General features: G+C 35.1%; 54 protein-coding genes and 1 tRNA gene (2 of these 55 only partly in view). 27 read left to right on the top strand and 28 right to left on the bottom strand.

The genetic code is table 11. The annotated features are described in order from the left end of the window. The 6 genes from C3K47_RS08975 to C3K47_RS08950 form a co-directional block, all read right to left on the bottom strand. Positions 1-271, bottom strand: the 5' portion of a protein-coding gene (locus tag C3K47_RS08975) for a septal ring lytic transglycosylase RlpA family protein (protein ID WP_103788786.1). 101 nt of this gene lie to the left of the window's left edge; only the first 271 of its 372 coding nucleotides appear in the window; the start codon lies at positions 269-271; its stop codon lies off the left edge, out of view. 34 nt (positions 272-305) lie between these two features. Then, a complete protein-coding gene (locus C3K47_RS08970) occupies positions 306-632 on the bottom strand; it encodes a hypothetical protein (RefSeq protein ID WP_103788785.1) in 327 nt (108 codons plus the stop codon). Positions 633-687: 55 nt separating this feature from the next. After that, the gene (locus C3K47_RS08965; RefSeq protein WP_103788784.1) at positions 688-1,719 is read right to left on the bottom strand and encodes an MBL fold metallo-hydrolase; all 1,032 of its coding nucleotides are present in this window, start codon (positions 1,717-1,719) and stop codon (positions 688-690) included. Positions 1,720-1,806: 87 nt separating this feature from the next. Beyond that, positions 1,807-2,658, bottom strand: a complete 852-nt coding sequence (locus tag C3K47_RS08960) for a hypothetical protein (RefSeq protein ID WP_165784659.1) — start codon at positions 2,656-2,658, stop codon at positions 1,807-1,809. Between the two features lie 53 nt (positions 2,659-2,711). Then, complete coding sequence (locus C3K47_RS08955) at positions 2,712-3,692, bottom strand: DGQHR domain-containing protein (RefSeq protein WP_103788782.1); 981 nt, start codon at positions 3,690-3,692, stop codon at positions 2,712-2,714. A gap of 130 nt (positions 3,693-3,822) precedes the next feature. Further along, positions 3,823-4,905 carry a helix-turn-helix transcriptional regulator gene (locus C3K47_RS08950; RefSeq protein ID WP_103788825.1) on the bottom strand — a complete coding sequence of 361 codons (1,083 nt, stop codon included), beginning with the start codon at positions 4,903-4,905 and terminating at the stop codon, positions 3,823-3,825. Positions 4,906-5,245: 340 nt separating this feature from the next. On the opposite strand from C3K47_RS08950, the gene C3K47_RS08945 reads away from it, so the two are divergent. Both C3K47_RS08945 and C3K47_RS08940 read left to right on the top strand, forming a co-directional pair. Further along, complete coding sequence (locus tag C3K47_RS08945; RefSeq protein WP_103788781.1) at positions 5,246-5,971, top strand: slipin family protein; 726 nt, start codon at positions 5,246-5,248, stop codon at positions 5,969-5,971. A 32-nt stretch (positions 5,972-6,003) separates the two neighbouring features. Then, a complete protein-coding gene (locus C3K47_RS08940) occupies positions 6,004-7,476 on the top strand; it encodes an RtcB family protein (RefSeq protein WP_103788780.1) in 1,473 nt (490 codons plus the stop codon). Positions 7,477-7,725: 249 nt separating this feature from the next. On the opposite strand, the gene C3K47_RS08935 is transcribed toward C3K47_RS08940, so the two are convergent. Further along, a complete protein-coding gene (locus C3K47_RS08935; protein WP_103788779.1) occupies positions 7,726-8,763 on the bottom strand; it encodes a methyltransferase in 1,038 nt (345 codons plus the stop codon). A gap of 60 nt (positions 8,764-8,823) precedes the next feature. Between C3K47_RS08935 and C3K47_RS08930 the strand changes: the two genes are divergently transcribed. After that, positions 8,824-9,291, top strand: a complete 468-nt coding sequence (locus C3K47_RS08930; RefSeq protein WP_103788778.1) for a DinB family protein — start codon at positions 8,824-8,826, stop codon at positions 9,289-9,291. Positions 9,292-9,415: 124 nt separating this feature from the next. Here the strand turns inward: C3K47_RS08930 and C3K47_RS08925 are convergent, their stop codons facing one another. The 11 genes from C3K47_RS08925 to nadA form a co-directional block, all read right to left on the bottom strand. After that, on the bottom strand, positions 9,416-9,814 hold the full coding sequence (locus tag C3K47_RS08925; protein ID WP_103788777.1) for a lysozyme inhibitor LprI family protein: 399 nt from the start codon (positions 9,812-9,814) through the stop codon (positions 9,416-9,418). A 44-nt stretch (positions 9,815-9,858) separates the two neighbouring features. Next, positions 9,859-10,740 carry a hypothetical protein gene (locus tag C3K47_RS08920; protein WP_207765263.1) on the bottom strand — a complete coding sequence of 294 codons (882 nt, stop codon included), beginning with the start codon at positions 10,738-10,740 and terminating at the stop codon, positions 9,859-9,861. A 53-nt stretch (positions 10,741-10,793) separates the two neighbouring features. Then, positions 10,794-11,792, bottom strand: a complete 999-nt coding sequence (locus C3K47_RS08915; protein WP_103788776.1) for a DUF481 domain-containing protein — start codon at positions 11,790-11,792, stop codon at positions 10,794-10,796. A 289-nt stretch (positions 11,793-12,081) separates the two neighbouring features. After that, positions 12,082-13,134 carry a thiamine-phosphate kinase gene (gene thiL / locus C3K47_RS08910; RefSeq protein WP_103788775.1) on the bottom strand — a complete coding sequence of 351 codons (1,053 nt, stop codon included), beginning with the start codon at positions 13,132-13,134 and terminating at the stop codon, positions 12,082-12,084. 89 nt (positions 13,135-13,223) lie between these two features. Further along, positions 13,224-13,964, bottom strand: a complete 741-nt coding sequence (locus C3K47_RS08905) for a L,D-transpeptidase family protein (RefSeq protein ID WP_103788774.1) — start codon at positions 13,962-13,964, stop codon at positions 13,224-13,226. A gap of 8 nt (positions 13,965-13,972) precedes the next feature. Next, the gene (locus tag C3K47_RS08900) at positions 13,973-15,214 is read right to left on the bottom strand and encodes a dicarboxylate/amino acid:cation symporter (protein ID WP_103788773.1); all 1,242 of its coding nucleotides are present in this window, start codon (positions 15,212-15,214) and stop codon (positions 13,973-13,975) included. A 38-nt stretch (positions 15,215-15,252) separates the two neighbouring features. Continuing rightward, positions 15,253-15,945, bottom strand: a complete 693-nt coding sequence (locus C3K47_RS08895; protein WP_103788772.1) for a uracil-DNA glycosylase family protein — start codon at positions 15,943-15,945, stop codon at positions 15,253-15,255. Next, the gene (locus C3K47_RS08890) at positions 15,945-16,544 is read right to left on the bottom strand and encodes a short chain dehydrogenase (protein WP_103788771.1); all 600 of its coding nucleotides are present in this window, start codon (positions 16,542-16,544) and stop codon (positions 15,945-15,947) included. Before C3K47_RS08890 ends, C3K47_RS08895 begins: the two co-directional genes overlap by 1 nt. A 94-nt stretch (positions 16,545-16,638) precedes the next feature. Further along, positions 16,639-17,292, bottom strand: coding sequence for an HD domain-containing protein (locus tag C3K47_RS08885; protein ID WP_103788823.1), 654 nt, complete (start codon positions 17,290-17,292; stop codon positions 16,639-16,641). Positions 17,293-17,411: 119 nt separating this feature from the next. Continuing rightward, a complete protein-coding gene (locus tag C3K47_RS08880) occupies positions 17,412-17,861 on the bottom strand; it encodes a hypothetical protein (RefSeq protein ID WP_103788770.1) in 450 nt (149 codons plus the stop codon). A 107-nt stretch (positions 17,862-17,968) separates the two neighbouring features. Further along, a complete protein-coding gene (gene nadA / locus C3K47_RS08875) occupies positions 17,969-18,970 on the bottom strand; it encodes a quinolinate synthase NadA (protein ID WP_394341681.1) in 1,002 nt (333 codons plus the stop codon). A 508-nt stretch (positions 18,971-19,478) separates the two neighbouring features. Between nadA and nadB the strand changes: the two genes are divergently transcribed. Together nadB and C3K47_RS08865 are read left to right on the top strand one after the other, a co-directional pair. Continuing rightward, positions 19,479-21,068 carry an L-aspartate oxidase gene (gene nadB, locus C3K47_RS08870; RefSeq protein ID WP_103788768.1) on the top strand — a complete coding sequence of 530 codons (1,590 nt, stop codon included), beginning with the start codon at positions 19,479-19,481 and terminating at the stop codon, positions 21,066-21,068. Between the two features lie 3 nt (positions 21,069-21,071). Continuing rightward, the gene (locus tag C3K47_RS08865; RefSeq protein ID WP_103788767.1) at positions 21,072-21,581 is read left to right on the top strand and encodes a gamma carbonic anhydrase family protein; all 510 of its coding nucleotides are present in this window, start codon (positions 21,072-21,074) and stop codon (positions 21,579-21,581) included. Positions 21,582-21,621: 40 nt separating this feature from the next. On the opposite strand, the gene C3K47_RS08860 is transcribed toward C3K47_RS08865, so the two are convergent. Both C3K47_RS08860 and mnmG read right to left on the bottom strand, forming a co-directional pair. Further along, positions 21,622-23,232 (bottom strand): Ig-like domain-containing protein, encoded by a 1,611-nt coding sequence (locus C3K47_RS08860; protein ID WP_103788766.1) that lies wholly within the window; start codon positions 23,230-23,232, stop codon positions 21,622-21,624. 132 nt (positions 23,233-23,364) lie between these two features. Continuing rightward, entirely contained in the window at positions 23,365-25,227 is a 1,863-nt protein-coding gene (gene mnmG / locus C3K47_RS08855) for a tRNA uridine-5-carboxymethylaminomethyl(34) synthesis enzyme MnmG (RefSeq protein WP_103788765.1), read from the bottom strand. Positions 25,228-27,421: 2,194 nt separating this feature from the next. On the opposite strand from mnmG, the gene C3K47_RS08850 reads away from it, so the two are divergent. From C3K47_RS08850 to C3K47_RS08840, 3 genes are all read left to right on the top strand, one after another. After that, complete coding sequence (locus C3K47_RS08850) at positions 27,422-27,844, top strand: hypothetical protein (protein ID WP_103788764.1); 423 nt, start codon at positions 27,422-27,424, stop codon at positions 27,842-27,844. Positions 27,845-28,376: 532 nt separating this feature from the next. Then, on the top strand, positions 28,377-29,096 hold the full coding sequence (locus C3K47_RS08845; RefSeq protein WP_103788763.1) for a pirin family protein: 720 nt from the start codon (positions 28,377-28,379) through the stop codon (positions 29,094-29,096). Positions 29,097-29,111: 15 nt separating this feature from the next. Continuing rightward, the gene (locus C3K47_RS08840; RefSeq protein ID WP_103788762.1) at positions 29,112-29,762 is read left to right on the top strand and encodes an NAD(P)H-dependent oxidoreductase; all 651 of its coding nucleotides are present in this window, start codon (positions 29,112-29,114) and stop codon (positions 29,760-29,762) included. A 61-nt stretch (positions 29,763-29,823) separates the two neighbouring features. Here C3K47_RS08840 and ybeY read toward each other — a convergent pair whose 3' ends face one another. The 3 genes from ybeY to C3K47_RS08825 form a co-directional block, all read right to left on the bottom strand. Beyond that, positions 29,824-30,246 (bottom strand): rRNA maturation RNase YbeY, encoded by a 423-nt coding sequence (ybeY, locus tag C3K47_RS08835; protein WP_103788761.1) that lies wholly within the window; start codon positions 30,244-30,246, stop codon positions 29,824-29,826. A 124-nt stretch (positions 30,247-30,370) separates the two neighbouring features. Further along, positions 30,371-30,796: an ATP-binding protein gene (locus tag C3K47_RS08830; protein ID WP_103788760.1), complete on the bottom strand. Its 426-nt coding sequence runs from the start codon at positions 30,794-30,796 to the stop codon at positions 30,371-30,373. Positions 30,797-30,800: 4 nt separating this feature from the next. Then, on the bottom strand, positions 30,801-34,115 hold the full coding sequence (locus C3K47_RS08825; protein ID WP_103788759.1) for a DUF4175 family protein: 3,315 nt from the start codon (positions 34,113-34,115) through the stop codon (positions 30,801-30,803). A 137-nt stretch (positions 34,116-34,252) separates the two neighbouring features. Here C3K47_RS08825 and C3K47_RS08820 point away from each other — a divergent pair, with 137 nt between their 5' ends. The 6 genes from C3K47_RS08820 (at position 34,253) to C3K47_RS08795 (ending at position 39,544) form a co-directional block, all read left to right on the top strand. Next, positions 34,253-34,594, top strand: coding sequence for a zinc ribbon domain-containing protein YjdM (locus C3K47_RS08820; RefSeq protein ID WP_103788758.1), 342 nt, complete (start codon positions 34,253-34,255; stop codon positions 34,592-34,594). A gap of 58 nt (positions 34,595-34,652) precedes the next feature. Beyond that, positions 34,653-34,726: transfer RNA gene (locus C3K47_RS08815), tRNA-Pro, on the top strand. Between the two features lie 136 nt (positions 34,727-34,862). Next, the gene (locus C3K47_RS08810; RefSeq protein WP_103788757.1) at positions 34,863-36,131 is read left to right on the top strand and encodes a site-specific integrase; all 1,269 of its coding nucleotides are present in this window, start codon (positions 34,863-34,865) and stop codon (positions 36,129-36,131) included. A gap of 119 nt (positions 36,132-36,250) precedes the next feature. After that, the gene (locus tag C3K47_RS08805; protein ID WP_103788756.1) at positions 36,251-37,057 is read left to right on the top strand and encodes a hypothetical protein; all 807 of its coding nucleotides are present in this window, start codon (positions 36,251-36,253) and stop codon (positions 37,055-37,057) included. 123 nt (positions 37,058-37,180) lie between these two features. Then, complete coding sequence (locus C3K47_RS08800) at positions 37,181-37,567, top strand: hypothetical protein (RefSeq protein WP_103788755.1); 387 nt, start codon at positions 37,181-37,183, stop codon at positions 37,565-37,567. Positions 37,568-37,681: 114 nt separating this feature from the next. After that, a complete protein-coding gene (locus tag C3K47_RS08795) occupies positions 37,682-39,544 on the top strand; it encodes a DEAD/DEAH box helicase family protein (RefSeq protein WP_103788754.1) in 1,863 nt (620 codons plus the stop codon). 203 nt (positions 39,545-39,747) lie between these two features. Here the strand turns inward: C3K47_RS08795 and C3K47_RS08790 are convergent, their stop codons facing one another. Further along, positions 39,748-39,975: a hypothetical protein gene (locus C3K47_RS08790; RefSeq protein WP_133159355.1), complete on the bottom strand. Its 228-nt coding sequence runs from the start codon at positions 39,973-39,975 to the stop codon at positions 39,748-39,750. A 377-nt stretch (positions 39,976-40,352) separates the two neighbouring features. Between C3K47_RS08790 and C3K47_RS08785 the strand changes: the two genes are divergently transcribed. The 8 genes from C3K47_RS08785 to C3K47_RS08745 all read left to right on the top strand — a co-directional run bounded on the left by C3K47_RS08785 (position 40,353) and on the right by C3K47_RS08745 (position 48,546). After that, the gene (locus tag C3K47_RS08785) at positions 40,353-40,976 is read left to right on the top strand and encodes a hypothetical protein (RefSeq protein ID WP_133159354.1); all 624 of its coding nucleotides are present in this window, start codon (positions 40,353-40,355) and stop codon (positions 40,974-40,976) included. A gap of 639 nt (positions 40,977-41,615) precedes the next feature. Further along, the gene (locus C3K47_RS08775; RefSeq protein WP_103788750.1) at positions 41,616-42,080 is read left to right on the top strand and encodes a JAB domain-containing protein; all 465 of its coding nucleotides are present in this window, start codon (positions 41,616-41,618) and stop codon (positions 42,078-42,080) included. Positions 42,081-42,192: 112 nt separating this feature from the next. After that, positions 42,193-44,634, top strand: a complete 2,442-nt coding sequence (locus C3K47_RS08770) for a hypothetical protein (protein WP_103788749.1) — start codon at positions 42,193-42,195, stop codon at positions 44,632-44,634. Beyond that, on the top strand, positions 44,634-46,421 hold the full coding sequence (locus C3K47_RS08765; protein WP_103788748.1) for a hypothetical protein: 1,788 nt from the start codon (positions 44,634-44,636) through the stop codon (positions 46,419-46,421). Before C3K47_RS08770 ends, C3K47_RS08765 begins: the two co-directional genes overlap by 1 nt. Next, positions 46,405-46,623: a hypothetical protein gene (locus C3K47_RS08760; protein ID WP_103788747.1), complete on the top strand. Its 219-nt coding sequence runs from the start codon at positions 46,405-46,407 to the stop codon at positions 46,621-46,623. Before C3K47_RS08765 ends, C3K47_RS08760 begins: the two co-directional genes overlap by 17 nt. A gap of 128 nt (positions 46,624-46,751) precedes the next feature. Then, positions 46,752-47,174, top strand: coding sequence for a hypothetical protein (locus C3K47_RS08755; RefSeq protein ID WP_103788746.1), 423 nt, complete (start codon positions 46,752-46,754; stop codon positions 47,172-47,174). 476 nt (positions 47,175-47,650) lie between these two features. Next, positions 47,651-47,911: a hypothetical protein gene (locus C3K47_RS08750; RefSeq protein ID WP_103788745.1), complete on the top strand. Its 261-nt coding sequence runs from the start codon at positions 47,651-47,653 to the stop codon at positions 47,909-47,911. 287 nt (positions 47,912-48,198) lie between these two features. Next, on the top strand, positions 48,199-48,546 hold the full coding sequence (locus C3K47_RS08745) for a hypothetical protein (protein ID WP_133159353.1): 348 nt from the start codon (positions 48,199-48,201) through the stop codon (positions 48,544-48,546). Here C3K47_RS08745 and C3K47_RS08740 read toward each other — a convergent pair. Further along, positions 48,523-50,154, bottom strand: coding sequence for an NADP-dependent glyceraldehyde-3-phosphate dehydrogenase (locus tag C3K47_RS08740; protein ID WP_103788743.1), 1,632 nt, complete (start codon positions 50,152-50,154; stop codon positions 48,523-48,525). The genes C3K47_RS08745 and C3K47_RS08740 overlap by 24 nt on opposite strands. 482 nt (positions 50,155-50,636) lie before the next feature. On the opposite strand from C3K47_RS08740, the gene C3K47_RS08735 reads away from it, so the two are divergent. From C3K47_RS08735 to C3K47_RS08725, 3 genes are all read left to right on the top strand, one after another. After that, a complete protein-coding gene (locus tag C3K47_RS08735) occupies positions 50,637-51,383 on the top strand; it encodes an acyl-CoA desaturase (protein ID WP_103788742.1) in 747 nt (248 codons plus the stop codon). Positions 51,384-51,452: 69 nt separating this feature from the next. Further along, a complete protein-coding gene (locus C3K47_RS08730) occupies positions 51,453-51,839 on the top strand; it encodes a RidA family protein (RefSeq protein ID WP_103788741.1) in 387 nt (128 codons plus the stop codon). Positions 51,840-51,992: 153 nt separating this feature from the next. Next, positions 51,993-53,294, top strand: a complete 1,302-nt coding sequence (locus C3K47_RS08725; RefSeq protein WP_103788740.1) for an NAD(P)-binding protein — start codon at positions 51,993-51,995, stop codon at positions 53,292-53,294. A 40-nt stretch (positions 53,295-53,334) separates the two neighbouring features. Here the strand turns inward: C3K47_RS08725 and C3K47_RS19480 are convergent, their stop codons facing one another. Continuing rightward, the gene (locus C3K47_RS19480; protein WP_165784658.1) at positions 53,335-53,496 is read right to left on the bottom strand and encodes a hypothetical protein; all 162 of its coding nucleotides are present in this window, start codon (positions 53,494-53,496) and stop codon (positions 53,335-53,337) included. 72 nt (positions 53,497-53,568) lie between these two features. Here C3K47_RS19480 and C3K47_RS08720 point away from each other — a divergent pair, with 72 nt between their 5' ends. Continuing rightward, positions 53,569-54,363: a DUF1365 family protein gene (locus C3K47_RS08720; protein WP_103788739.1), complete on the top strand. Its 795-nt coding sequence runs from the start codon at positions 53,569-53,571 to the stop codon at positions 54,361-54,363. Positions 54,364-54,393: 30 nt separating this feature from the next. On the opposite strand, the gene C3K47_RS08715 is transcribed toward C3K47_RS08720, so the two are convergent. After that, positions 54,394-54,600, bottom strand: a complete 207-nt coding sequence (locus C3K47_RS08715) for an RNA-binding S4 domain-containing protein (RefSeq protein ID WP_103788738.1) — start codon at positions 54,598-54,600, stop codon at positions 54,394-54,396. Between the two features lie 132 nt (positions 54,601-54,732). On the opposite strand from C3K47_RS08715, the gene rbfA reads away from it, so the two are divergent. After that, on the top strand, positions 54,733-55,104 hold the full coding sequence (gene rbfA, locus C3K47_RS08710) for a 30S ribosome-binding factor RbfA (protein WP_103788737.1): 372 nt from the start codon (positions 54,733-54,735) through the stop codon (positions 55,102-55,104). 47 nt (positions 55,105-55,151) lie between these two features. Here rbfA and C3K47_RS08705 read toward each other — a convergent pair whose 3' ends face one another. Beyond that, a protein-coding gene (locus tag C3K47_RS08705) for a tetratricopeptide repeat protein (RefSeq protein WP_103788736.1) crosses the window boundary here: on the bottom strand, positions 55,152-57,671 show its 3' portion. 351 nt of this gene lie beyond the right edge of the window; only the last 2,520 of its 2,871 coding nucleotides appear in the window; its start codon lies beyond the right edge, outside the window; it ends in the stop codon at positions 55,152-55,154.

Below are 57,671 nucleotides of genomic sequence, written 5' to 3'. Positions count from 1 at the left end.
TGCGCCCGGCCACAAAAGGACCGCGATCATTAACGGTTACTTTAACCGTTTTACCATTATCCAGGTTCTTCACTTTAACTTTCGTTCCAAAAGGGAGGGTTTTGTGTGCTGCAGTATATTTGCTCACCCTATATTTTTCACCGCTAGAGGTTTTCCGACCTTCAAACTTATCGGCATAGTAAGATGCTTTACCTGTTTCGATTACTTTAGGTGAACACGAAAAAAGCAGTGTTGAACATAAAACGAATAGTATCGGCTTATTATAATTCATGAGTTTAAGTTTCGTGTTAGTATAGTTTTTTTGTTCAATGTCTGTAGTCTTGCGGGTTCTTCAAAGGTTTTATTTCAATCTTTTTGGGAACTCTATATCGAAGAATAAATCCAGATATTTTTCTGTCGGGTGTCAATTCTTTATAATGATTTTTTATATATGGTCTTGCCCCGTCAGCTGGTGAAAACTCAGTTTTTAAATACTCTACATCTTTTTCATCTAATTCACTAACAGTACCGTCTTCGTTGACATAGACATACTCAAAGCCTGGCTCTTTTGGTCTTAAAGGAATAAAGTATCTTAAATAGACAATCAGTCCGACGATGGCGATGATTCCTAGTATAATAAAGATTATTGTCATTTTAAATTATGCCCAACTTTGGGATATTCGTAATTCGTAATTCGTAATTCTTTACTTAAATCCTCCACCATTTTTTATCCGGATAACTCTCTTGCAAAACAATTGGCTCACCAATTAATGGCGTGGTGACTTTTACGGCAAGCTTTTCTGCTTCTTTCAGTACCCGCTCAATTGGTTCGTCCCAGGCATGTAAGGCCAGGGTGAATTTACCCCAATGAACCGGTAACAATACATTAGCTTTTAAATCTACGGCTGCCTGTACGGTTTGTTCCGGCATCATGTGAATGGCCGCCCACTTCAAATTGTATTGGCCAGACTCGAGAATGGCTAAATCAAAAGGACCAAATTTCTCGCCAATTTGTTTAAAATGCGTATCATATCCACTGTCAGCACCTATGTAAATTTTCCAATTTCCGGCTTGCAGCACAAATGAGGACCATAAAGTTTGCGCTCTTTTTATGCCACGACCAGAGAAATGGCGGGCAGGAGCAGCAGTAATGGAAAAGCCTTTTAGTGGATCAGCTGTTTCCCACCAATCCAATTCGTGAACAATTTCCTCATTAAAGCCCCAATAACTCAAATGAGAACCTACACCCAGCGAAGTGACGATCTGCTTCACCTTTGGTTTTAGTTTGATTATTGTATCCAGATCCAGGTGATCGTAGTGATCATGCGTTAAAATGAGTAGATCAATTTCAGGGAAAACTTCTACTTTATACACATCACTGCCATCAAAGCTCTTTACGCCCAAACCGAAAGGAGCCGCACTTCCGCTAAAAACCGGGTCAACCAAAATGGTCTTGCCCTCAATTTTAATAAAGTATGATGAATGGCCAAACCAAACCAGGGTGGGATTTTCGGATTTTATATTCTTTAAATCAGTTACAACTGAAGGAAGCTTTTTGTCGGGCGTAGTGTTCTTGGGCTTATTCAAAAACTCGATCATCGTTTTCACCATAGAACCATCTCCTGTCATCATCACGGTATGCGATAGGTTTTTAAATGATCCCTCTTTGTAATTAGGCGATTGATAGATCTTTTGAAGGCGTTTGCCCGCAGGCTTTTTGCCGAAGGTTTTCAGTGACATGCTTAAAATAAAAACTTAACGAAATTAAGGAAAGAATGTTTTGGAAGGGGAAAAGCCTTTGAGAATTGAACAACCAATTTTCAAGGACTATACTACTTTTCGAATAAGTTTAAACTGTTTTGGATCTCTTCCTTGTAAATCATTAACTAATTCACTATTTAACAAAAACAAATACTGCCCAATTATTATACTGAATGAAATATTCGAGGCCAAACTGTTGTTGTAATTTAGGGTAGTAAGTGTTTTTATAAAACTCTCTATTTTAGGCTGGGGACACACAATTTTACTTTCAATTTCGTCAAGTGCAACCTCAGAAACATAGTTTAGATAGTTTCGAGTTTCTGATGGACTGAAATCATTATTAGCTCTAAGGTTTTTATATATGTTTTCAAGAACTGATCTCTCAGGATCAGTGGTTTTGCTTGAAGAATTAGCAATAAAATCTTTCAAGGTCTTTTTAAGATCTTGCCAGGCTAATTGATGCACATTTGATCCTGCTTTTTTAAGCTCAATTGTTACTACACTACTTGTCTCTGATAGTTTTCTAAATGACCAATTTCCTGTTCCGATATTAACAACATCAGAAAGCAAAACGTTTAAGGAAGTTGAAAGAGTGGAGGCACTGGTCAGGTCTAGGTAGATATATCCTCGATTTAATAACCGATGAAGCGCTACATTACAAAAGAAAATAAAATAATAGAAGGTTGTGAATTTCCAGCTTTCACTTATCGTCGAAGATGCTGAAAAATCATTGTATTGCATTTTAGCTCGAACATGATAGAGTTCAAATTCCGCACATATAGTTTTATAGAAGAGTCCGCTTGGTACAATGATATGATAGGTGTCATTGGATGGTGAAGTTGCGGATATAATATTTTCTAATATCACACTTCTCAATTTCAAAAACCTATAATCTTTCAAATTGATTTTTGAATCCAAAAGATTTAATGCGTACTCATTTCTTAGCCGAAGATAATTAGCTCCAAACATCCCTAAAAAATATCGCCATCCATTTCTAAACTATTCGATGTTTTAAACATTGCAATTTTCATATCCGTGGCAATTTTACTCATTATAGAGTTTGAGGAACCGATGTAGTTGTCGTAATTAAGTGACCCTATAGGGCTTAAAACATCTACTAGTGATTCTGTTTTAAGGTTTTCAAATTTTTTGAAGCTTAGTTCAACTACGTCATTAAAAATTTCAAAAACTGCTCGAAATATGGTTGATTTTGTAAGTTTTGCTTTTTCAGATTTTGTGCTAAACAAAATTAATTCAACGGCTTGTAAATAGTTTTTTATAGCTTTAAAGGTTACATCGACATTTTCATTCGCGAAATATCCGGTTTCAAAAAGCCGGTCTGTTGCTTGGTTAAAAGTAGTTCGAGAAATTTTACCCAATTTACTTTGGGTAGGTGACATAAGTCCTTTTAAAACACTATCATTATTCAATGAGTCAAAAAGGATTCGTTGTTTTTCCTCCTTCTTTTCTTCTTTCCCTGTTAAATTTTTAATGTCAATCAATAAGGTTGTGGGAACACCTTTCTGATTAGTATTTATATCAATAAATAAATTTACCTCGTCTGATGTTTTTAGGTCCTTAAAAATTATTACAGGAACTTCATAGTCGCTTTCTGCTAAATACATCCCGAAAAGCCTATGTTGACCATCTAAAACCAAAAAAGAATTTCGACTGTTACTAAATGAGATTTTGGATGTTTTCTCATCAAATTTCATTTCGGCGTTTGGCTGTGCACTCAAAATAAGAGGTGATGGTATAACTCCTTTTTTCTCATCCATGTATTTCGCAATATCTTTCGCTCTATTCTCATTAAGCAGCCTTTGAAACCCTTTAATCGGATCCTCATCTCTTTTTAAGACAAATGCATGTTCCTTAAGTAGAGAAGATTTTAGCGATGTTATAAAAAACTCTTTTTTGTTTTGAGTTACCTTAATTGCGTTGAAAGATGCCATTTAAAATAAATTTCTATAAATATAAGCTTTCTATGTTTTTAGCCTAGGAGATACATATTAGCTGCTCGATGCAAATGTAATAAACAAACTTATTAACTATTAATTAAATCAGGGGCGTTATTATACTGTTTCAGACTCCAGCATCCTTAGGATTCGGCGAATACACCTCTACTATCTCATCATCAATTTCAAGAACTTTGCTTTCCTCATAGTAAGCGCCTGCTGTTTTTAACCGTTTCTCTATTCGTTTCCTAAGCCCTCGGGGTCGTATAACTTCTATAAAATCGCCAAAGTCGAGTAGCTCACGTTCCAACTCAAAATTGATAACTACACAGATCTGAAAAACAATACCCATATTATCTTCTTTAATGATCCGCTGGCTGTTATGAATTGGCTTGGTAATTACGTAAGGTGCGTTCTTTTTGTCTATCCAAAAAAGTATGTACTCAGGGCGTTGTCCGGCGTTTTTGGTAACACCGATCACGTTTTCAAAAAAGGTGCTTGGGTTAAACAGCGTATTTTCCCTGTAGGCAAAATCAGCGTTTACAGAAATATCCTTGATCCTGTCGAGCGCCAGGGTAAGGTGAACTTTTACACGGTTAGCCACTCCTAAAATGAACCAGCGGTTTCGGTACTCTTTTAACAAATACGGGTGAAACACATACACTTGTGGTTCGGCAGCCTTAAACGATTGGTAGGTTAGATTGAGAACCTGCTTTTTTATGATCGCCTGATAAAGGGTGTCTAAATAATGAAGCCCAGTCAATCGATCATTCTTTTCAAAATCAATTACCGAAACAGAATGAGTTTTACTGGTGTAGATCTTATCCTCCAAACGGTTTACCATGCCACCAATTTCTTCAAAATGCGAAAAGCCTTTAAACTGCTTTAAAATCTGCACCACTTCTGAAAGTGTTCCCAAATCCTGGTCGGTTAGCGGAATATTGGTAATGCTGTATTCTGCATCGCTATAGGCATAATACTTCTTATCTTTTATAACAATTGGCGCATTATAACCCAGCTTATTGCTACGCATTAGCTGAATATCCATCTGCACCGTCCTTCGACTTACCCCTTTATCTATTCCCTCAAATTCATACAGCGCTTCGGAGCAAGCATCAATCAGGTCGTCGAGTGTCCAGCTCCGATACTTATTTCTCAGGCAGTTGTCGATGGTTTTATAGCGGATTAATGCATTACGATTTATAGGCATAAAAACTTTTTTATAAAAAAATGAAAAAAAATTTAACTGCGCAAAAAGACTGCGCACATACCCTTTTACTTTGTCGTATCAAATCGCCACTCATTTAAAATCAGGGTTAGTAAAATGAGGTATTGCGAAACTACTAACCCACCAACGGGGTTCGACTCCCCAATTGCTTCGGATGGCAATGCTTTGGTGCTAAAAACTAAAGAATGAAGAACAGGAGAAATCCAGGCATTGAGAAGTTTGCAAAATAGCGGTTCCCATAGTTAACAACCATGAAACGCTAAATTCCCTTTTCAATGTGTTCTTCATCTTTATAAGATTAAAACTTATAATCATTTATACTATGTTATTTTTTAAGAAAGAATACAACGTAAAACCTAACCAACTTGGTTTTCTTTATAGGGAAAATGTTTTGGAGAAAGTACTTAACTCGGGAGTGCATTACATATACGACAGAAAGGATAAAACAGAACTCATTTGTTTGCCTACTTGTTCAAGAATGGTACAACTAATTAACCAGGAGGTGTTAACAAAAGATAACATTTCCCTTAGGTTATCAGTAATTATGCATTATGTAATCAGTGATGGAGAGCTGTTTCTAAGTCAGTTTGAATTAAACAAGACTATCTTAGCCATTCTCTCTGAAGCCGAACAACGTATCTATAGCACTGTCCAAATTCACTTTAGGAACCTAATTTCTAGAATTGAAAGCGAAGAGCTAAATGAAAAAAGAGGTGATTTAAATGCATTAAATATTGAAGAGTTAAACAAGGAAATAGAGTCATTAGGTATAACTATTCAGAAGATAATGGTTAAAGACATCTGCTTTCCAAAAAACATTCAGGATTTGTTTGCAAAACAGCTTGAAGCAAAAATCAGAGCCAAAGCTGATCTTGAAAATGCAAGAACTTCTGTTGCAACAGCAAGAACATTGAAAAATGCTTCAGAACTAATGAAGGGAGACGAAAACATTAAGTTCTTCCAATATTTAGAAGCTATTACAAAGATCGCATCAAAAGGTAATCATACTTTTATGATTGGTGAGCTTCAACATTTCCTTAATAAATAATGTTTAATTAAATAACGAGCTCTCTAAATACCATGTCAAAACTACGATTAACCGGAAAAGATTTACGTTCGATAGGGTTTCCGGAAGACAGAGCCATAAGCATTGCGATCAATGATTTGCCAAAGCATTTCAAAAAAGTGTCGCATTACCTGGTGCTTGATCTATTAAAGCCGGTTGTTGAAAACCCTTTCGATTATTTGGAAGATGAACGTTTTGCCAAAACGGCAGCGGCTCTGGTTGAGTTTCATCAGCATCAGCTAAAAAAATCATCAACGGGACATACAGAGGTTTCGGCGGATTTGTTGGAAAAACTAAAATCACTGCGCGATAATTCTATCCAGGATCTGCGCGATGAAAAAATACCTTACACTACCTATGGGCCAGATCAGATAGAACAAGGCGCCATTAATCAAATGGAAATTGCAGCGCGTTTGCCGATTTCGGTTGCCAGCGCTTTGATGCCTGATGCGCACCAGGGTTATGGTTTGCCAATTGGCGGCGTGCTGGCTACCGACAATGCGGTGATTCCTTACGGAGTGGGTGTTGATATTGGCTGCCGTATGTGCTTAAGCATTTATGATCTTCCAGAAAAAATGGTGAACACCCGTAAACAAGAGCTGGAAGTGCTGCTTACCAAAAATACCTTGTTTGGTGCCGGTCGTGAGTTTTCGAAAATTGAGAACCACGATGTGTTAGACAATACCGCTTTTAACGAAAATCCGCTATTGAAATCGCTGCAGATGAAAGCCGCCAAACAATTGGGTTCATCAGGTTCGGGAAATCACTTTGTGGAATTCGGTATTGTTGAAATTACCGACCCTAACAATGAGTTGAATGTTCCTGTCGGCAAGTATTTGTCGGTGCTTTCGCACTCTGGATCCAGGGGATTGGGAGCAACCATTGCTAACCACTATACCAAGGTGGCTATGCAAAAATGTGTGCTGCCGAAAGAAGCGAAACATTTAGCCTGGCTCGACCTGAACACGCAGGAAGGACAGGAATACTGGATCGCTATGAATTTGGCCGGCGATTATGCTTCGGCTTGTCATCATCGAATTCACGAAAAGCTGGCGAAAGCATTAGGTGAAAAACCGCTGGCAATGGTGGAGAACCATCACAACTTCGCCTGGAAAGAGATCTGGAATGGAAAAGAGGTAATTACCCATCGTAAAGGTGCAACTCCGGCGGGTAAAAATGTGTTAGGTATTATTCCCGGTTCGATGACCGCACCTGGATTTATTGTGCGCGGAAAAGGAGAGGAGTCTTCTATTAATTCGGCTTCACATGGTGCCGGCAGGCGTTTATCAAGAACGCAAGCGGCCAACTCCATTACCCGTCATGAATTAACTAAAATACTCAACAGCGAAGGAATTACCCTTATTGGTGGTGGTTTGGATGAAAGTCCGCATGCCTACAAAGACATTAATGAGGTAATGAAAGCCCAAACTGATTTGGTAGAAACCATTGGATTGTTTTATCCAAAGATTGTGAGGATGGATGAGTAGATGTAAAACCTATTTAATAAATGAAGAGACAATCACTGTTTTTGGGTCATGTTGAGCGAAGTCGAAACACCCTTCGACTTCGCTCAGGGTGACGGTAACTTCGACTTCGTTCAGGGTGACCATAATTAACTCAGGAATTAACAGCAGAAAGGATCATGCTTAAACTGATTTGCTTTTGTCATAGAAATCAGGGTGACTGTACTTTGATTAATGAAAAAATGGCTGCCCCCGTTCTTACTGTGGGAAATTTTACTTATAAGCAATCGCGGCACTACACGGTCCAGTCAATGGCATAATCTCCACTTTTTTGAAGCCAGCCTTGGTGGCCCATTTTTCAAAATCAACGAAAGAATAATCAAAGCCGTCTCCGTTTTCGAGCAACATGTTCAGGCTCATCAGTAAGCCAAAAGTATTTTGCCGCCTTTCGTTATCAATAATATTTTCGATAGCGATAAAAACGCCCTTGTCCGGCAGCTTTTCATAAATTTTATTAATTAACTGCTGCTTGATTGATTCGTCCATGCCATGCAAAATGTTTCCCATGGTATAAACTTCAGCATCTGGTAACTCATCTTTCATAAAATCACCCGTAAGGTGAGTAATGCGCTCTTGCAAATTAAACTGGGCAATTTTCTTATTGGCCAAAGGTTCTACTGGTCCCAAATCAAAGTTTATGCATTGAATGTTGGGATGTTTCAAACAAACCTGGATACTTAGCCAGGCATCAGCACCGCCTAAATCTGCCATGGTTTTATAGCGATCAAAATCGAACTTATTAACCAAAGCCCTAAAGTTGCCGCTCTGAATACCACTCATGGCATCCATAAATTCCTGAAGTTTTTGAGGGTCTTGATATAAAACCTGAAAAAGCTCCATATTCCCTGCACTAGCTTCATTTTGAGGTTTCCCGGTTTTCAACGCGGTTTCAAGGTTGCTCCAAATATTATAACTGCGGTTATTAGCCATTTGCAAAATGCCGCCTATGTAAGAGGGCTTATTTTTATCCAAAAACAAGTCGGTATCAGGTGTATTGCTGTAGTTGGCAGAATCAAAGATTCCTTCCCGGTTTAAAAATCCTAAGGAAACCAAGGTATCCAACCAATCGGAAACATGCCTGTCGGTAGTTTGCAAGCCCAGTTGATTTTTGATTTGCTTTGTGCTTTGCTGCCCTTTTCCTAAAAGTGTGAACAAGTTTAGCTTTACCGCTGTTAAAAGTGTTTTGGAGGCCCAAAAACCCATTCCTACCTGCATAATGCGAGCAGGATCGATAGCTGTTTGCTGTTCCATAGTGCGTAAATTGGTTATAGAAATTTACGAAAATTTGCCCCTCGCTTTATAAATTAGATCATGGATATTTTCAGCAAGCAATATGAACTAGTTAAAGGTAGCCGGGGTGTTGTGCTTAATTATTGTGCACAAATGAGCCCTGAGCATTTAAACAATGCCGTCCCTAACTTCGGACAAGGAACAATAAAGGCTACTTTGCTTCATATAAGCAATACCTACATTTCATGGCTCTCAAAGTTCTCATTACAGAAAGATGAATACTTCCCTTCACCTGAAGAAGTAAATGGACTGGAGGATATTATTAAGCAGTTTGAGAGGGCAAACCAAGCGGTTACTGTATTCCTAACTTCTTTCTCCGATTCTGATACCCTAATTTCTGGTTTAAAGCATGGTGTTGATCTTAATTTATCCGTGACCGAACTTTTCACCCACGTTACCACGCATGAGTTCCATCACAAAGGACAAATTATGTCAATGGGGCGCATATTAGGTTATACTCCGCCTGATGCCGATATTATTCGTTTCTGAAAATAAAAAAAGGGGCCAAAGGCCCCGAAAATTTTTTTGAAAATCGACTTCTTTTCAAAAACGAATGAAAACAGCATCAGCTTAAACCCACATGAGGTGAGGTATTAACAACAAGTTTTTCTTGTTAGTTTTTGATTTTTACAGAACCCGAGCAGCCATCACCATCCTCAGTTCCTGCAAGCCAAACTTTTAATTTCTTTATGCGATCAAGAGTTAATTCTGTTTTGTACGCAAACCAACATATTGGCTGCATGCTACCATAATAACCGTCCTCCCGGTTTGGATATTTAGCGAGCATTTCAGCATCCCGAAATTGTATCCAAATTCGTTGTGCAATTTTTAAATTCTTAACAAAAGCTGTGTCTGCGCTGTATTCCTTAAGAACTTTTTGATATACCGTGTTTAGTTCTTTATCCGTCTTTTGATATTCCTTGGCAGCTTTCTCATTCATTTCAAGTTGAGTTTGTCCGAAGCAAAAGTTTGTTATCAGACACAGGACGGATATAAGATAAAGTCGAGTCATAGGGCAAAAATAGATTTACTTCGGTGAATTAAACTTGCCGCTAACTATTTAACTGTTGGAATCATTCCCCGCACGCCCATATCTTGCACGGTTTCTCCGGCATCTGGTTGAAAAGAGCCATCAGCTATTACTTCTTTCCATTCGAAACTATTATTTGTTGACAAGGACACTTCAATAACAATGTCTTTCGTTTCATTTCCAGTAATGGTAAGTTTATTATTAAACGCACCAGTCACCACACAACTTCCCGCAGGAATAGGGGAAGTGCTGCTAATTGGATTTACAACCGTTGTTTTCGCCGCATCACCCGAAAAGTTTTTACCAAGCACTTCAAATGCCCAAAAGCCCTGCGCCTTATTAGCATTTACCGTCATTGAGGTGTTCTTAATAGTAAATGAATTTATATACGTATTAAACCCTATGAACGAAGCCAAAGTACCGGTTGCGCTAATGGTCGTTGATTGATCTAGAGGATTTTTAGCTTTTATCGCTATATCATAATTTTGATAGGCCAAACTAACCCTTAACCACTCGTACGAACCCGGCTTAATATCCTTCAATGGCATACTGAAAAACTCCTCGCCATTTCCAACCGCTTTATTCTTTGAAAAATCAATAGCGTTGGCGCCCCCTGTAGTGGTTTCGGCAGCATGAAACAAAACGGTTCCAGCACCCAGCTGAGTTAAGGCATTTGGCGCCAATTCAATATAATGAGAACTCATCAGGTTAAACGTTGGTGATTGTGCAGCATTTCCAGCAGGAATTGTTGAAGCTTGACCTATGTTATTTAACCGAACCTGGGTTGGATCAAATTTAAATTTGAAAATCAACCTGGCCTTTGATGAAGGCTCTTCATCAGATTTTGAACAAGAGATAAAAATGGCAGAACAGGCAAAAAGCAGTAGTGTTGTTTTGATAAGATTCATTTTTTAGTCTTCTGAATATTATCTCTTATACTACCGAAAACAAAAAAAGTTATTTAGAATGAATAGCTCAGCAAAGTGATGATGCCAAAATCATTTTTTCCGGTTGCGCCGGACAAAGGCCTGTTATCGAAGTTGTCATAAAATGTTAGTCCGATAAAAAAGTCGGTGAAGATCTCCACTTTGGCAGTAATATTGGCTTCGGTTCTGAAACGTCCAACTTCGGTTAAGCCAGCAAAACCTACCAACTGCGCATCAATGTTTATTTTGGGGGACGAATAATGGAACTTCTTAAATGCCAATCCGGCAAAGGCCTCCATGTTAAACTTTGAATCCTGAACATCATCCGACTGCTCCCTGTTGCCGGCAATACCCCCACCTGCTCCAAGGCGATTGTGATTGTTGTAAATTAAATCTTTGCCTCCGCCAAGCTGCATTGAAACACGACTTTTCAAACCCAGTGCCGTATTTTGTTGCCAATAAAGTTTTACCTCTACACTGTAATTGTTTTTTAGCAGCCTGATAAATTGAAGGGAGGCATCTTGTTTTTTCGTTAGTGGTTGGCTGGTGTCGGCGGGTTGACTGCTGATAATAGAGCTGGCCTTTAAAATCGTTTCGAACTTAGGCATTCGATAATCAGCCATACCACCCATATTAAACTGGCCCACTTTACTCGAATGGGTGTAATTAAACCCTGCATCAATATTTCCATCAATTCGTTTCCAAAACCGATCTTTAATAGGTGTTATCTCCACCACATTGTTCAAGTTGGCCATTTTATCATTATAAATCACCGAATCGAGCCGACCCACTTTTAACTCACCCCATCGGAATTTAACTTCGCATGTCTTATACGATTGCAGCCAAACCACCTGTTCCCATTTTACGTTTATGGTACTCATTGCATCGGTTTTAAAAGTGAGCATGGCAAACTGCATGCTTTTAATTTCACCGGTTAACATGTCGCCGTTTTCTAAAAGGATCTTGTCTGTTTTTTGTGAAAAAACAGTTGTTGAAAACAAAAGAAAGAAACATAGAAAAAAGAGAGAGCGCATAATCGGAATTGATAAGCAAAGCTTACAACCGCCGTTTATAAGTTAGGTAATATCGAAGTGGTTCTATGAAGGCGATTGATGTTTTAACTTAAGAATTTTTAAGGAGAAAAACACTAGCCGTATTAGTCAGGGCAAAATTAAAACGGCTGTTCAAAAAGTCAAACTAACAAATACAGTCATGTTGAGCGTAGTCGAAACATTTGAATTTGTTAATTTCGCACCCTTCGACTTCCCTCAGGATGACTAGGTCAAGACTTTTTGGACAGCCGTTATTTAAAGATTTATTCGCTTACGCTTGTTTAAACGCGTTCCAGCCCTGGGCTGTAATTTCGTAAACATTACCTGATTTGCTGACAATGTAATTGCCTTCGCTTTCATCGGTTATATGACCAATAATAGAAATATCCGGCTGGCCTTTTATCTTATCATAATCCGATTGTGGAATAGTAAATAACAACTCATAATCTTCTCCACCGCTTAAAGCACAAACAGTAGGATCAAGATTGAACTCTCTAGCCGTATCGTATGTTAAAGGATCAATTGGAATTTTTTCTTCATATAGTTTCACACCCACTTTCGATTGTTTTGAAATATGAAGAAGTTCCGAAGCCAGTCCGTCAGAAATATCGATCATGGCAGTAGGCGTAATGCTTAGGGCCTTCAGCATCTCAACAATATCCATTCGTGCATCCGGTTTAAGCTGTCGTTCCAGGATGTAATCTTTCCCTTCCAGCTGCGGTTGGATGTTTGGTGTTTGCAAGAAAACAGCCTTTTCACGCTCCAACATTTGCAATCCCATATATGCTCCGCCTAAATCGCCAGAAACACAAATCAAATCCCCTTTCTTTGCTCCACTGCGATAAACGATATCTTTTTCATTTGCTTCACCCAGAACTGTAATGCTAATGATCAGTCCTTTTTGTGAAGAACTGGTATCGCCACCAATCAAATCCACTTTCCACTTATCACAAGCCAGCAACATTCCGGCATATAAATCCTCCAGAGCCTCCAACGAAAATCTGCTTGAAGCCGCAATTGAAACAGTTACCTGGGTAGGAGAGCCATTCATTGCACAGATATCTGAAAGGTTTACCATGATGGCTTTGTACCCCAAATGCTTTAAAGGAACATACATTAAATCGAAATGAATTCCTTCAATTAGCAAATCGGTTGAAATAAGCGTTTTTTTATCGCCATGACTTACCACGGCAGCATCATCGCCAATGCCTTTTAAGGTTGACGAATTATATAGTTTTACATTTTGTGTCAAATGATCTATCAAACCAAATTCACCCATTTGTGATAATTCGGTTCGCTCTGTATTTTCAAAAAGATCGCTCATTGTTTAGTTATTAGTAATCAGTTCTAGTTATTTTAAGAAACTAGCATCTGATAAATTAATTTGCAAAGGTAGAAAAGATGCAGAATTAATCAGTGCAGGTCGGGCAATTGATAGCTATTCCTTAGTTTTTCATATTCATTTCGGGGCATTTGAATCAGCAATGGTTTTTTCTCTGCATCGAGGATTGAAAAGAGCTTCAGCATATTTTCTTCTGTCATTGCTGTACAACCGGCCGTAGGCCGGCCGGCGCCTCGCCAAATGTGCATAAAAATACAGGAGCCTGCGCCTGCAACTATCGGCTCCGTATTATAGTTTACAAAAACACCATATTTGTACAGATCATCATTTCGACGCATTTCCTCTGCCGAATTCCATGTTTTTTGGGTTTTAGTAGTATCTGTAATTTGATTATAGTAAGCTGAAGTTTGATCGTCGACACAAAAAGTGGAAGGAGTAACTTTCAGAAATTGCATTTTGGCTGAAATATCTTCGTAACCAAATAAGCCCCCCAAACTAAAAATTCCGGCAGGCGATTTCCCGTCGCCTTCTTTTTTTTGTTCCCCAACATTCAGTTCGTCTTTTTGTAGTCCCTTGCCCCAAGCCAAACCTGTTCGACCTAATGTTACGGGAATATCTGCAAATTTCAATTGCCAGCTTTTATTGTTCCATTCAAACACGTTTAACTTAGCATCAACGGTATCCCAATTAGCAGCCGTTACAACTAAAATTTGCCTTGTATTAAATTGCTTTGTTAAATCAATTTTTTGTGCTTTTACTTGCATCGTTAAACCAATGATCGACCAAAAAACTAAGGGTATTATCTTCTTCATCTAAAAAGCTAGTTGATTTGAATTTGTCGGCTCATCCAATTTTTGCCTTCGGATAATCTGGAAATCATCATTGCGGCCACTGTATCGCCGGTTGCATTCAACAAAGTAGCCATCGGATCAATCAATGTTGAAATAACCATTAAAACTGATAAAGCCTCGATCGGTAAATGGAATGCGGTAACTATGAACAATTCGCCAATGTAGCCTCCGTTTGGAATTCCACCCTCAACAATGCTGGTCATTAACGCAATCCCTAAAATTATCAACATCGTATCCATACCATTCCATGATTTGTTAAAAATAGCGAAGACCATAGCGACTTTTATAACCCCGCCAATACTTGAACCGTCTTTATGCAAAGATGCGCCCAATGGAATTGTAATATCACTTATTGGTTTGGACACGCCCATTTTTTCAGCAGCTTGCATATTTACCGGAATGGTGGCTACACTGCTACATGTGCCGAGCGCCGTTAACGACGGGACAACATTGTTTTTCCAATAAATCGGAATGGCCTTTATACCCCCAGCCATAAAGGCATAAACCGAAAACATGACGAAAAAATAAACGGTGCAAAATCCATAGTATAAGCCCAATGAATGTGCATAAGATCCGAACAGTTCCGGGCCGAAAACACCAATCAAATAACCAAAATAAGCACCAAGACCCAATGGCGCTGCTTTCATAATTAATGAAATAAGCCTTTTGAACACCTCATTCCCCGAATTCAAAAACTGTTTAAAGGCTTCTCCCGATTTTCCTGCTTGTAAAGTTGCCGTTCCAACCAAAATAGAAAAGATGATCAAGGCTAACATGCTTTGCCTGGTTAGCAATTGAGAAAAATCACTGGTAGTTAATAACGTGGTGATTTGCTCACCAAAGCCGCTTACTTTGGAATTTGCATTTTCAGGGATGCTCAATTTGAACTGATCGTCTATTGGAAAAACACCAACCACCAAAATCATTAGAAAAGCCGAAAGAAGGGTGGTGAACAAAAACACCAATAGCATTGATCGTAATACTTTACCAAATGAACCCATTTGTTCAATATTGGCTACCGATGTGGCAATGGCAAAAAAGATTAAGGGAATTATGGCCGTGAATAATAAGTTCAGAAAAATATCGCCAATGGGTTTAATCACTGCTATTTCTTTACCAAAAATTAAACCCGCAATACTGCCAAGTAAAATTCCTCCCAGCAAAAAAATGATGTTGCTGTAATTATCTAACAGCCTTTTCAATTGTGCCATGTTTCTGGTATTTGTAAAACTTTAAAAAGATACCATTTTCATTTAAGCAGGTTCACAAATTTTTGCACATAATTATCAAGTTCTTTCCATTTATACTGTACCACATAACGAGGATGTTCTAAAGGAATCAACTCATCAAAAAAATGAAACTCATTATTCAGTTGATTTACAAATTCAAAGTTTTTCCCGGTGCCTAAACAAAAAGCCTTGTTTCTATCAAAACCCCATGACAATTGTTCCTGAAGCTTTTCCACAATGAAAGGTTTTATCCGTTGGAAAAAAGCTTTATCATCATAATAATTATAATTCAGTTCTTTTCCATTCGGCTGAACCTTAACAAAACCAAGCGGACAAACTGAAGTGAAATAATACTGTTGGTAAAACTCTTTTACTCCGCCGAAGGCGGCGATCATGCGATAAACAAAAACGGAAGAGGGTTCATGACACTGAAAATTATCAACAGTTATTCCACAACACTCTTCCAGCCTTTTAGTATCAGTAAACGGTATTCCTGTTAAACCGGCACCGTGCCTTCCCGGATTAATACCGATGATCATTCGTCTTTGAAAATCATCAGCATAATACTTGTTATAAAATTGCCGGGTTATACTATCAATTATGGGTGAATTTAAATTTATGTAGGGATATAAGACCTGAACACTTGGAGGAAGATGGGCTTCCTCCAAATGCAATGTATGGTTGAATGCCAATATTTTATCGGCTAAAGTCATTAATAAACTTTAATAATCTGTCCGTTTATTGCTCCTTCAATACTTTTAACATAAGCAGCTACCACTTTTTCCATCGGCACCGGAATATGGCCGGGAAAATACGGACCGTAAAAGTCACGGGAATCTTCAACAACGCCAGGACTAACTGCGTTAATCCTTACCTGGTTTTCCAACTCAACAGAAGAGCCGATAACAAAGGAATTAATTGCTCCGTTCACCATACTTAAAGCAGCCCCCATTTTAATAGGCTCTTCAGCTAAAATTCCGCTTGTTAAGGTAAAAGAACCATTGGGTTTGATATACTTCCTTCCTTCCAGCACCAAATTAACCTGTCCCATAAGTTTACTTCTAATTCCCTCATACATTCGTTCTTCTGTAAGTTCGGAGAAAGGCCCAAAAAATGCCGAACCCGTGGTGCTAACTAATGCATCAAAGTTTCCAACTGTTTCAAATAATTTTTCGATAGATGCTTTTGAATTTATGTCAACCTGAACATCTCCTGATTTTGATCCCACGATGACAATTTCGTGGCGCTTTTTCAATTCGGCAGATACAACTTTTCCAATTGTTCCGGTGGCGCCAACAATGATAATTTTCATATTAAAAATGTAATAGTGTAATTACTATGACACGAAAGAAACCATATTGTTTTGTCCGCGAAGCGGGAAATTTTCATAAAAAATAGCTGCCAAATTATAAACGGCCATTCCATTCGTTAAAAAACTGATTTAGAAATTGTTCCAAATATTCGTGGCGTTTTTCTGCCAATTTGCGGCCGGCATCCGTGTTCATCCTGTCTTTTAACAAAAGCAGTTTTTCGTAAAAATGATTGATAGTTGGCGCCTCACTTTTCTTATATTCTTCTTTTGTCATTTCCAGGTTAGGCTTTATTTCGGGATCGTAGATCGCACGGTTTTTAAACCCACCGTAATTAAATGCCCTGGCGACACCTATCGCTCCAATAGCATCCAGTCTGTCTGCATCCTGAACAATGTCTAACTCTTTGGAACTAAAAATATGCCGCTGGTTACCTGATTTAAAGGATATATGCCTGATTATATTAGTTACATGGTCAATAACACTTGCATTAATCTGTAAACTTTTCATAAACTCTTCAGCTTTGGCCGGGCCAATTTCCTCATCACCATTATGAAATTTGGCATCGGCAATGTCGTGCAAAAGTGCAGCTAGTTCAACTACTAACGCATCGGCCTTTTCATCAACAAGAATTAATTGAGCATTTTTCCACACGCGGTAAATATGCCACCAGTCATGCCCGCTTTCAACGCCTTCAAGTTCCTTTTTAACAAAATCAACAGTTGTGTTGATAATTGATCCTTTGTCCATGCCTAAACTAATAATCCGCGAAGCGGGGAAAATTTTTTTAATTTTTAAGTCGAAAACTAAAAAAGGAACTATTGACAATTAATCAACCGTTCCTTTTCAAAAACTAATTTAATTACTTATTACAGAATAATACCCAATTGCTTTGCAATATTTCCGGTATCTAGTACTTCTGAACGTTCGGTATTTGAACTGGTAGCACCGTTATTGTATTTTATAGTAACCACATACCGGTATTTAATAGCCTGATCTTTATCAATTATATTATTAAACACTTTTTCAACAACAATTGGCGCTGTTGCTAAAGGATAAATTTTAATCTGACGCTCATTAATTGTCGAGTCCCAAATTTTAGTTTCAACCTCCGTTGTGCGGTTTATGTTAATAACTTCCAATTTAATTAAAGCCGTTGTTCCATCATTATTCGTGCTGCTGTAATCTTTACTTGAGTAGATGTTGAATTTGACCTTTTTTTGAACAGGTAATGTTAACGGGTCAGGATCACTTTCTTCTAATTTGCTACACGAAACAAATAAAATTCCAGCACCTAAAAGGCATAATAGCTTTTTCATTAAAGTATATTGTTTGGTTTTAATTTCTTAAAAATAGAAATATGTTAATAAAAACAAAAGGTAAGTCGTGTGACTTACCTTTTATAATTATTGTTTTATTTTAAGTTTTATAAACCATACTTAGCCGAAATTTCGAGCATTCGCTCAATAGGCTTCACCGCTTTTTCAATCAGTTCTTTTGGTAAAGTAACTTCCGGCAATTCATATTTCATACATAAGTATAACTTTTCTAAAGTATTCAACTTCATATGTGGACAATCATTGCAGGCACATGAATTATTTGGGGGAGCCGGAATAAACACTTTATCAGGTGCTGCTTTTTGCATTTGGTGAATTATACCTGATTCGGTAGCTACAATAAACTCTTTCTTCGGACTATTTATCGCATACTTCAATAAACCGGTTGTTGATCCAATGTAATCGGCGATTTTTAAAACTGCATCTTCACATTCAGGGTGCGCAATAAATTCAGCTTCAGGATGACGATTCTTCAATTTCGTGATTTTTTCTAAAGAGAAAATTTCATGCACCATACATGAGCCTTGCCATAAAACTAAATCTCTGCCAGTTTTCTTAGCTACCCAAGCACCAAGGTTTTTATCCGGTCCGAAGATGATCTTTTCATCTTTCGGCAAACTCTCCACAATTTGAACAGCGTTAGTGGATGTGCATACGATATCGCTCATCGCTTTAATATCAGCGGTTGAGTTTACATACATGATAACCGTGTGATCAGGATGCTTTTGTTTAAAAAGTGCAAACTGATCAACAGGGCAGGTATCCGCTAAAGAACAGCCTGCTTTCAAATCAGGTAATAACACTTTTTTATGTGGAGAAAGTATTTTCGCTGTTTCGGCCATAAAATGAACACCCGCAAAAACAATAATATCGGCATCTGTTTTTGCAGCCTGCTGAGATAAACCCAAACTATCGCCAATGTAATCAGCTATATCCTGAATATCAGGTTCCTGATAATAATGGGCCAGAATAATCGCATTCTTTTCTTTTTTGAGCTTTTCAATTTCCTCAAACAAATCTAAAGTTGGATCCACATGGTAATCCAAATATCCCTTTTCAAGCAGGGCCGCGGGGGCTTCGGCTGTCATCATTTTTTTTATTGTTGATTAATTAACACTCTAAATAAAAATAAAAGATTTAAAATTTTTAAAATGTTGCTTCTTATTATAGTGTTAGTTTGGTTAATAAGTTTTATAAATTTTAGTTGTGTTTTTTGTTGTTAAAGAGTTATTAACATTCTTCTAACATTCATTTAAAGTCAAGTTATTGGTATATTGTTTTTTATGAAAACCAATATTTACAGCTAATAGTTTTACTGTTTATTATTTGTTGACTGTGAATTGTAGTATATCATGTTGATATCTCAGGATGCTGTTCTTAGTGTTTTATCTCAATATGTTTAAAAGTAGGTGTTTTCCCTGCTTTTTAAAACTTGCTTACTATTTTCAAACGCAAAATTAACATCTTTGTCATACTTATTAACATATTATCATTAGAAACAGAAGAGAAGTTTAAAACAGTGATATTTTGTTAAAAATATGACAAAAAGTTTTCCACTATTTTATATCCTGCTTATTGTCTGATACTTATATTTAATTGATGAAGAAAGTAGATTTCCTAGTTATAGGCTCTGGTATTGCCGGCTTATCATTTGCTCTTAAAGCGGCCAAGCATGGTACAGTTTGCATTGTTACCAAATCAAACGAAGATGAATCAAATACCAAATATGCGCAAGGTGGTATAGCGGTAGTTGTGGATAAAGCCGATTCTTTTCAAAAACATATTCAGGATACATTAATAGCTGGTGATGGATTATGTGATAAAGATATTGTTGAAATTGTAGTAAAAGAAGGACCTGAGCGAATTAGTGAAATAATAGATTATGGTACCAACTTTGATAAAACGCGTTCCGGTACTTATGACCTTGCTAAGGAAGGTGGACATTCTGAACATAGGGTTCTACATTATAAAGATATTACCGGTTTTGAAATTGAACGCGCCTTATTAGAGCAAATTCACAAACATCCTAACATCGAAATTCTTACGCATTACTTTGCTGTTGATCTTATAACTCAACATCATTTAGGTATTGTTGTCGATAAAAAATCAACTGATATAACTTGTTATGGTATTTATGCTCTTAATACCAATACTAATAAGGTTGAAAAAATATTATCCAGAATTACTTTGATGGCATCAGGTGGTGCCGGCCATATTTATTCAAGTACCACAAATCCTGTTATTGCTACCGGTGATGGAATTGCAATGGTTTACAGAGCTAAAGGAAAAGTTAGAAACATGGAATTTATTCAGTTTCATCCAACTGCTCTGTATAATCCTGGAGAGTATCCTTCTTTTTTAATTTCTGAAGCAGTTCGAGGTGCCGGAGGAGTTTTGAAGAACCGAAAAGGAGAGGAATTCATGCAGTTGTATGATGAACGTAAGTCTCTGGCTCCTCGTGATATTGTTGCCCGTGCAATTGATGCTGAAATGAAGAAATCAGGCGAAGATTTTGTTTATCTTGATATTCGTCATGTTGCTAAAGATGAATTGCTTCGACATTTTCCTAATATTTATGCCAAGTGCCTAAGCATAGGTATTGATATGAGTAAAGATATGATACCAGTAGTGCCAGCAGCTCATTATATGTGTGGTGGAATTTTGGTGGATGAATTTGGAAAATCAAGCATCCGTAGATTATATGCCTGCGGCGAATGTTCTTCAACCGGACTACATGGTGCAAACCGTTTAGCTTCTAATTCTTTACTGGAAGCATTGGTTTTTGCAGAACGCAGTTATCAATCTGCCATTTCTTATTTCGAATCAGTTAATTTTCAATTGGATATTCCTGAATGGAATGATACAAATACCGTTAAATCAAACGAGGATATTTTGGTTATCCACAATATTCGTGAAATGCAGCGGTTAATGAGTGATTATGTAGGTATTGTTCGATCTGATTTCAGGTTGGAAAGAGCCAAGCGTAGGCTTGAACTTTTGTTTAATGAAACCGAATCATTTTATAAGAATACTAAGCTTTCAATGAAACTATGTGAATTGCGCAATTTGATACAAGTTTCGTTTTTAGTGATTAAAGGAGCAATTGATCGTAAGGAAAGCAGAGGTTTACATTATACCACTGACTATCCTGAAAAAGATCTCAATAATTTACACAATACTACTTTTTAAACTATGGCGTTAATAAAACCGGTAGAAGATAAATATCCACAATTTGGCGACAATTGTTTTTTAGCTGACAATGCTACAATCGTAGGAGATGTTGTAATGGGAAAGAATTGCAGTATTTGGTTTAATGCTGTAGTAAGGGGAGATGTTAATTTTATTACGATTGGTGATAATACTAATATCCAGGACGGTGCTGTAATTCATTGTACTTATCAAAAAGCTCCAACGGTAATTGGAAACAATGTTAATATCGGACATAATGCATTGGTTCATGGTTGTGTGTTGAAAGATAGAGTTTTAATTGGTATGGGCGCAATTGTGATGGATAATGCAATTGTAAATGAATATTGCATTATTGCAGCTGGTGCAATTATATTAGAAAACACAGTATGTGAACCTGGTTATTTATATGCAGGTGTTCCGGCAAAAAAAATAAAACCTATTTCTGATCAGCAAAGGGAATTATTAGATTCTTTGCCTAATAGATACATTATGTATTCTGATTGGTTCAAATAAAAAAATCCGGTTTCAAATTTCGAAACCGGATTTTTTATTTTTATTGGGTGATATCAATGTTTACTTCTATTTCCCAACCAATTCTTGTAGAAATTATATCCGGGTAATAGTGGATCTGTTCTGCTTGTATGTTTTGATCTACTTTTCCAATATCCCAAATCCCATTTTTATTACTGTCATCTATATATCGGATTTTATATTTATCAGGTGACAGAATATTAAAGTAATAAACCTGGCTTTGAGAAATAATTTTTTCTTTCACTACATTATTAGAAGCATCTAGCAACTGTGCAATGTATTGTTTGTTAGCAGGAATGGTGAATTTAACTATTATCGAACCATAATTTGCTGAAGAGTCAACTATGAATTTTCGTTTATACTCGCTATTCGCCTTTCCATATTGGTCACTGAAACTATTTTCTTTTATGTGAATGTCGTAGTGTTTTGTACTATCCCAGTTAAACTTTATTGCATATTCACGAATGTTCTGCAGACTAGGCAAAACTGTAAAATTTGTTTTTTTAACACTATCTTCTAACAAATCAATTTTACTAAAGTCAGGATTTTTTAAAGGACGTGAAAAATTTAATTTCACCGTATCTCCTGGTTTTATTAGTTGAGACTTTAAATTATCACTTATTTTAAGTGTTGCCATTTTTGGCTCCTTGATAAAGTTTCTGATTAAAACAGTGTCAAACGGTTTACCATTCTTTTGTAGTTGAATTTGTGTTGAATCGAAGTTTGTTGTTGGTAACCATAATGAAACCGAATCCAATGAAGCTTTATCAACAAGAATGTTGTTTTTGAATTCTTCCGGATATAAAACGTTATAATTTATCGAATCATCCTTACGATTATACTTTACGAGAATTTTCCCTTCGAAATATTTTGATTCTGTAACCCTGGTCTTTCTTGGAATTTGTTTCGCTAGAGTAAAATTTAAGTTTGTAGTATCTTTTTGAAGATTCACTGATTTATTCATAAAACCTAATAATTCATCTTCATCAAATCGCTTATTACTGTTTAAGTCTTTTATTGCAAAAATTCTGTATTCTCCATTTTTGATATTGTTTAACTCAAATTTTCCACCTGTGGAACTTGAAGTATAAATAATTGGTTTTTGTTGATACAGTTTTTCAAGGTCGGCCGGATATAAAGCAATGATCACATCTTTTGTTAAGGCAGTATCAATATCGTAATGAACGGTTCCTGAAATTTTTAGTGAATCGATATAATTACCTGTTGAAAAAACATAACGATAATTTTTATAAGGATTTGATTCATTTATATCGGAAATTGAATTTCCGAAATTTATTGAATAGGTAGTATTTTTTTTAAGTGTATCTAAGAGCTTTACCCTGATGATATTTTTTCTTACTTCAATTTCAGGAGCAAGTTCCATTTCTGGAGTAATACTTATTTCTTTCGTCTGTTCTTTCAGTTGGATCATCTCATTGAATTCTATTTCAATTTTTTTCTCTGAAAAATTCAATGTTTTATTTTTTGGTGTTTCCGATTGAAGTTTTGGTGGCGTAACATCTTTTGGTCCTCCTTGTGGACTTACCATGTTAGCACATGCACTTAAAAAAATGGTTAACCCTATTAATGACTGAAAATTTTTCTTTAAAAACTGCTCTTTTGAAAATTCCACGTTTTTAAGCCCTCTGTTAAAGTTGTATGGTTTTATGAGTAATAATATTAAAAATTTTAGATAGTCTTTTATATCGCTTTAAAATAAGTCGATTTTTCCTACTTAAAATTTATCTAAATAATTGATTATCAATTATTTAGATAAATGTATCATTAAAACCGAAATATCTGCCGGGGAAACACCAGAAATGCGGGATGCTTGGCCTAAAGTACGTGGTTTTATTTTTTTAAGTTTTTCTCTCGACTCTTTTGACAAGGAAACTAAAGTATCATAGTTAAATTCTGGATTTATATTTTGATCTTCCATACGTTGTAACTTCGAAACCATTTCAAGTTCTTTCTCAAAATAGCTTTCATATTTTACTTTAATTTCAGATTGTTCAATTATTTCTTGCCCCGTTCCATTTACAAAATCTTTTAAAGGTTGATATGCCGTTATTAAATCATTTAAATTAATTTGAGGCCGAGCTAATAAGTTAAATAACTTGGTGTTTTGAGGAATTTGAGAAGTTCCATTTTGTTCTAAAAATGAATTAATTTCTGTCGGCTCAACTGTTTTACCTTTCATGAATTTGACAATTTCGTCGGAACGGCGGATCTTTTCCTCCACTTTTTGTAAACGTTCGGCTGAGGCTAAACCTAGATCATGCGATAATTTTGTTAAGCGAATATCAGCATTATCCTGACGAAGTAATAATCGATGTTCAGCTCTTGAAGTAAACATACGGTAAGGTTCATCAGTTCCTTTAGTTACGAGGTCATCAATCAATACTCCAATGTAAGCCTCTGATCGTGAAAGAACGAATTCATGCAGCTCATTTACCTTCTGGTGAGCGTTAATGCCTGCCATAAATCCTTGCGCTGCGGCTTCCTCGTATCCTGTTGTTCCATTAATTTGACCGGCGAAGAATAAATTAGAAATGAGTTTAGTTTCTAATGTGGTGTTTAATTGAGTAGGAGGGAAGAAGTCATATTCAATAGCGTATCCAGGGCGGAAGAATTTTGCATTCTCAAAACCCTGAATTTTAGTAAGTGCTTTGTATTGTACATCTTCTGGAAGTGATGTTGAAAAACCATTAACATAAACTTCTACTGTATTCCAACCTTCCGGTTCAACAAAGATTTGATGACGGTCGCGCTCTGCAAAGCGATTGATTTTATCTTCAATTGAAGGACAATATCTTGGGCCTAATCCTTTAATTCTACCAGTAAACATTGGAGAACGATCGAAACCTTCCTTTAAAATATCATGTACTTCTGGACTTGTATAGGTTATATAACACGAGCGTTTTTCAGTTGGAAGTTCAAAATCAAGATATGAAAAGCGACTAGGGTTTTCATCACCTTGCTGTTCTTCCATTATCGAATAATTAATACTTCTTCCGTCTATTCTTGGAGGAGTTCCCGTTTTCATTCTGCCTGCTTCGAAGCCTAGTTCAACCAGATTTTCAGTTAAACCTGTAGCTCCTTTTTCACCCATTCTACCACCCCCAAAACGTTTTTCTCCAATATGAATCGTTCCATTAAGGAAGGTACCATTGGTTAAAACAACAGCTTTCGATTTTATTTCTAAACCTAAAGATGTTTTAACGCCACAAACTGTATTACCATTAACCAATAAACCACTCACCATATCCTGAAAGAAATCCAGGTTCGGTGTGTTTTCCAGCATATATCTCCACTCTTCATGGAATTTATAACGATCGTTTTGTGCCCGTGGACTCCACATTGCTGGCCCTTTTGAGCGGTTCAACATTCTGAACTGAATAGTAGTTTTATCACTTACTATCCCAGAATATCCACCCATTGCATCAATCTCACGCACTATTTGCCCTTTAGCCACACCACCCATAGCTGGATTGCAGGACATTTGAGCAATAGTTTGCATATTCATTGTTATTAATAAAACCTTTGAACCAAGGTTTGCAGCAGCAGCAGCAGCTTCACATCCAGCGTGACCAGCTCCAACAACTATTATATCGTATTCAGTAAACATAGTATCTATTATGTTCCACGTGGAACATGTTTAATTGATATTTATTTTAAGAGGATGCAAAGTTACGAAAATTCAAAATGTGTTTAGTTTCTTATGTTTCACGTGGAACATGTGTAATCTGTGTATTACATTAAGAGTTAAATGTTTATTCTAAACTGTTATTCTGTTTTATAAATTTTGGATCCCTAAACTGGGCTATGTTATTTCTGTTCTCTTTTACGTATTAAAGCTACTTGATTAAAGTTGATCCTATAAATGCTTTTAGTTTAAGTAAGAAGTTGAAATAGTTTAATTAAATAAGAGGGTTTGTAATAGTAATAATCTTAAAGGTTATGTTCCACGTGAAACATTAGTGGACGATAATCAGTACTATTCACCAATTAATTGGATGATATCTGACTCGTTAACGTAATTTCCTTATTCTTTAAATTGAGTTGTTTTAAGCAGTGTATTTGCTAGGGGATAAGGTTTTTTAAAAAAACTTTGTCAATGGAAAATGGATTGAATGCTTTATTAGGTATATAAACAGCTTTTAAATATCTAACTAATTTAATAGATTGGAATAATGAGCTTTTGATACTTAATGAATATAGCTATTAACTTCTCCTTTTAATCTATAATAAAAACTATAATGGTGATATCCTCTACCTATGGTATACACTAGTAAATAATGGGTTGATTTAACTTCTAGGCTATTTTTTTATCAAAAGGATAGTGTTAGCCAATTAGGTGGTATTGCTATTTGGTTTCAGAATACTTCATAGTACTTCTAATACAGCAGAATACATGATCTACTTTTATGTAATATTTCTAACTGTTTAACTAATTAAGATCGATTATCTACATAATCAAGCTAGTGGATTACTGTTTAGCGGTTTTATAATCAGAATGGTGACTTAATAATAATAATCGTCATTTATTAAAAGGGTCCTTAAATCCTGGTCAACTTAATTACTGCCTAGTTTTAAAACTGTTTTCATTTAATATTCCCGCTGATATGGGACGAATCATAGATAATTTGATAGTAATAGCTTTTTATTTAAGTAGTTTGAAGATTGATTTTTAAGATAAATACTTTTTTGCTCGACTATTAACTTTATAAACTAAATACGGAATCAGCTTCTGTTGTCTTGAATATATTAGTATAAATTGTAGAACTTATGTTTTAAATACTGATATTATAATTTAAACAGGGCCTTGTTATTATAGAGGAATTTTCTATTTGGGTATGTATAATGGTTCAATGGATTTTTAATAAGTTATTGCTTAAATAAATAGCGTTTGGGTCGTATTTCTGTTTAATTAGTTAATAAAATCATAGAGGTATAATTGATTAGTACAGCACGGTTAATTAGTAATTGATCAAATTAATTATTACTTATTTAACCCGGATAGATATCTTAGAAGTATAATCCTTAATTCATACAAACATTTTTTATATAACGGCTTATACGGGTGGAAGAGTTTTAAAAGCAGTTTTATTTAATCATACTGAAATCAGAAGTTATCATCGATTAATTTTCAGGTTTCGAACTTGATAGTTTTAAATTTTAATTCTTTTAAATACCGATAGGGTATATTCCTCAAATATTAAATTCATTTTTGAATATATTTTTTTACCCTGCCCTTTATCCATAACAGGACATTTGATACTATTCATCGTGGTTTTTATTAGTGTACTTTAAATAAGTATAATTAGAATATAGAGCAAGGATGGCATTCGTATTTACACTATACACCTTTAAAGCTATTGTTATAATAGATGCAAATAGTGCCATCTACTATTGATACCTGATCAGTATAATTAAAGACTTGACCTTAAGAGATGAATTATTCTCAATTTGTGTCTAAGAATCGACTCTATCTTAATTATTATATATCATAATGCATACACGTATAATTGAAACCTAAAGCTACTTTTAAGCATTGCTTCAAACTGAAAATATGTTATTATGAACTCAATAATCTGAAAAGCCTTAAACTATCTCTGTTTATAAGCTGCATAAGGTCCTTATTCAAAGAAAAAGTAAGTGCATCTTTTAGAAACTAGAATTATTACCGTTCTGTTAATTGATGGATAAAGGGATTACAAGGATTTTTGTTTCTTTAAAGGTGATTTTTAATTATTATGGTACATTCTTATTACTATTGAGACTATGAAAAAAGGATATTCAAAATAGTATTACCTCTTACAATGATCTCATTTGCTACATTTACAAAATGGTGGTATGCTTTACCTTTTGATGCTCCTGACTCACTGTTTACCGGCTTTCCATTAGCTTACGCTTGTCCAGGCTGGCACACTTCAATGTCGCTACAGATATTCGCGATAGAGTTCATAATTGACTTATTAACTTACTTTGTGTTTGGGTTCGTTTTAGTTTTCTGCATTGATCACTTTCTTCTTAAGATTAAAACTTTTAAATGGGTGACAATAGGTTTGTGGTCTGGAAGTGGATTTTTCATTGCTTTTGGAATATTGCTTACAACTAATCCTGATAATATATTTTATATTAAACGGTCATTTGATAAAAAAGTATTTGAAACTGGTTACAAATTTATTGGGCAGAAGATCGATCAACCCGACTATTACAACTATTTTCTTAAAGATAAATGAATAAGCGAATACTGAACTAAATTATTGCTTGATGGGGTTCTGTTAGCATAAATTGTTGGTTACTTTTAGTTCGAGTAGAAAGGGGGGAGAGTGCTTCCAAAACTTAATCGGCTTAATTCATTTTCTATTTGTTCTTAGTTTGTCCTATTTTAGACGCTTATCAACGTTGTTTTTTAAATTGCTCTGATTGTTTCCATTTTAATGTATATACCAAAACGATACATTGTTATTTTCAAAAGAGGTCGGTTTTTACTTCAATGGTGGTAATTGTACATTTTTTTGAGTGTTTACTAATAGTGGCTGATTAAAAATATCTTTAAGGCTATTTTAGTTGGTATAATAACTTACGGTCAAAAGTTGATCAAATTGCCTTTAATGGTTTAAATATCTATCAAATTGATTAGTCTGGCTTTATTTATTTGTGATTTTTTAATTACACAGGGTAAAAATAAACTATTTAATATAATATGTGTTTAAACATTAATTGTTTTTACTTATATTTGTTGCAACAAATTTCGAAAGGAAATAAAAAATGAAAACTGTAATTCACCGCGCTAATGAACGCGGTTACAACAACTTAGGTTGGTTAAAAAGTTATCACTCATTTAGTTTTGGTTCTTTTTATGATCCGGCTAAAGTGAATTTTGGATTACTAAGAGTTTTAAATGATGATACGGTGGCTCCTGGATTAGGGTTTGGTACACATCCTCATGATAATATGGAAATTGTAAGTATTCCTTTATCAGGTGAATTGCGTCATCAAGATAGTACCGGAAGAGAAGAAGTGATCAAAACACATGATGTTCAAATAATGTCGGCAGGAAGCGGAATTGCTCATTCCGAATACAATAACTCAAGGGATAAGGAAGTTAAGTTTTTGCAGGTATGGGTGTTTCCAAAAGAGCGTGATATTGAACCCCGATATGCACAAAAGACCTTTTTACCAATCGACCGGGAGAATAAATTTTCAGTGGTTGTTTCTCCAAATCCTGAAGAAGGTGGTGTATTAATTAATCAGGACGCCTGGTTTTCACTCGGAAACTTCGATGAAAACAAAACCTTTTCTTACAATTTAAACAAACCGGGTAATGGTATTTATGTGTTTGTTTTAAGTGGAAACATTGAGGTTGAGGGAGTTGATTTATTTGAAAGAGATGCAATCGGGATTTCTGATGTAGGAACAATAAATGTAAAAACAAATTCTTTTGCTGAGTTGTTAATTATAGAGGTTCCGATGGATTTTAAAAATTAAGAGAGAAATTTTATAATGGAAGTATTAGAAAAAGTAGATGTTATAGATCGTTTAGCCAACTTTCGCTATGCGACAAAGAAATTTGATTCGACCAAGAAATTAACGGAAGAGCAGTTAAACAACCTTTTGGAAGCCTTAAATCTTAGCGCTTCTTCATATGGTTTGCAACCTTATAAATTCATAGTTGTTGAGAATCAGCAGATCAGGGAAAAGTTAAAAGAAGCTGCATACGGCCAAACTCAGGTTACCGACGCTTCTCATTTAATTGTTTTTGCACATAAAACGTCTGTTGACCATTCATTTATTGAAGCTTACATTGATAATATAGCCTCAACACGTAATGTTTCTCGTGGAGCATTAGAAGGTTTCGAAGGAATAATGAAAGGCACTGCAACAAACTTAACAGAAGATGCCGCTGCTTACTGGAATGCTCGTCAAACGTATATTGCTTTGGGCAATTTGCTTACCTATTGTGCGGTTGAAGGAATTGACGCTTGTCCAATGGAGGGTTTTAACGCCGCTGCCTTTGATGAAATTTTAGGATTGAAGGAAAAGGGTTTGCACGCCATAGTTATTGCTCCTATAGGTTTCCGTTCGGAGGAAGATGCAATGCAGTTTGCTAAAAAGGTAAGAAGACCTTTAAGTGAAATTGTTGAAAGAATATAAACGTATATAATTCTTAGGTTTAGTTGAACAGAAGGTTGGCAGTTTGTCAACCTTTCTGTATTTAAAAAATTCGTTTGGCCAGGTAATAATTCTCCTTTTCGGTCATTAAAGCTTTATCCTCAGGTTTTTTATCATAATAGCCACATAAATGTAAAACGCCATGAATCATTACTCTGTGTAGTTCCGTAGCAGGGCTTACATTAAATTTTTCGGCATTTTCCTGTGTTCGTTCAGCACTAATAAAAATGTCACCAACAATTTGATCTTCTTTTTCAGAATTATCAAAAGTTACTATATCGGTATAAGTGTTATGATTTAAATACTGTTGATTGATAGTTAGCAAGTAGGCGTCAGAACATAAAACATAATTAATATCCTTCAGCTTAAAACCTTCTTCTTCAATGGTATTTTTAATCCAGGTTTTTAATTTCGATTTATCCTTAAGTTTTATATCGATATCTTCATTAAAAAAGTTGACTGCCATTTATAGAGATCTAAATAATTTGTTTGCAAAGATAGATGGAGTGGGGGAAAATAAAAATCGCTTAATCAGTCTCCGAATTGGATTTGACTAAGCGATTATATCGTATGAACAATCCTTTTGTTACTTAAAAATTAAAATGCATCTCCACTTCATTTCCACGGGCATTATAAATCAATCGATCCGCTAAATGTTTCATAATGAAAACGCCTCTGCCGCTGTCCTTTTCTATATTTTCAGGTAAAGTAGGGTCTGTTAGGTTTCGGAAATCAAATCCCTCACCCTCGTCGGCAACGGTAAAAATGAATTTACTTTTATTAACCACCTCTACATTTATATATACTTTTCTGTTTTCAAGACATTTATTACCATGCACAATGGCATTCATTGCTGCCTCATTTAATGAGGTCATAATGTTACCGTAGCATTCGTTAGAAACCTGGTGTTCTTCCAACAGTAGTTCGAGGAAGTTTTCAAGTTCTACAATACTATCCAGTTTCGATGCTAGTTGCAACGTGTAAAGCTTGCTTGTATCAGTTGTAATTTGACCCATAACACTATTTCCCGTTATTTAACAAGTTAAAGTAGGCATTTATTTTTGACTTATAAAATGAACTTACGCCAGGAGGCAGAGTTTTCAACAATTCCAACTCTTTTTGTTTTACTTTTTGATATTGATCATATACGGCTTTAAAATCGGCCGTTTGCTCTTTACCTTGTTTTGCCTCACGTTTTTCATCTTCATCACGCTCTCGTTCAGCCTTTTCGGCTTCCAGTAAACGTGTTTTGATCTCTTGTTGACGTTTCAGCATTTCCTGGGTAAGTTGTTTATTATAAAGATCGGTTTCAGTACGCTCCATATCTTTCGACAACTTATCTAAATCACCCAGCTTACCTTTTCCATCTTTATTTTGTTCTTTGCTAATATCTTGCAATGAATTCCGAATAGCCTGTTGCTGGCGAGCCATCTTTGCAATTTGCTCGCTTTGTTGACCGCGGGGAACCTGACCGGGTTTCATGCCATTCTTCATTTGTTGCATCTGTTTGTTTAGTTCATCCTGCATTTTTGAAAGCTGAGAAAGGCTTGGCTTTTTATTTTTGCTTTTTGATTTGCCCTTACCCATGCTCGCCTGCTGATTTTGCAGCTGATCAAGTACCTCGCTCAACATCACTGCAAGGTTGTTAACAGATGTCATAATATATTGCTGATTGCCGGCTGCCTCTGCAGTTCTGCGCTCAGCTAAACTTTCCATGGTTTTATCCATGTACTTGTTAATAGTTTCGATTTCCTTGTTTACGAAAGTTTCTATTTGAAAGATACGTTTACTTAAAGAAAAAATACTATCGCTCACCATACCCAGATCATCCTTCAATGATTTTTGCTTTTGGACAAGTGAATTAAAGCCGGCATCGTTGACTCCTAATGACTTAAATTGCTGCATTAGTTTTTCCTGATCAAACGAAACTTTTAGCAAATTTTCCAGAACCTGGCGCAATCCTTCAATATCAATATCAAGTTTCATGCCTTCCATTTGTTGCTGCATTTGTTGCATTTTCTGCGAAAGATTCTTCATCTTATTTGCAGCATTTTTTTGTGATTCGGAAGCCTTGCTTTTATTTTCCTTTTGTAATTGTTCGGAGCTGTTATTCAGGTCTTTCTGAATGTCTTGTTGCTCTTTTTCAGGGTTGTCAAAATTATTCTTATTTTCTAACTCCTCATCTTTCTTTTCAAGATCATCCATATCTTTTTTCAGATCCTCAAAGTCCTTGTTGATATTATCCTGTTCATTTTTCAGGTTTTCAGCGTCGGTGTTTTTATCCTTACTTTTTTCCGAAAGATTCTCTTGTTTTTGCGAAAGCTGATCGAGCTTATCAATGTTTTGCTGAAGCTTTTGCTCAAATTCCAACTGCTTATATAATTCCAGCAGCCGGTCAAGTTCCTTCTCCAGCGATTTATTATCCATTCGCATGTTCTCCAGTTGATCACGAGTTAAATTTTTGTTATTCTCCTCCATCATTTTCTGAAGGTTTTCTAAAATCTCCTTCGTTTTTTCATCAAGCACGTTGTCGAACATTTCTTCCAACTGTTTCTGCTTATCTAAAATTCGCTGATCCTGTTCATTAAGTTCATTGTTTTGCTGATTGTTCAGTTTATTCTCTTGTTGAATTTCCTGAATGTTTTGTTCAAGCTGTTTTTGTTTTTCAATTAAATCAGCAATTTGTTTTTTCTCTTCAAAACTTAAGTTCTTTTTATCAGCCAGCTTATCATTAAGCTTTTTGGCATCCCTTTCAATTTTTGAAGCCTGACGCAAAGTTTTTTCCATTTTATCTTTCAGGGCTTCACGCTTTTCGTCCAGCTGCCTATCTATTTCATTCTTCGAAAGCGTTTTTAAGGTTTTTATTGAAGACTTTGTTGATTTAATCCCATTAACTCCATCATTATCAAAAATTTCAAAATAATAACTTATTTCATCTCCTTGGGAAATTCCACTTTCTTCCAAATCCCAATTGTAAAAATAAGTTTCACTTGTTTGTGAAGTATTGATCGGTATAAACTTAGTATAGATCTTTTTCTTGTCTTTATTTAAGATCTGGTAGTTGAAAGTAAGTTTTGAAAAGCCGTAATCGTCTTTTATATCACCCGAAAAGTAAAACTGCTTTGTTGTTAGCGAATCGAAGCGTTCAATTACATTAATGGAAGGATTTACGTCCGGTACAACTTCTATAGAGTAATTAAGCGAGTCTTTTTTAAGAACATAGCCGTTTTTAGTTTGAACCGCATACCTGGCCGTTTTAAACAGTTTTTTATTGTATAAAAACGATGTTTCCGACCTTTTTTCGGCAGGCTGACTAACTCCATCAATGACCACATCCAATTGACCAGTGTTGGATGTTTTAAAATGCCAACTTACCAGCGTACCCGCAGGAACTGAAAAATCACCAGTATTTTGCAGGGTTTCATTCACTTTTTTTGTATAGGAAGGATAAACCAGGTTGACTTCGAAATTTAATAGAAGTGGGTTAGGTAAAACCGAAAGGCTATACTCTTTAGAATAAAAACCATCGGCCAGAAATCGGAAGTTTTGTGATTTCTGAAGATTTTTAAACGTGTAGGTAAATTCAAGAATGTTTTTCTTGTCGAGTTTATAACGATTTTCTCCTTCAATCAAATAAATATCCTGAGGAATTTCATCTCCGGTTAATTTTACATTAACCGTTAAGTCTTCATTTTGAAGTGCGCTTAGTTTTTTGTTGATTATTTCAATTTGAAAAGGAGCCTTTCGTTCAAAAGGTTGGCTGTAATTAACCAGTCGATTAGTTCCATCTTTTAAAACAGCAGGAGCAGCAGCGCCCAAGATCAATAAGGCCAATAAAGGAGGAAGAGCAAATTTCAGGTACTTTTTGTTTTCGCCAAGGTTTATAGCTGATGTAAAAGGTATTGGCTTAAGCTGAATTATTTTTTGATTAATACTCGCTTCTATTAGTTTATTGTCGGCCATTTGATTGGCCATTTGTTTTAACTGAAGTGTATTTAACAACTTGTCTTTCACTTCGGGAAAATGGCGACCTATAATTTCAGAGGCCTGTTGGTGATTAATAACTGAACCAAGTTTAAAGAGTGAAAGCAAGGGTTTTATAACATACAATGCAAGCACTATCGCCGACAAAATCAAAAATCCGAAGAAAATAAGCGTACGCGAAAAGGTGCTCAGGAAAGAGTAGTATTCAGTAACCGTTAATACCAAAAAAAAGGCAGCTAAAATAGCTGTTACGTATAAACTTCCTTTAATTAACCGGTTTTTATAATATTTCCGGATAAACTCGTCGAGCTTCCCAATCAGGTAATCGTAGTTTGAATTTTGATTCGCCATATATACACTTAGCCTCAATAACAAATTTAGTTAATAATTTCGCTGAAAGAATTTTTTTATACTGCGCATTAATAAATTTACAGAGCTTTTTATTGTAACAGGATGATGTTACTTTTGGCCTTTAATTATAAATAATCATGTCTGACGAAATGAAACCTTGTCCACAATGTAGTTGTCCGTATGGATACTCATTAAGTGACCAACTATATGCTTGTCCCGAATGCGGCCACGAATGGAATCCAGAAGAAATAATAGAGGAAGGCAAATTAATTGTTAAAGATTCGAACGGAAACGTATTGCAGGATGGCGATTCGGTTATAGTTATTAAAAACCTACCGGTAAAAGGTGCTTCGGGCCCTGTAAAAGCAGGAACAAAAGTGAAAAACATTCGGCTGGTTGAAGGGGATCATAATATTGATTGTAAAATTGAGGGCTTTGGTGCTATGGCATTAAAATCGGAGTTTGTTCGTAAGGCTTAGGAACTTATTAGCAAATTTTAAAGCTTTTTATATTTTTACTTATCGAATACAAAACCCACGGGATGTAGCGTAGCCCGGTATCGCGCCAGCATGGGGTGCTGGAGGCCGTCGGTTCAAATCCGGCCATCCCGACGTTTAAATAGCCTTTTAAAGCATATCTGAGAGCATTGATTGTTTTTTCAGAATGAGCTTTTAAGGCTTTTTTGTTAGTTGGTGTACCTTCTGGTGTACCTTCATTGTAGCGGTATCGCCGTAACATTTTAACGTTATGGCAAAAGCAGCAATCGTTTTAAAAACTAAGCAGAAACTATCTAATGGCGAATATTCTGTAGCCTTAAGAGTTAGTCAAAACAAAGAGAGAAAGTACTACAGTATTACGTCTTTAGTCGAAAACCAGTCAATCCCTTTTAAGTGTTTACCAGAACAATGGAGTGAAGCAACACAAGAGGATAATGGATTAGGTAAATTTCGCAGGAGTTTTAAGTTCTATAAAGAACTAAATCCAATATTAGAAAAGAGGCTTTCAGAAGCCAACAAGATCATTAGAGAATACGAACTGAATGATATTCCATTTACATTTACACAATTTGAACGTGATTTAAAGAAACAGAAACCTTCTCACCTTTTAAATGAATACTATAAGCAGTTAATCAATGAGCTTGAAAATAAAAGGAAACTAGGGTTAGCTTCAGTATATTATGAAACCCAAAGTTTGCTTAAAAAGTTCAATTCTAACCTCCTTATTACCGACTTAAACAGTAAACTCCTAGAGAGCTTCGAGGATTGGTTAAGGAATGAACGAAAGAATAAAGACACTACAATTAGTGTAAAAATGCGAAACCTACAAAGAGTAGTAAACCTAGCCATCGAAGACGGCCTTTATAAAAAAGAAAACTATCCCTTCGGTGAGAAGAAATACTCTATTAACAAACGTCTAAACCATAAGACAAGAAAACGTTCTGTCAATCTTAACATCTTTAAAAGGATTAAAGACTTAAAACTTAAAGAAGGAACTGGTCTTCACTTCGCTCAACAAGTTTTCTTGTTTAGCTTCTACATGCGTGGAATGAATTTCATTGATATGGCTTTTCTCGAATGGTCAGACATTCATAATAATGAGATTCATTATACCAGACGTAAAACAGGTCAATTATTTACTATACCTCTAAATCAGTATGCTGCAGAGATTCTCAAATTTTACAAGAATACTTCTCATAATGATAAATATGTGTTCCCAATTCTTAATGATTCGATTCATATTACAGAAAAGCAGAAGTACACCCGCAAGAAAACCGTTATTAAGAAAGTAAACGATAACCTCAAAGAGATTGCTAAACTGATAGGTGAGGAAGATTTGAAACTAACAACCTATGTTAGTCGCCATAGTTATGCAACTAATCTTAAACGTTCAGGAGTTGCAACCGGCATTATTAGCGAAGCATTAGGGCATCAAACCGAGCAACAAACCCAAACTTACCTTGATGAATTCGAAAAAGGAGTGATTTCTTCAGCAGAAGCTAAAATCTTTGATTTTTAGTTCATCCAAAATATTATCAAAAAACACCTTTTAACAGGTAAATATTATTTTTGTCCTAAGGCAGTTCTCTAAACAATGGACTGCCTTTTTATTTAAGATTTTACCTTTAAAAAGAGTTCATGGCTAATACTGACCCTTTTATCCTTAATCCTGATTTTGAAATACTAAGACCATATTTCTGGTCTCAGCTTTCCGAAGAAGAATGGCAAGAAAAATTACGTCTGCATAAATTGAACAGAGGAAAAGTTTACTTCAGGCATATTAACTCTGAAACAGAAAAAAATGAATTCGAAGAAAAGTTTGACAAGCTTTTAAACAATTACGACTTAATTGATCATTACGACAATTTATTATACGTAAGCATTGACTTATACGAAGAACTTTGGCAAGGAATCTATTCTAAAGACATGGACCTAATGGATGCCTCTTTATGCGCCGAATTGGCACAGATACTGCTGTTTTTTAAAAAGAATCATCTTGACCAAATTGAAAAAATAACCCTCAAAAGAAAAAATAAAGAGCCGATTCTTATAAAAGAGAAAGCAATAATTCAATTTATAGCTGATTCTATCTTTTACAGACTTAATAATTATTCAAGCTCTCATGAATTGGGGAATTACTGGTTTTCTATGTTCGGTAAACGTGATCTGAATAGTGATTTTTTAGAAAAGGTGATCCGAGAAGGTAAGCCATTAAAATTAGCCGGGAAATTTAATGATGCCACTGCAGAATTTTGTCTAAGAATCTGTGAATATTTAAACAAGGAGACCTCCTTAAAATCAGATGTAAAAACTCTTTCTAATGATCAATTAAGATTTTTCAGAAGATTGACCTCCTTAATGAAAATCATCAATAAAAATAAGGAAGAAATTAATGTGGATAACATGCGCAGATTAATTATTTCATATCGGGACGAAAAAAGGTAAATTATCCAACTGGCTGATTATTAGGGGAAATGAAAATATTGAAAAATTCACTCCAAGTTTCTCCACGATTTCCCTGTTTACTCACATTTGCTGTGTCAGAAAAAAACAACTGACAATAGTTTTATGATAAATAATATTGATTTAACCAACTTAATTGGCGAAAGCCAATCATCAAATGAACTGACAAAAGAACAGTTCTTCAACACTTACTTTTCAAAAGTAGATTTAATGGTATACTTAAGAAAATTAACCTCTAAAAACAAGCAAGAGCTAGTCGTAATTTTTAAGACTATTTCTGAAGTGGGAAACTTTGAAGTTAGTCCCTTTGTTAGGGAAGACAAAGCTGGTTCTCTCTACAAAATGCTTCGTTTAAGGAAAGCACGTGGTACTTCTGAACTCAAGCTAGTACTTGGTGGTAAAATCGATCAATTCATTGATGACTATATCGATGGAAAGATTAGTCCTAAATTCACTTTAGTTGAATTAGTAGAAGCTGCAAAAGCTGCTTAAACCTTAGTCAAAACAGGGGCGATTCAGCCCCTGTTTTATTTTCTAAAAACTTTCATTTTAAAATTAAAAGAGTAAACAGCCCTTAATGGCCTTGCTATGTCTATACCTCAGATTATGAAAAAACCTATAACGATTATTCTCTCAAATAAAGATTATATAACTAAAGCTTTTAAAGTGCTTCCATCCAATGCTTTTATAGATAAAGGTCGCTGCGGAATAGGCGGAACCACACTTTGTTTAATCACCCTTCGTCATTCGATTATTATTGTTCCCACGGTAGGCATTATAAAGAATAAAATGCGATCCGATGCAACAAACAAAGACAGAAATAGTGCAATCAGAAAAATCTTTGGAGTTTATAAGGGAATTACAATTTCTGCAATAAAAGCAGAACTGCTGCAGTCGGATGGATTCTTCAAAATAATGACTACTCCTGATGGCTTTAAGAAAATTATTAAGGCGGCAGAAGAATCAATATCTCTAGATAGGCTGTACAGTGATTTCTTTGTTCTTCTTGACGAGTGTCATACTTCAGTGACAGAGAAATTCCGTAAACGCATATTAGATCCTTTTAAATGGTTATGGAACTTCAAAAACAAATCGTTCATATCAGCTACCCCATTTTATTTCAGTGACGAAAGAATAAAGCAATTGGATTATTATAAAATTCGCTTTAATGAGCCTTATTTGGGATATATAACGGTAGTTGAAACGTTTACAATTAAATCATGCGTGAACTATTTTTTAAGCCATGCAGATAGCTTTCCTGGCAATCTTCATTTCTTTTATAATTCAGTTACAGAAATAGCAGAGCTTATAAGATATGTCGGAATAAATGACTGTAACATCTATTGTGCAGATAAAGAAGAAAATATGGAGCGGATGGATGATGTGTCTGTTTTCTTTAATCCCGAACCAGTTAAAGGAGAATATAAAAAGATAAATTTTTATACTTCAAGATATTTCGAAGGAATTGATATTGAGGATGAGAATGCAACCATAATTTTAGTGACAGATGTGAACTGTCGACATACTAAAGTTGGAATAAGAAATAAGGGTGTTCAGGCAATTGGAAGAATCCGTTCAATACCATATGCATTATACCATATCACCAACCATCGAAAAAAACACTTTATGAAAACCATAGAATCATTCTATACTGAATATCGATTTCATGCAATGAAACTGATTGAGAATTACAATCAATATGTAGATGAATGCAAGGCCAATAATGTTAAACCTCTTACAGAGGAGATTGAAAAAATTCAAAGCTTCTCAGATATAGAAGCAAACCAAATTGCAACATTAAATGACACCAAACTTGATCAGTTTGTTAATGAAGACCTTTGCAATGAAGAATTTAATCATTTATCCTTCATTATTTATGCATGGGAAGAATCAGGCTATAAGGTTGAGTTAAAAAAGTTTCATAAACCTATAGAGTCTTCTCCATCAAAAGAAAAACGAAAATCTAAAAGGGATAAACTAAAGGCAACTATTGATTTAATGGAAAAGTTGGAACAAGGTAAAAAAGAATCGCTTTTCAGTTTTAATGACGCAGCATTGGGTAATATTAAAATAAGTGACCCATTTGCTTTTGAGGTCTATTATGAATTGGGAAAAGAGAAAATAGAAGAACTGAATTTCAGCATAAAAGATTTACAGAAAGAGTTGATACTTAAGAAAAATGAGAAAGCGGAAAACCAGTTAAACAAATTATTGATTGTTGAATTTATCGTCGATGAAACTTATGCTAAAGAATACATTAAAACCAAACTTCAAGAATTATACGATAAAGTAGGTCTAAAGGAAACTGCCAAAGCAACTGATTTGCAAAAAAGAGGTTGGTTTACTACACAAGAAGACAAGAAAAAAATTAATGGTAAATCGTACCCTGCATTTTACATTCAAGCAATGAGTTTTAAATTAAGGGTAATTGCTGAATCAATGATTAATGAAATTTCTTTTTTTTCCTAAAATATTACAAAAAACACTTAGTTAAAGTGAGCATGCAAGAATTTTAAAAAAAAGAGAAGATAATTCTCAGGAACAGGAAGAGATTAATTAATTTAATTTCTTCCTGTTTTTATTGAATTATAGCAAATAGACCTTCTTATAAGGGGAATTACAAGAATTTCAAAATTTCAGGAATAAAGTACCCTTCGAATACGCAGGCCTTTTTAAGATTCAATCAACTCCCGAGACTCCCTTTCATTATTATCTGTGAGGTTTTCAACAATTTCTTTTACATAGGACAATCTATAGTCATCACTTTTTCCTTCACAATGAATATCAATTAAAACATCCAACATTGTGCTTAATAAAGCGTTTGTCTTCATAGTTACATTTAACATTGATGCCTCATAGTCAACATTTTTGTCTTTAAATCGGATAATTTTTCTTTCCATAACTAAATTTACAAGTTCAATCACCTTATCCAAATCAAAAAAAAATTTTATAGTTTAAAAACACCAATCCAGTAAATGATACTACCCCCGCTCATCCATTTGATTAAAGTGTTTTATCTAAGTGAAGAACACTAAGAGGCACGAAGAAGAAACCTAAAAAGACTGCTTTTTAAAAAGTAAGGGCTTAAAGTTATTACCTCTACTATGAATAGTGCCTAGACCTTGAAAATCTTTTGGTTTTGTCTTCTTCTGCCTTACTTTTTACAGGGCCAAAACTTCCTCACTCCCTGCAGTATACTTCTTTTTAATCATTTTTGATTTTAACATTAATTATTATGTTTACGCCGTACAATATAAGCGTTAGCAAAAAGGGCCTTATGAATAACAACAAAATTGAATTGATTCAAAAATTAATTAATGTAGCCAAGCATGAAATAGAAATAACAGGAAGGATCAGAAGCATAAGCTATTTCACTATTGATACAATGCAGAATATCAAATATTGTACTTCTTTACTTGAAACATTGAATAACAATATTGTTAGCACTTTTATTTCTATTGAACGAGGATGGACATATTATTACCACGAGATTTATACTCTTATTGATCAAAATAATGAAGTAATCCATTCTAAATCTATTAGTTTGAAAAACTGGAATGTCTCTTTACATTATAACGGCTCTAATCTTCGATTTAAACTAGTTCCTCATTCTATTAATGGCCAAAGCATTGAATTAACCGATGACCACTCTCAAAAGAACTCTCTTCAGAATACATGGAACAACGTAATTGAAATAGATGAAAACTGCACTAGCTATAAAGAAGCTTTGATTTATAAGAAATTTCAAGAAGAAAGATCCAATAATAAAACACTTGCCGAAAGCATTGCCAACTACAAACAAGAATTGGAGAACAAAAACAACTTAATTAGTCAGCATGAAGAACTATTAGAAACCATTTCTAATATCGTAAAGAGCCAAAACAGTTTCGCAGCTAATTAAGGGTATTACATATTTAACTCATTTTCTGCAAATCCGTTCAGATCATTTGTTATGGCTTTCCCTCGGATGGTTGCCTAAGGAGGGATAAGCCAAAAACTGATCTTCGGAGAACACATTCCATATTCTTTTATAGGGTAAAAGGTTACTGGACTGCTTATATAGTGTGCTACTGGATCGGAATATATTGATGAACGGGAATTCGGCGTTCCTCATTACGGCACTACCATAGAATTCCGCCAGATTCGTAAAGCATAGCTTTACAAGCACCAAGACTTTTCAGCTTGGAACAATTGTTCCAGGCTTCAATCCCTACCCTTCGCTTTCTGTCACAATTCTTGTCCGTTTCTGCATTCGTCATCGTAAAGCTGCCATTGTCTTTTAAACAGACTCAGCAAGCTTCATTGTTCAAAATCCAACCGCTTTACACTTTGGGCTCGCCTGCTTATCGTTTCAGGCTTCAGAACTGTCATAGCTTTTAAGAAAAGCTTCGCCAGTTCCTTGTGTTCTTCGAACATATCACTGCAGCGTTCTAGCGAACTCTTTTGCAGTGACCTTTCACTTAACTCGCAGCGGCGAGCGCGTTCTGTAGGTGCACAACCATTCATTCTATCAGTTAATCATTCGTTAATCTTTATTTATATGAAAAAACAAGCTACTACACTTCCGTTAGTTTCAGAAATCTCATTAAGCTACTATCCTAAAGTAAAATCGTCTGAAATGAAGATGATTCGAACTTCTAAAGATGCTTACGACATCTTTATGGAGAGTTGGGATAAAGGTTTAATAGAATTTCTGGAAGAATTTAAAGTTTTATTATTAAAGCGTAATCAAAAAGTAATTGGTCTTTATCCTGTTTCATTAGGAGGTGTTTCAGGAACTGTTGTTGATGCTAAAGTAATATTTGTTGCAGCATTACTTTCTCATGCTTCTACTATCATTCTTTGCCACAATCATCCAAGTGGGAATTTACAACCTAGTGAACCGGACATAAGAATAACGAGGCAATTAAAAGAGGCCGGTAAAGTACTAAATATTGATGTGCTAGATCATTTGATTGTTTCAAGTGAAGGTTACTTTAGTTTTGGAGATGAGGGGCTTTTATAAAAAGCCTTTCATCTTTCATTAATTATTATAAATTGCGTCTTATAATTTTACTGGCTATTTTTAATTTATTTGCTCCACCTCTTTTGTAAACACACCTTTCTTTTTAATAATAATGAATAAAATAATTGCAAGAAAAAGCAACCGAAAAAATGAAGAAACTGGCTTTATTAAACCGGTTTACCATTTTAACTCTAACAATCATTTTGAATTAGTTGGTAATGCAGACATTGCCAAAGATATCTATGCAAATACAGGGACGGTGATTGTTCACAAGGAATTCTATCAAATTTCGCAAGATTTTGACGATAAAGAGTTTTTCATTATTGAAATTGAAGAAACAGGAAACTACCAAGAGTTTTCACCTAGTAGCTGTAAATATCAGACTAAAAATGGGAATACTTCCACATTAAAAAAACTTCCAATGTTGATTCAATCAAACATTGAAGATGTTCTTAAGGATGGAATATTTTTGCCTTATAAGAATCACAAATATGTTTTTGTGGAAGATAATGAATCAATTTATGGCCCAATTTCTATTTTAGAAAGTAACACTACTGAAGAGACTAATTGGGTTAAATATAAAATAGAACCATTAAATACAACAGATCTTTCAATTGACGAAAATTTAGCTCAAGTAGTTTTTAAATTTAGCAGTAATAAACTATCTGAATTCATTGTTAAAAATTCGTACGGCCTGAATGGAATGGAGGAATATATAAGTCAAATTGATTTCATTGTTTCCAAAATTGATCCAGAAGATATTTTATTAACGGAAACGGATACCTCTATTATTACTTGGGCAGAAACTTACATTCCTAAAGCATTCCCAAAGCAATTTCCCAAAATTGATTCTAATGAGATAGTTATTACCAGTGGTCGAATAGACGAACTAAGATTTAAGCGCTTTGTGGGTTTAAATGACAAAAGTGTTCGGTGGGTTAATTTTATTGATTCTTTTTTAGTCAATAAATATTTTAATACAGAAGAAGGGCAAGATAAAATAGATCAATTTATAAAGAATAATAAAAATAAACTTCTACAAGATATAGAGGAAGAGCTTAAAACTACTGCAAAACAAAATCAAATCGAATTACATAAAGAAGTTGAAGAATTAATAGAAGAGAAGAAGGGAATTGAATCTGAAATTATAAAATTAAAGGATGATAAAGATTATTTAAAATCTAAATCTGAAGAATTAACAAAAGTTGAAAATTCGATTTCAGAAAAAATCAAGGAACTAGAGCGGATTGAAAATTATGAGGATCTAAACAAGGAGTACGATGTTTTGTTTGGATTTGTCAATAGATTAAAGCAGGATAAGGAAAAAGTTACTGCTGAGCTTGAGGAGCTTCGGAATGCTTATATTGAAGAAGCGAATAAAGGTTCACACAAAAAAATTGTTGAATTAATGCCTTATGTTAAAGCTCTTAGTGGTGTTTATCCTGAAGAAGAGAGAGACAACAAGGAGTCAATCGTTTTACAAAAATATAGCTTTAAAAATGTAGCTGATATTAATGAAATTATTATTGATCTAAAGCAATTTTTAGAAAGGAATGGAAGAGGTTTAAATGAAATAGAAATTGCTAATATACTAACTAGTGTTAACCAAAACTTCCTAACGATTTTTTCTGGTTTACCCGGAGTGGGAAAAACCTCTTTAGCAAATTTACTTGCAAACTATTTTTGTGCAAGAGATTTTGCCATTGAAATTCCCGTAGGTAGAGGATGGAGTTCTAAAAAGAACATTTTGGGTTACTATAATCCATTAAAAGGAACATATCAATACGATGATTACGGATTTGTAAAGCTGCTTAAAAGCCTTAATAACAATGATAAAAACTTACTTGAACGATTTCCAACTCATGTTATTTTAGATGAAGCTAATTTAAGTCCAATTGAGCATTATTGGTCTGATTTTATTGGGTTATGTGATAAAGAAACAGGCAGATATATTCAAAGTAATGAATTTAAAGATGGTAAGCTATTTCTGCCTGATGGACTAAGGTTTATCCTTACTGTTAATAATGATCATACGACAGAAATGTTATCACCTCGTTTAATTGATCGAGCAACTATATTGAATATAGATTATAAATATTTTGACTCAATTGAAGTAAAAAAAGGAGACGACGAAACAGAGGAGAATACATCTTTAAACTACGAACATCTAAAATCGATTTTTTTACCTGATGAATTCTCATTAAATCAATCTGAGAAAAGAGTAATGAATGAGATTAAAGATCTTTTCATGGAAAAGAATTATAAACTTGGAAGTCAAATTCCAATAAGTCCAAGAAAGTTAAAATCGATAGGCCGTTATTGTACTACTACGAGAAATATTTTTAATCAGTATCAAGAAAATCAATTTCTGGCATTAGATTATGCAATCTTGCAAAATATCATCCCTTTAATAAACGGTCAAGGAGAAGGGTTTAAGCAAAGATTGTCAAAACTAAAAGATATATGTCTAGACAAATCATTGTTTAAATGTGCTGATGAAATTGACAACATTCTTTTAAAAGGCAATGATTTTAAAACCTACTCATTTTTTTAATGGATTCTGAAAAAATCATCTTAAGAGTTTCCTCTGAGAACGAACTAAAGGAATTTACTTTGCTTCAAGATAACTCATTAACTATTCAAGTTAATGAGTTTGATTATATAGATATTGAATTCGTTACAGATACTTATTTTAAAACACAAGACCTAAAATTATTTATTGGTAATACAATATTCAATTTTTCAGAACCGATAGAAATAAATGGTCAGTATTTTTATTATTTAGATTTAGAGTTTATTTCTAACATTCTTCCAGGAAATAATAATGCGCATATTTCAAAAGTCTTTTATAAGACAAGTTTGGGTAATAGAAGATTCTCTAGAATTTTTATCAATGAGATTGGGATTGCCAAATTAGAAGTTTTATTAAACTCTACAGGTGAAGCATTGGTAGAAGGTAAGGTACAAATTTCTTCTTCAAAAATCACTTATGACAATTTTTATTTGGTAACGACTTATTTAATAAGTAATAATTATTTTGATAATCAAATTCTCTATAAAGTTTCTGTCACAGGAAACTCAAGTAACATTCAAAATTCTTTAATTGAAGCATTACGAGAACTTCTAAGAAGACTAAAGGTTTGGAGCGAAGAAATTAACAAATTCAAAACAAACTCTATAAAACGGTATCACAATGAACAGAATTTGGTTAGTTTCAATAAGGATCTGGAACTATCAGATATTTCACTGAATTATATTGTTGACAATTTAAATACATTGTCACGAACAAACTTTCATAAACATGATGAGGCAATTGAAATAAATAATTCTTATTACATTGTAGAATCAATATTGATTGACAATCCTATTTCTTCTACTGATTCCTATGAAAATAGAGTAATTCATGGATTCTTAAAGAATCTATCGCTTTTAGTAAAAGAAAAAGAACTCTATTTTAATAATGAGAAGGCCTTAAGAACTAGAGTTGTTAATTTTAAAGACTATTTAATTAATTGCTTCTTAGATCTATTTAAAACATACATACATCAGATTGATCAAGAAATTGATAAAATAAATCTTTTTTTTATTAGGCACGTACCTGTTTCTCACCCAATATCAAAGTTAAACAACTCAAATCATAACTTTCTTTCGAAAGAACACTATAAGAATGTTTATGACTTAATCCTTTATACTCAAAATATCTTTTCTGTTGATATAGAGAAAGATGATCTTAGTCTTGAAATAGAATCATTTGATAAATTGTTTGAAGTCTATTGCTTTTATTTATTGAAAGATATTTTAGAAAGGAAAACCGCATCAAGCTTTACAAGAAAAAGCACAAATATTTCTCCAGATAATAAACTTTCTGGGGAATATGAGCTTAAAAAAGACAGCATTTTAATTAGGCTACACTACGAATCATTGCCGGTTTGTTTTCAGCAATATTCAAGAGGAAATCTAAAATATAGACCTGATTTTTTAATTGAATTTGAAAACAATGGAAAGTCAAAGTTTTTCATCTTTGATGCAAAATTTAAACAATATAATACTTTAACGTTAGAACAAGATCTTTCAAAATTGTCATTGAATTATCTTCATAAAATAGGTCCCAATGATAGATATATTAACGAGACCATTGGATTATATACGATTTCAATGGGGCCTAGTAATTATAGAAAAAGTACTTTTAAAAAGAGTTATGACCTTTCTTTAACAGAATATATTGGCCCACAGATTGGGTCAATTGAAATTGATCCCAAAAATTTTGATATATCAAAAAACCCAATACTTGAAATAATTGATTATGCGATGCATCTAACTTTAAATGAAATCCGACAATAACCAAGAAATCGTCAATTTTGTAGAGTACCTTTTGGTGTACTCTCCATGGGATGCATTAAACGGCTTGCAAACAGAATTTATAATGCCTCCAGAAGCAATGGAGTATAGGGAAACAGTAGCAATTTTAGCAAGAATGGATACTAAAGAGGTGACAACTGTTGAACAAATTATAGCAGAAGAATTTCCAATTAGTTTGACATAGCCTTTTACATGCAATTACTACATTGGAATGATGAATGTCAGAGAAAACCGTACAATGGTCATCTTTCTTCATTTTGGTTTACTTTTTAAAATGTTTATCGTTGGCAGAAATTACTTAATTAAAGCAGCATGGATTATTTCTTTATTACAATTTTAATTTTCTTTCTAATAATATTGGTTTCTTTAATATTTAGTCCTTCCGAGAAATCTGAGAAGACAACGATTAAACCCCAAAAAAAGGAAAAAATTTTTTCTATCCTGGAACATACTGACTCTGAGTTTTATTATACTGGTTATGTTGTGAATCCGCGAAAAGGTTTGAAACCGTTTAAATTTTTTGAAGGAAATAAAATCGGAGAACTTGGTTATTTCATCTATTCTGAATTCATAGATAAACTACATATTGTTGACGTTTATATCGTTGATAAGAGCGAAAAAAGAATTATGAAGATCGATGTTAATAGCGATACAGAAAGCATGATTGGAGTTGATGATCCTATCCATGGACATATAGGTTTTCTTCCTTTCTCTATAGTTGAAATGTTAAGTTAGGACAGAACTTTTTTACTCCTCTTATAAACTGTTTTTTGAATTACCTTTGGATAAAAACTTCAGACTTATAATATAAGTGTACCTTTTAGTGTACCTTCAAGAAATGCTTTATACAGCAAACAGGTTGAAAATTAACTAATTAATTAACATAAAAGGCGGTATCGCGCCAGCATGGGGTGCTGGAGGCCGTCGGTTCAAATCCGGCCATCCCGACGTAAAATGAGCTTTCTATATATTAATAGAAGGCTTTTTTATTTCTTAGAAAGTAGCAATTATATAAACACTGTACCCTTTTTGTACCACCTTTATTAAGAGGAAATTCCAAAGAATAGCTAAGAAAGGGATCTTATCAACAATTTATAGAGATCGACAGTTCAAAATCACCTTTTCCAGCTAGATAACCTAACAAATGGGACAAATATCATATTTTATCTACCATCTGCTTTTTAGATTACCGGTAATATACACATCTAATAATGAATTCAATTCCTCCATTTAATTTGTTGACCAAACCTACGGGGCCGGTTTGCAACCTTGATTGTACCTATTGCTATTACCTTGAAAAAGAGAAGATGTATCCGGGAAACAACAATTTCGTTATGAACGAAACCACTCTGGAAACATTTGTGAGGAAATACAACCATTTTGTTTGGCAGGGGGGCGAACCCACACTATTGGGAATTGACTATTTCAAAAAGCACTTTCATTTCAGAAAAAATACAGAAGTGGTAGAGTGATTCATAATTCGTTTCAAACCAATGGCTTTCTTTTAAATGCTGAATGGTGTTCATTTTTCAAAGAGAATAATTTTCTCATCAGATATCCATCGATGGAGCTGAAGAAATTCATAATAAATACAGATTAAACAGGGGTGCCCATGGAACCTTTGGCAAAGTGTTAAAAGGCATTGAACTTTTACTAAGGCACAAGGTTGAATTTAATACACTTACGGTGGTTAACAATGTAAATGCAGTGGGAGCCGATAAAGGTTTATCGATTCTTAAAACAAATTGGAAGTCATTACATGCAGTTTATTCCAATTGTTGAGCGGACCTCCGGTGGATGTTCCAATGGTTTGTCACTTGTTTTGCCCGAGTTCAGTGAAGCAGCTGAAATATCCTCTTGGTCTGTTCCCTCTCTAAAATATGGGCAATTTATGGTTGCTATTTTACCGCTACGTAAAGCCACATATGAATTATATGGCAAACTAACCCATACATCAACGTTCTCCTGCAAATATCATGTACAGAAAGTAGTTGAAATACAAAAAGCTCAGCAATCATTGCTGAGCTTTTTGTATAAGTATAATAAACAGAGGCAAATGCTAAAACATCTGCCTTTGTCATTTTTAGAAAATATAGTTGGTGCTTAAAAAGTTGGATTCGTGACCTTTAACAACCGAATTGATCAACTCTTTATTAACATCATTCATTTTTGAGGCAACCAATGAACGGATAGAAAATGACCGCAATGCATCCACAACCGATAAGGTTCCTTCGGCGCTGTCTTTTCTTCCGGTAAAAGGAAATACATCGGGTCCACGCTGACATTGGCTGTTAATATTTACCCTGCTTACCAGGTTTACCAATGGATCGATTAAATGAGCCGTTTCTCCCGGATCGGTGGTAAACACGCTCACCTGTTGTCCATGTGGCGATTCAATTAAATAGTTAATAGGCTCGTCTAAGCTTTCAAATGGAACAATTGGAATTATAGGTCCGAATTGCTCTTCCCGATAAAGCTTCATTTTATTATTAACCGGATAAACTACCGCCGGATAAACAAATGATTCGGCTACAGTACCACCGTTTTCGTTCATTACCTGCGCGCCGTTGGCAATTGCATCATTTATACATTCGGTTAAATAAGCTGGTTTACCTGGTTCTGCAACAGGGGTAAGCATAACGCCCTTCTCCCATGGCAATCCGTATTTAAGGCCGGCAATTGTTTCGTTAAGTTTAGCTATAAATGCATCAACGATGCTTTTATGTACAAACAAAATTTTTATTGCTGTGCATCGTTGACCGTTGTACGACAAGCTTCCCAGAATACTTTCGTTTACAGCCAGGCTTAAGTCGGCGTTTTTAGTAATGATGGAAGCGTTTTTCGCGTCTAAGCTTAAGATGGCCCGTAAACGATTTAGTTTAGGGTGATTCTTTTTCAAATCATTGGCAACCTTACTCGACCCGATAAACGCCAATACGTTGATCTTTCCGCTTTTCATTAATCCCGGAGTAACGTCAGCGCCACGACCGTAAACAGTATTTACCACACCTTTAGGGAACGATTCCTGGAACGCTTTCAATAATGGATAATGAACAAGCGTACCATGTTTTGGTGGCTTGAACAAAAGTGTGTTGCCCATAATAATGGCCGGAATAAGCGTGGTGAAGGTCTCATTTAAAGGATAGTTAAAAGGTCCCATACATAAAACTACACCTAAAGGCGAACGTCTGATTTGTGCAATTACACCTTCTTCTATCGAAAATCGTGAAGACTCACGATCAAGATCTTTTAATGCATCAATCGTATTGTTAATATATTCAACCGTTCGATCGAATTCTTTCACAGAATCGGCATAAGACTTTCCAATTTCCCACATGATCAGTTTAATAACTGTATCACGCTGTTCGCCCATTTTATAAACAAAGCGCTCCAAACATTCAATCCGATTGCTAACACTCATGGTAGGCCATTCGCCGCGGCCGTTGTCATAAGCGGCAAGTGCTGCCTCCAATGCCTCATTAGCTTCTTTTTCAGTTCCAATCGGGTAAGTTCCGATTAGTTTTCGTTTAGGACCTTCATTTGTTTGAACCAGGATCGGAGAATAAACCTCAGTAACAGGGCCGTTCCATTTTCTCATTTCGCCATTGATCAGATATTCCTGTTGGTGAAGTTCCTCAATCCGAAACTCTTCAGGAATATCCTCTTCTTTAACGAATAGATTTGTCAATTTTTGTTTAAATGAATTTGTAGTCATATTAAAGCTTTTGTTGAAATCCAATTTGAATTCCAAAGCCCAATATATTCATTATTAATTTAGAAACGAAAACCAGTTTTAATTGATTTAATATTAACAACTAAGGTATATTATTGTCTTTTTTTAAATTTTAGAAAATTTTAGTGAAGACAGTGACCTTTCTATGCAGTTGGTTTAGGTAGTTAAGATTAAGGTATTAAAACTGGGTTTCGCTTAATTTACAAGAACAACAAAAACTTAACTCTTTAGTCGAATCATTTATTTATTTTTGCCTGCGAATTTTCTAGGCTAATTTATTACTGTTCTTAAGTAATTATCAATGGCTTAGCTAACTTTGAAGTTCTTTTTTTACAGATACAACGCAATAGTGGCCTTTTTAAAAGTTAAGTTTAACTGATAAAAAGGCCATTACTGTTTTATGTAAATTATGCTTGCATAACATTTTAATCAATAGGCTTATTAACTCTTTTAACTATTAAACTGTGCCCATTTTAATTTTCTTTTTGTGTCATTGGTTTTTGTCACTTTTTTTTCAAACCTTTTTCTTACATCGTTACGCGTCGCATAAAATGTTTAGTACCAGTAAATTTTGGGAGCGTACATTTTATTTCCTTACATTTTTGTTTCAGGGATCATCGTTCTTGAATCCACGTGCTTATGCCATAATGCACCGCATGCATCATGCATATTCCGATACTGAGAAGGATCCTCATTCACCCCATTTTTTTGATGACGTTTGGTCGATGATGCTGGAAACCCGTCGTATTTATAATGCATATGTAACCAGGTTAAAAGAACCGGAAAATGAGTTTAAAGGAAACTATCCTGAGTGGAGATGGCTGGATAAGGTGGGTGATTCGATAATAACCCGAAGTTCAATTGGGATAATTTACGTGGCTATATATGCCTATTTTATTTTTGGCTTAGGCTATTCTCCCTTTTTCTTTTTGTTATTACCTATTCATTGGTTAATGGGACCCATTCACGGAGCTGTAGTTAACTGGTGTGGTCACAAATATGGATACTCAAACTATGATAATGGTGATAAATCAAAAAATACCACTCCAATTGAGTTTTTAATGCTTGGTGAGCTGTTTCAAAACAACCATCATAAATATCCAAACAGCCCGAATTTTGCTAAAAAATGGTGGGAATTCGATCCGGTTTATCCTGTGATGATAGTATTACATTGGATTAGAATTATTCAACTTAGAAAAACTACCGCTTAAATTATTAAAACGATCCCGCCACGAGCGGGATTTTTATTTTTACCTGTTATCAATAAAAAAACAAATACAATGAAAAGAGAAAACATTAGTTCAGGTGCCAAATGGGAAGATATTGTGGGCTACAGCCGTGCAGTTAAGATTGGAAACATTATCGAAGTTTCGGGAACAACGGCTATAGTTGACGGAAAAATTGTGGGCATCAATAATTTTTATCTTCAGACTAAAACCATTTTACATAAAATAAGTGAGACGCTCGAAAAGGCAGGAGCTTCTATGTGTGATGTTGTTCGCACCCGAATGTATGTAACAAATATTGAACAATGGGAAGCAATAGGGAAAGCTCATGCCGAATTTTTTAAAGATATAAAACCAGCCACCTCTATGATTGAAATTAAATCGCTGATAGATCCACTACTGCTAGTGGAAATTGAAGCGACGGCCATTTTACCCCAATAATCAGGATTATTGGGGGCAATTTCTAAATAAAGGAAAGAAAAAAAGAGTTAAAAACGGATGCGTATTTATACGTAAAATGCACTGTGTCAGGGCTATTTGATTTTATTTGGACTACTTTTAGTGTGTCATTAAATCATCAGTAATGGCACTTATATGAAGAAAAAAGTAGCAATCATTGGATCTGGCTTGGCCGGATTGGGAGCAGCGTACCATCTTAAAGAGCATTTTGATATTACAATATTTGAAGAAAAGGATCAGTCTTTTGGTCAAACCAAAACATTCTCAATTAATAAGCATCAGGATCAGTTAACAGTTGATGTTACTTTCAATGCAATTAATGAAACTGTCGATAGTAACATTATTCAGTTGTTTAATAAGTTACAGATACCGCTAAAACCGGCCTCAGTATCATTTGGAATACAACAGCAACGCTTTGGTTTGGAGTATGGAGAAGAAAATATCAACGCCTTTTTTGCACAACCAAAAAGAGTTTTCGATGGCAAGCAACTCCAGCTTTATTTCCACATAAAACGTTTCCACAATAATTGTCTTTCTGACATAAATGAAGTAAATTATAGTAATCATACACTAAAGCAATACGCTAGGGAAAAAGGGCTAAGTGCCGGGTTGCTGAACAATTATTTAATCCCTATCAGCGCTATTATTTGGGCCGTTCCCTTTCATAAAGCAGCCGATTTCCCGGCCATATTAACTATTCAGTATTTAAGAAAACTTATCGGCTCTGATCAAAACAGCAGGAATAATTGGTTGACACCGGAGAATTGGACATTGCTCACTCAAAAGCTGGATTTTCCCAACCTAAAAAAGAATAAAAAAGTACGTTTTGTAAAACGACAACTTGAATATGGACGGATGATTGTTGTGTTGTTTTTTGAAGATGGTTCGGTTGAAAAATTTGATAAGATAATATTTGCCTGCCATGCCAATCAGGCTTTACGCATTTTAGAAGACGATGCTACAAATTTGGAATACAGCTTGCTAAGAAATTTTAAGTACGAGAAAAACAAAGTTTTGGTACACAGTGATGAAAGTGTAATGCCCATAAATAAACGTGCATGGGCAGCTTTCAATTATCGCATGGAAGAGGCAGGAAGGGTTTCTCTGGTTAAATGGGTAAACCGGTTTGAAAAAGCCGGGTTAAGCGGTAATTACTTTGTTTCTATCAATGATTCAGGAAAAATAGACAATAAAAAAGTGCTGGGTGCGCTTGAAATGGAACTTCCGCTTTTTGATTTAAAAACACTAAAAACGCAGGAACAGTTGTCGAAACTAAATCAATTACCAGAATTTGAAGACAGAGATAAAACAACTTTCTTCTGTGGTAGTTATTTCAAAAATGGGCTTTATGAAGAAACCTACAAATCAGCTATTAGCTGTTCAGAGGCAGTTCTTCACAGTCAGAAAAATAAAATGCCGGAAATGAAGGTTTTATAACAGAAAAGGGCTGAATAGCTATCTCAACCCTTTTCAACTATTAATGATGATCTTCTTCGTGGTGTGTTGGGTTTTCCAATTCGCTTTTACGCTGTTTCTCGAAAACTAAAATAATGCAAATAGGAAGAATTAAACCCAGGCAAATAACCGTTGGAATTACGTATTGAGCAGGTGCCAGATATGCAGCTAATGTTGACAACATAGTTTTTAAATATTTAGCGCAAAAATATAAAAGCCTGATTAAAAAATAAGTTAAATATTAAATAAAACTTCTATGAATTCTTGTTTGTACGAATGTTTGATTATGCACGACCGGCTGGAGCCACGAAAGAGCAAGTTTCATTATGGTAACCTAATGTTTTATTTAAACCTAGATGAGATTGATAAAATAGCACGAAAACGCTGGTTCTTTAGTCGAAACAGGTTTAATTTCTTCAACTTTAGAGATGCCGACCACATTATTTCAACTGATGATGATGAGCAAAAAGTCGTTCCATTAAAGGAATACATTACCGAATGCTTTAAAGAAAACGGCGTTGATGTGGATGATAAACAAATTATGCTCTTAAGTAATGTGTGCACATTTGGGTATTTATTTAATCCGGTATCGTTTTACTTTTTACTCGATGAATATAATGATCCACTATGTTCAATTGTGGAGGTTAACCATAAATCGGGCGAAAAGAGGAACTACTTTATTGGTAAGGAAAATTTACGCGGACAACGTTTTTATTTAGACACACCAAAACTTTACGGTTCCCCATTTATTGAGAATGATGAAAATGTACATTTCAACCTGGAAGTACCCAATAAATCGTTTTCAATTAAAATCGATGATCAAAACAAAGATGGACGAAGGGTTTTTGTTAGTACCATGATGGGTAAAAAAAGAAAACTAAGTGCCATTAATTTATTCTGGTATAGCCTGGTTTTCCCCTTTGAGGCCGTAAGAATGGTGACTTTGCTTAAATGGCACTCATTTAAATTAATGTTTAGAGTTTTGGTACATTATAAATCAATGCAAAACCCTGAGCTGCAACGCGAAGTTTACAAGCCGTATCGTCCGTAAAAAATTAAAAATTGATTATTGAAAGAAAACTTACTCTAAATTTATAATACCCTGAGGGGTTTCAACTTTATCACCGGGCTTTAATTTTGCTCTTTTGCGTTTTTCAATTTCACCATTAACGCGAATTTCACCAGCATCCACCAGGGCTTGGGCGTGTCCACCATTTTCGGCATTGCCACTGGCTTTTAATAACTTGATAAGTTCGATATATTCTGAATTGATTTTAAAAGAAGTCATATTTTATAGAATAAGAAACAAAGATAGGGTAAAAGCACAATAGAAAATGCTTTTAGGTTGTTACCTTTGACTGTTAATAAAAAACAGCCAGGTCTGTTTGGATTTGGATTTTAAAATAAAGAAATTGAGAAGATGGAATCGAAAAGACAATTGAAATTTGCCCGCCAAATTCAGAAGGACTTAGCCGATCTTTTTCAACAGGAAGGAAACAGCCTTTTCCCCAATAACTTTGTAACGGTAACTAAAGTAAGGGTAACCCCTGATTTAGGAATGGCCCGGGTTTATTTAAGCTTTTTAAATACAACAACAGCACAACAAGCAATTAATGGTGTGCGAGCCCAGCAAAGTGAGATCAGGTATAAACTTGGAAAAAGAATTAAAGACCAGGTTAGGGTAATTCCTGAGTTAGAGTTTTTTGTTGATGACACACAAGAATATGTGATGAAAATGAACAAACTCTTTGACGAAATTGAAAAACAACCTAAGTCAGGTGATGAGGAATAAAAAATGGCTCCCCGTTAAATCGGGGAGCCATTTTAAGTTTAAATAGCTTATCTAAAAGTTGGTCCGGGTTTTATTTTTAAGTCCATTAACTTTTCATAAAGGGCATTCGACTCTTTGTTATATCCCATGGCACGATAGTATTTCATCAGATCGAAAACCGCATTAAAGTGATATGGATTATACACAATGGCTTGTTTATATTCTTCCGACGCTTCAATCATTTCACCTTTGCCTTCTCTAATTTTCGCTTTTGTATAGTAATAATCGGCTTTTGAAAAATTATCAGAAGCAATAGGTAAGGCATCAAACAACCCTTCAGCTATTTTTATTTTATTCAAATTAGCTAAAAGGCGAATAAATCGGGTTTGGTAACCTGAAATCGCTTTTTGATTTTTAATTAACGGATCAATAAAATAAGATGCCGAATCAGCATCCCCGCTTTGATAGTAGTATTCGGCAATACGCAGCGTGTAATCTAATCGGGGAGTGCCGGCGGCATTTAATATTTTTTGTGACGATTGAAGTGCTGCAATGGCAGCATCATATTTTTTATTGACGGCTAGTGCATCTGTATACTGACCCAGCAATTCAAAATTTTGAGGCTTTTGATCTGCTTGTTTTTTTAGAACAGCTAAAGCGTCATTGTATCCAAGTTGGGCACGCAACAATGCCGCAAAGGCAATTTGTTCATCTTTTATATCCCTTAAATAGGTTGAAACCACTGGAGCTGTTTTAACATAGTCTTCTGCAGTTAAAATGGCATCAGCTATAAAGGCACTTTTAACGTAAAAATGTTCTATAGTATTAATCAGATCAGCTTTTACCATTGGATCGGTTTCAAGCGATAATGCTTTAAGGTATAGATCTTTTTCAGTTTGAAGGGAGGCTGATGCATTTCCTTGTTTTAAGGATTGCGCTTCACTTAAACGGGCTTTTGAAATGTATAATGGCGCATAATTAGCATTTACGCTTTCTGCCTTGCTGATCATCGATTGAGCACTAGCAAAATTGCCTTCCAGTGATTTAGCATCCGCATACGCCAATAGGGCGGGGAGGTAATCTTTATCATAGTTTAATGCGGTATCGAGCAAGGCTATTTTACCGTTTTCGTTGAAAAGGTTGAGATAAACCTGTGCCCAATTACTTTTCATAGCCTGTGTATTTCCGTTAACGGCCGACTTTTCTTTTTTTACCACACTCTCGATGAACTGGTAAAGGTTTGGATCTTTTGCCTTAAGATCGGCGGTGTTGCACATCGACTTAAAATCTAAAGGATGAACTTTTTCGGCCTCAAAATAAGCAGGGTAGGCCTGCGCATAATATTCATGTTCATTATTGGCCGAATAATAATCGAGCATACGGTTTTCGGCCATGGCTTTTAGGTAAAGCTCACGGATCTTGCGTTTCTCGGAATCCGTTAAAACCTGTAGGTGAAACAAATGAACAAACTCATGCAGCAAAACATTTCTCTCTCCATAAGCCCCTCTTTCAACATATTCAATTCCCGCTGCTCCACTACCCACACCGCGAATATCCATCCATTGGCGATTATCAAAAGTAGTAGCAGAGTTAAAATAGCTGTTATGCATAGCCGTTGCCAAACTGGTATGCAAAGGAGGCACAGCAAAGGTCAGTTTTTGCTTGGAAAGCAAGGGGAAATAGGCTGAAGATGTGTAAAGTTGGTTAACGATCCATTTTTTGGCGGTTTCTCCAGTGTAATATATCAGATCTGGAAAAACTTCACTGAAAGATCTCTCATTTGGAATACTCAGCCCTTTCAGTACGGTTTCTAAAGAGTCATAGCTTGAAAGATAAGGAATGCGTTTCGACTTTATTACAGCTGCTAATCCGTTATGAGCCGGGCCATAGTTTTTCTTTTTAGCAAGTATTTGCAGAAAAATGGATTGAGCTGAATCTAATCGCATTTTTCTTTCCATGTCAAAAGCCATGTAATAAGCCGAGGCCCGCACCATGGCTGGTATTACCGAATTAGGGTATTTTTTCTCCACATTTCGGGTTTGCTCAATAGCGTCCTTAAGCTGATGTTTTTTTATAAGTTCTTCCGTTTTTGAAAGTTCCTCTTTTACAGCTTTATCATCTGTGGCGGAATATTGAAGATAGGTTTGTGTGGTATGACCGTTACCCCAATGCCAATGTGTTTTAAAATGCAATGGATTTAAATCGATAGCCAACTGCCATTGCTCTTCCATTTTTGTAAGCTGACGAGCATCTCCTCTTCTCCATATGGCATAACCATAGTTATACCGTGCATCTGCATTGAAGGGATCGAGTTCGAGTGATTTTTTTAAGGGAACTTCCGCTAAATCGGGTTTCTGATTCCAGAATAGTATATCTGACTCAAGTAGCCAGCCTTCGGCATTTTGAGGATACTGAGATTCAATATCTTTAGCAATTTTTAAGGCGTCATCATATCTTTTTTGCAATAAACGAATCTGCCCCAGTTGAATCATCGTCTCTGCATAAAGTGGTTTATCTTTTAAAAGCATTAACTGTTCGCATGTTTGCGCTGCGGCATCCAGTTTCCAGGCCCATGTTTGCAATTGTGC

Origin of the sequence: Solitalea longa (assembly GCF_002920915.1) — a bacterium.
GTDB lineage: Bacteria > Bacteroidota > Bacteroidia > Sphingobacteriales > Sphingobacteriaceae > Solitalea > Solitalea longa.
This window is presented reverse-complemented; position numbering and strand designations above follow the sequence as displayed.

Excerpts from the sequence above, each read along its gene's own strand:
- C3K47_RS08970 (WP_103788785.1), bottom strand. The coding sequence starts at position 632 with ATGACAATAATCTTTATTATACTAGGAATCATCGCCATCGTCGGACTG.
- C3K47_RS08965 (WP_103788784.1), bottom strand. The coding sequence starts at position 1,719 with ATGTCACTGAAAACCTTCGGCAAAAAGCCTGCGGGCAAACGCCTTCAA.
- C3K47_RS08955 (WP_103788782.1), bottom strand. The coding sequence starts at position 3,692 with ATGGCATCTTTCAACGCAATTAAGGTAACTCAAAACAAAAAAGAGTTT.
- C3K47_RS08950 (WP_103788825.1), bottom strand. The coding sequence starts at position 4,905 with ATGCCTATAAATCGTAATGCATTAATCCGCTATAAAACCATCGACAAC.
- C3K47_RS08945 (WP_103788781.1), top strand. The coding sequence starts at position 5,246 with ATGTTATTTTTTAAGAAAGAATACAACGTAAAACCTAACCAACTTGGT.
- C3K47_RS08940 (WP_103788780.1), top strand. The coding sequence starts at position 6,004 with ATGTCAAAACTACGATTAACCGGAAAAGATTTACGTTCGATAGGGTTT.
- C3K47_RS08935 (WP_103788779.1), bottom strand. The coding sequence starts at position 8,763 with ATGGAACAGCAAACAGCTATCGATCCTGCTCGCATTATGCAGGTAGGA.
- C3K47_RS08930 (WP_103788778.1), top strand. The coding sequence starts at position 8,824 with ATGGATATTTTCAGCAAGCAATATGAACTAGTTAAAGGTAGCCGGGGT.
- C3K47_RS08925 (WP_103788777.1), bottom strand. The coding sequence starts at position 9,814 with ATGACTCGACTTTATCTTATATCCGTCCTGTGTCTGATAACAAACTTT.
- C3K47_RS08920 (WP_207765263.1), bottom strand. The coding sequence starts at position 10,740 with ATGAATCTTATCAAAACAACACTACTGCTTTTTGCCTGTTCTGCCATT.
- C3K47_RS08915 (WP_103788776.1), bottom strand. The coding sequence starts at position 11,792 with ATGCGCTCTCTCTTTTTTCTATGTTTCTTTCTTTTGTTTTCAACAACT.
- thiL (WP_103788775.1), bottom strand. The coding sequence starts at position 13,134 with ATGAGCGATCTTTTTGAAAATACAGAGCGAACCGAATTATCACAAATG.
- C3K47_RS08905 (WP_103788774.1), bottom strand. The coding sequence starts at position 13,964 with ATGAAGAAGATAATACCCTTAGTTTTTTGGTCGATCATTGGTTTAACG.
- C3K47_RS08900 (WP_103788773.1), bottom strand. The coding sequence starts at position 15,214 with ATGGCACAATTGAAAAGGCTGTTAGATAATTACAGCAACATCATTTTT.
- C3K47_RS08895 (WP_103788772.1), bottom strand. The coding sequence starts at position 15,945 with ATGACTTTAGCCGATAAAATATTGGCATTCAACCATACATTGCATTTG.
- C3K47_RS08890 (WP_103788771.1), bottom strand. The coding sequence starts at position 16,544 with ATGAAAATTATCATTGTTGGCGCCACCGGAACAATTGGAAAAGTTGTA.
- C3K47_RS08885 (WP_103788823.1), bottom strand. The coding sequence starts at position 17,292 with ATGGACAAAGGATCAATTATCAACACAACTGTTGATTTTGTTAAAAAG.
- C3K47_RS08880 (WP_103788770.1), bottom strand. The coding sequence starts at position 17,861 with ATGAAAAAGCTATTATGCCTTTTAGGTGCTGGAATTTTATTTGTTTCG.
- nadA (WP_394341681.1), bottom strand. The coding sequence starts at position 18,970 with ATGATGACAGCCGAAGCCCCCGCGGCCCTGCTTGAAAAGGGATATTTG.
- nadB (WP_103788768.1), top strand. The coding sequence starts at position 19,479 with ATGAAGAAAGTAGATTTCCTAGTTATAGGCTCTGGTATTGCCGGCTTA.
- C3K47_RS08865 (WP_103788767.1), top strand. The coding sequence starts at position 21,072 with ATGGCGTTAATAAAACCGGTAGAAGATAAATATCCACAATTTGGCGAC.
- mnmG (WP_103788765.1), bottom strand. The coding sequence starts at position 25,227 with ATGTTTACTGAATACGATATAATAGTTGTTGGAGCTGGTCACGCTGGA.
- C3K47_RS08850 (WP_103788764.1), top strand. The coding sequence starts at position 27,422 with ATGATCTCATTTGCTACATTTACAAAATGGTGGTATGCTTTACCTTTT.
- C3K47_RS08845 (WP_103788763.1), top strand. The coding sequence starts at position 28,377 with ATGAAAACTGTAATTCACCGCGCTAATGAACGCGGTTACAACAACTTA.
- C3K47_RS08840 (WP_103788762.1), top strand. The coding sequence starts at position 29,112 with ATGGAAGTATTAGAAAAAGTAGATGTTATAGATCGTTTAGCCAACTTT.
- ybeY (WP_103788761.1), bottom strand. The coding sequence starts at position 30,246 with ATGGCAGTCAACTTTTTTAATGAAGATATCGATATAAAACTTAAGGAT.
- C3K47_RS08830 (WP_103788760.1), bottom strand. The coding sequence starts at position 30,796 with ATGGGTCAAATTACAACTGATACAAGCAAGCTTTACACGTTGCAACTA.
- C3K47_RS08825 (WP_103788759.1), bottom strand. The coding sequence starts at position 34,115 with ATGGCGAATCAAAATTCAAACTACGATTACCTGATTGGGAAGCTCGAC.
- C3K47_RS08820 (WP_103788758.1), top strand. The coding sequence starts at position 34,253 with ATGTCTGACGAAATGAAACCTTGTCCACAATGTAGTTGTCCGTATGGA.
- C3K47_RS08810 (WP_103788757.1), top strand. The coding sequence starts at position 34,863 with ATGGCAAAAGCAGCAATCGTTTTAAAAACTAAGCAGAAACTATCTAAT.
- C3K47_RS08805 (WP_103788756.1), top strand. The coding sequence starts at position 36,251 with ATGGCTAATACTGACCCTTTTATCCTTAATCCTGATTTTGAAATACTA.
- C3K47_RS08800 (WP_103788755.1), top strand. The coding sequence starts at position 37,181 with ATGATAAATAATATTGATTTAACCAACTTAATTGGCGAAAGCCAATCA.
- C3K47_RS08795 (WP_103788754.1), top strand. The coding sequence starts at position 37,682 with ATGAAAAAACCTATAACGATTATTCTCTCAAATAAAGATTATATAACT.
- C3K47_RS08790 (WP_133159355.1), bottom strand. The coding sequence starts at position 39,975 with ATGGAAAGAAAAATTATCCGATTTAAAGACAAAAATGTTGACTATGAG.
- C3K47_RS08785 (WP_133159354.1), top strand. The coding sequence starts at position 40,353 with ATGAATAACAACAAAATTGAATTGATTCAAAAATTAATTAATGTAGCC.
- C3K47_RS08775 (WP_103788750.1), top strand. The coding sequence starts at position 41,616 with ATGAAAAAACAAGCTACTACACTTCCGTTAGTTTCAGAAATCTCATTA.
- C3K47_RS08770 (WP_103788749.1), top strand. The coding sequence starts at position 42,193 with ATGAATAAAATAATTGCAAGAAAAAGCAACCGAAAAAATGAAGAAACT.
- C3K47_RS08765 (WP_103788748.1), top strand. The coding sequence starts at position 44,634 with ATGGATTCTGAAAAAATCATCTTAAGAGTTTCCTCTGAGAACGAACTA.
- C3K47_RS08760 (WP_103788747.1), top strand. The coding sequence starts at position 46,405 with ATGAAATCCGACAATAACCAAGAAATCGTCAATTTTGTAGAGTACCTT.
- C3K47_RS08755 (WP_103788746.1), top strand. The coding sequence starts at position 46,752 with ATGGATTATTTCTTTATTACAATTTTAATTTTCTTTCTAATAATATTG.
- C3K47_RS08750 (WP_103788745.1), top strand. The coding sequence starts at position 47,651 with ATGAATTCAATTCCTCCATTTAATTTGTTGACCAAACCTACGGGGCCG.
- C3K47_RS08745 (WP_133159353.1), top strand. The coding sequence starts at position 48,199 with ATGCAGTTTATTCCAATTGTTGAGCGGACCTCCGGTGGATGTTCCAAT.
- C3K47_RS08740 (WP_103788743.1), bottom strand. The coding sequence starts at position 50,154 with ATGACTACAAATTCATTTAAACAAAAATTGACAAATCTATTCGTTAAA.
- C3K47_RS08730 (WP_103788741.1), top strand. The coding sequence starts at position 51,453 with ATGAAAAGAGAAAACATTAGTTCAGGTGCCAAATGGGAAGATATTGTG.
- C3K47_RS08725 (WP_103788740.1), top strand. The coding sequence starts at position 51,993 with ATGAAGAAAAAAGTAGCAATCATTGGATCTGGCTTGGCCGGATTGGGA.
- C3K47_RS19480 (WP_165784658.1), bottom strand. The coding sequence starts at position 53,496 with ATGTTGTCAACATTAGCTGCATATCTGGCACCTGCTCAATACGTAATT.
- C3K47_RS08720 (WP_103788739.1), top strand. The coding sequence starts at position 53,569 with ATGAATTCTTGTTTGTACGAATGTTTGATTATGCACGACCGGCTGGAG.
- C3K47_RS08715 (WP_103788738.1), bottom strand. The coding sequence starts at position 54,600 with ATGACTTCTTTTAAAATCAATTCAGAATATATCGAACTTATCAAGTTA.
- rbfA (WP_103788737.1), top strand. The coding sequence starts at position 54,733 with ATGGAATCGAAAAGACAATTGAAATTTGCCCGCCAAATTCAGAAGGAC.